Here is a 54,425-nt window from a genome sequence, read left to right as displayed (position 1 = left end):
GCGGACGACGATTCGTGACGATATCGGACGCATTGTCGCACTGGCGACGGAGCGCGGCGTCCGCGTGGTCGTCGTCGGCGATCCGGTTCGTTTGGGCGGCGAGCGCGGACTAGCTTCGGAGAAGATCGATAAGTTCGTCGCCGAGCTCGAACGCGGATGGAACGGAATGATCGAACGTGTCGATGAGCGCTTGACGACCGCACAAGCGACCAAATCGCTGATCGCCGCCGACGTCTCACGCAAGAAACGAAGGCAAGTCGTCGACAAACTGGCCGCGGCCTTGATCCTCGATACCTACCTCGCGCGACGGAAGCACGGTTGAGGCGCCTCGCCGCAATCCTCGCGCTGCTCGCCGTCGCGGCGCTCGCACTGTTTTGGTACGTCGCTTTTGCCGACCGGAGCCGGCCGAGCGTAGCTACCGACGTCGTTATCCCGCACGGCGCGACTTCGGGAGACGTAGCAGTGCTGTTGGCGCAGCATCACGTTATCGCGAATCCGCTGCCGCTGCGAATCTTGGCGCGAGCCCGGCGCGTCGATCGCGATCTCGAGGCGGGCGAATACATTTTTCCCGCACACCAGACGCTCGATGAAGTCTTGCAAGAGCTCTTAGTCGGTCGCGCGCGCGTTGCCACGTGGGTGACGATCCCCGAAGGCTTTACCGCCGTACAAATCGCGGACACGCTCGCGGGGCACAAGCTTGGGTCGCAAGCGGCATACCAAGCATATTTCGAGCACCAAACGATCGTGCTCGGCGGCGTGCGCACACAGAGTCTGGAAGGCTACCTGTTTCCGAGCACTTATCTCTTTCCGCTTTCCGTGACGCCGGAGGTTGCAGCCGGCATTCTTGTCGACCAGTTTCGCAGGGAGCTGCCCGGTAATGCACAGCGGCAGGCGCGTAGTTTGGGATACACGCTTCCGCAGGTCGTAACGGTCGCGTCGCTCGTCGAGCGCGAAGCGAAAGCCGACGACGAGCGTGCTTTGATCGCCGGCGTCATCTACAACCGCTTACGCAAAGGTATGCCTCTGCAGGTCGATGCGTCTCTGGAATATGCGTTTCCGAATCATCATATTGAGATTACGCGTGCCGACTTGCGTACCGATACGCCGTACAACACGTATCTGCACGTGGGGCTCCCGCCGACGCCGATTGCCAACCCCGGCCTCCCCTCCTTGCTGGGAGCATTGCATCCGCAGCGAACGGATTACTATTACTATGTCTATAAAGGGAACGGCCACCACGCATTTGCCCGGACGCTCGGGGAACACAACGCAAACGTCGAACGCTATCTGCACTAGATCGGAGGCCCGCCATCAGCTCGCATAACGGAAACGGTGAGGCCCTTTCGCCTGGTGAGGGCGACGCAGCGCTCGAGCTACGCGAGACCTTCGTCGTGGAGACGACAGACGGTCGCGAGATCGAGTTCGAGGTCGTCGGGCTCGTCGAGGACGAGGATAAAACGACGTATGCAATCTGCTACAGCGAAGGTGAGGACGAGTTTGTCGTCTCCGACGCGACGGGCAATCTGCTTGCAGACGAGGCGCTCGCGCAAGAAATCCTCGATGACTTCTTTGCGCTCGCGGAAGAAGCTGACGAAGACGAGCCGGAGGGAAAGCCGTAATTACGCCGGGTCCGGTTCTCTTTCTTTCGGCGAGCGTCGGGGTAGGGCACACCTCGGCGGCAAAAGCCGTCGAGACGGCGCTCGGCGAGCACGACCTCGACGTGCGCATCGTCGACGCGTACGCGCATGCCGTTCCGTTCTTTTCGAAGATCGCTGCCGACGGCTACATCCGGATGGTCAAAGTCGCGCCGTGGATGTACGGATTTCTGTACGATCGCGTCGAGCGGGCCCGCAAGGTCGGCTCGTCGCGGAGATGGCTCAGCCGCCTGGGTGCGCAGAACCTGCACGCGCTGATCGAGTCAATTCAGCCGAGTTGCGTCGTCTGCACGCACGCCTTTCCATGCGGCATCATGGCGGACTACAAAGCCGGGATCGATCCGACGCTTCCGGTCATGGGCATCGTCACCGATTACGTCGTGCACCCGTTTTGGATCTACCGGAACATCGATGCCTACGCCGTCGCGACGCCGCAGATGCGCGACGTGCTGATCGCGCGCGGTGTCAATCCGTCGCGCGTGCAAACGACGGGAATCCCGGTCGATCCGCGTTTTGGTTCGATCGCATCAAAGACGCAGGCTCGAATTGCGCTGGGTCTTGGGACGCTCGGTCAACGGCGACTCGTGCTTGTGATGGCCGGGGGGCTCGGCATTGGCCCGCTGGAAATGATGCTGCGTGGTCTCGAGGACGTCTCGCACTCGGTCGCAGCCGTCGTGCTAACGGGGAAAAATGCGCGTCGCGAAGCGCGCTTGCGTGAATGGGTTTCGCGTTTACCGTATCCGGTACTGGTACGCGGCTTCGAGGAGAACGTTTACGACTACATGCACGCTGCAGACGTGTTGCTAACGAAGCCCGGCGGACTAACGATCTCCGAAGCGCTCGTGGCACGCATTCCAATGGTGCTCGTGAAACCGCTCGGCGGCCAGGAGCAACGGAATACGCGCTACCTGCTCGAACGCGGCGCTGCACTCAATGCTTCGACGATCGATGAGATAACGCAATCGGTACAACGTGTGCTGCAGTGGCCGCACGAGCGCGACCGGCAACTTGCGCGCGCCGAGACGCTGCGGCGACCGGAAGCGGCCGCTGATGCGGCAGTGCTCATTTCTCATCTGGTGGAACGCGAACCACTAACCGCTACTGCACTCGGCTCGCGATCGGATTAAACATCGTCGCGTGAGAGCGAAAGGATCATGCGAGCAATGAAATGCGCGCCCTCATCGTTGTAATGCACGGCATCTTGACCTACGCCCTGGTCGCCGTAAGGACATTCTGACACGGCTTCGAATGAAGCCGCGGCGTCAATGTAGCGTCCGTGAGATGATTTCGCGGCTTCTCGCTGCCACAAATCTCGTAAGCGGTCGAGATACGGACGCACCGGCAACTTAAAGCGATCGTCGGCGTCGATGAAAAAGGGCCACTTAGCGCACCATTGCTCGAACGTTAGCTCATGACTCTCCTGCGTGTACCCGCGCTTTAGGAATTGCATATACGCCGGGACGAGATCCTGATAGCATAACGGCTGCAGCACGGCGAGGAATCTGTGACCCAAGTCGGCGCAAATGCGATCGAGAATCTTGACCGCAGCGACGGTGCGGCGGGCGATCCAGCGTTGCGCTTCGTCTTCGTCAGACGGAATTTGCCGAAGAAGCCGCGCGATCTCGGAGCCGTAGATGTCCTCCGCGAGTTCAGTTTCACTGCGTAAGAGCGGTGATGACCGCCGGCCGGCGAGAAAGTCTAGGTGATAGACAAGGCGCCTCTCGACGTCGACGAGACCGCCCAGATACACTACCGTCCTTCGAGAGGCCCGCGCCAAGGACGGATGTGAAGCACCCAACCGGAGACGATACGTCTGCTGATCGACGACTTGATCGAAGTCGGAGAGATTGAGAACGGCAACTTCATCGATTGCGCTGTCTTGCTCTGCGAGACGCCGCGGCCATGCACGGTCACCCGCGGTGTTCGAGTCACCCAAGGCGATGACGACCTCGCGACCGGCGCACATACGGCCGAACTCTGCGAAGAATGCATTGAAATCGTTAAACTCGCGAACCGCGCATCGCCAAATGACAGCGTTTAAATGATGATTTCTACGTTCGGAAGTGCGCAGCAACAGGTAGTCGCCCCCGACGTAGGCTTCGGCCCAGTCGATTTCCCTCGGGATGGTTCGGACGGCTTCCATTAGATTGCCGAAAGCGCGGTCTCTTCGTCGCAGACGACGTCGTCGGTCGGCGGCCCGGGGTCGCTTGGATCTTCGCCGGCCTCCGGCGGCGGAGCTGGCGTGCCCGCGTATTGCGCAAAGAACAAATCCATCGCGCGCTTCACGCCGGCCGGTGTAACCGTTCGACCGTCGCCGGCAAAGAACACGTGGGTACGTTGCGTAGCCGTGATGACTTCATAGGACGGAAAATAGTCGACGTGAGCAAAGCTGGAGCGCGCCTCTTCGGCGGACACGCGCAATACCGATTTAGAATACGTCGTTGCTTGCACGACGTGGTTGACGCTCATGGTCGCAAGCAGAGGAACCGGTGAGACCGTCAGAATGACCTTTGCACGCGGATTAAGCAGTCCGAAGGCACGGATGAATTCGAAGAGCGAATCCGTCGTCTCGCGCACGCCGAAGTTAACGAATTCGTAACGCGCCGGGTCGAAGGTTCCCACCGAACAACCCGGACATGTCGGGTATACGGTGCCGTCGCGGCGATCTCGCCAGCCTTCCGTCAGTCCGAGGGTGAAGACGAAGATATCGCAGCGTTCGAACATCTCGCGAACTGCCGCGAGATGTGCTTTCCGGTCGTGGTGCAACGCGTCGAGCGACGCAAATCCTTCGGGTTCGATGAATGGCCTGAGCGGATCGTAGTAGCGGCCATCGTCCAACCAATGATCTTCGATCGGCGTGAATCGTTCAAAGGCACGCTCGAAGAGTTGCACGAGTTGCGGAGTCGTGTAAACGTTCCCGAAACGTGCCGGAAAGATGCCGTAATTACGGTCAGCGAGATCGTCGTCGAAAAGACCCTTAGGTCCCGGCTCCGTCACCATGTACTTGAAGCCGCGCTGCACGAGCTGTTTTGCAACGTGCTGCGCGAAGCAGCTTCCCGCAGTCGCGATGGCCATCGTTTCGTCGATTGCGAAGCGGCCTGGCATCGTTGGATCGAGCGCGGGTCTGGGCACACCAGCAACGGAGCGTCGCCAATGAGCGGCGTCCGGTTGTGTGCTGTATGGGCATGTTTCTCGCATAGAGCCTAATCTGGCTGTCGGTCGGTCGAGGCGTAACCTTTAGACGAAGGATGGGTCGCTGCCGACAAGGGCAAAAGCGATGTTTATGGAGAACGCCGCGCTGCGATGGAGAGGTGGCCGAGTGGCTGAAGGCGGCGGTTTGCTAAACCGTTATACGGATAACACCGTATCGAGGGTTCGAATCCCTCTCTCTCCGATGCACTACAAAAAGAGAAAATAAAAAAAAACTACAACGCGCGGTCGTAGCTCAATTGGATAGAGCAACAGGCTACGAACTTGTAGGTTGGGGGTTCGAGTCCCTCCGACCGCGATTTGCAGAACAACATAATGTCACGTAAAAAAGAAACCTAGTGGCTCGGTAGCTCAGGGGTAGAGCGGGGGACTCATAAGCCCTAGGTCGTAGGTTCAAATCCTACCCGAGTCATTTTTCCAAGATAGGTTGCGCAAACGCGCAGCCTATTTTGTTAGTCCGAGGCTTTGCGCAGCGCAACGGAGATGCGCGGGCCGATCGGACGCCGCTCTTTCGGTATAGCATGCTCCCAATTGAGCTGGCTTGCGCCCTGCATCACGAGCAGACTTCCGGCTTCCAGATCGAGATTGAGCGAACGCTTGCGCGCGACGACCGGCTTCGTGCGCAACAGCATACGGCGCGTCGCGCCAAAGCTCACGAGCGCAATGGTCGGTGCCGATCCAAAAACCGCAATGCGGTCATTGTGCCACGCCACGCTGTCGTGCTCGTCGCGATAGAAGTTCAAGCCGATGCGCTCGATCCTGACGTGCACAAATGGCTCGATGCGCGCGCGGATCTCCTCCAGAATGCTTGGGAAGGGTGGCTCCCCATAGTGCGCAACCAGCCGCGGGACATCGACTTCGCGGTCGTACATCCAGCGGCGATCGGACTCCCACGGAATCTCGTCGCGCAACGCCGCAAACATGCGCGCGGTTTCCTCATGAGAAAAAACGTCCGGCGTATATACGATCTTGCCGGTCTCGTCATCGGCGACGACCGTCAGGGGGGAAGCGGCGAAGAGTCCTAGCTGATGCGACACGGGAGGCTACCCTCTCGCAGACGCCTCCCACGCGCGAACGGTTTCGATTTGTCCGGCCATGTAGTGTAAGAACCCGCCGCCGATGAGAAACTCTTTGCGGAGCGGATCGAGCGTGAACGGAATCGTTTCGCCGCCGGCTGCAATCGTTTGCGCCGCAACGTCGATCCGTGCGGAGCTGCAAGCGATGATGCGATCGATCGCGTCAGCCGGGACCGCTGATAACAGGAAACCGTTGTTATAGGCGTTCTCTTCAAAGATGCGCGCGAAGCTCGGCGCAATGACGCCTTTGAAGCCGCGCGATTGCAACGCCCAGACTGCATGTTCTCGCGAGCTGCCGGCGCCGAAGTTTTCGCGCGCGACGATTATCGTCGCGTCCGGGTGCGTGGCGTAGAGCGCGTCGATCCCCGGCAGTCCGCCCAAGCAATACGCACCCAGACCCTTCGCATCGACGGCGCCCAGATAGCGCGTCGGAATGATTTGATCGGTGTCGACGTTGGCGCGGTCCAGCGGGAAGAGCTTGCCCTCGACGATCATGCAAGAACCGCGCTTTCGAGCTCATCAGGACTTGCGATCCGTCCCAGCACGGCGCTCGCCGCAACCACGACCGGTGAAGCAAGGTGGACGCGTCCGCCCGTCCCCATCCGTCCGGGAAAGTTTCGATTGCTCGAGCTGATGCAGCGCATCTGCGGCGCGAGCACGCCGGTCGAGAGACCGGGACATGCTCCGCAGGACGAATGCGTCCAGAGTGCGCCCGCATCTTGAAAGATGTCGTGCAAACCTTCAGCCTCGGCTTGCCGTTTCACGAGTTGCGAGCCGGGTGTGACAATCGTTGGGATGCGGACCTTGCGGCCGGCGAGAACTGCGGCGGCGGCGCGCAGATCGCCGATCCGTGCATTCGTGCACGAGCCGATGAAGGCTTGATCCAGCTCGATCCCGCGCAGCAGAACCCCGGGTTGTAACCCCATATATTCGAGCGCCCCAGCATCGGCATCAAGTGGAACGCTCCCGGATAGCGGAGCGCTCTCACCGGGATTCGTTCCCCAGGTAACGGTCGGGCGTAGCGCGCTCGCGTCGATCGTCAGCTCGGCATCGTATGTCGCATCCGCGTCTGGAGCGAACGCGCGCCAACGTGCAGCGGCGCCTTCGAATTCATCGCCCTTTGGTGCGAACTCGCGTCCGCGCAAATATTCAAGGGTAGTTTCGTCGACCGGACACATCCCGGTCGTCGCTCCGGCTTCAATCGACATGTTGCACAGCGTCATGCGCTCGTCCATCGAGAGCGCCGCGATGCCGTCACCCGTATACTCGAGCACGTAGCCGGTCCCGCCCTTGAAACCGAGCTGCGCGACCACCGCCAGTGCGAGATCCTTCGCGGTCGCATCCTTTTGTAAGCGTCCGTGCACGCCGATACGCATAACCTTCGGACGTGTAACGACGACGGCGCTCGATAGCAGTGCACCTGCTAGCGCCGTGCTTCCAACGCCGAACGCAAACGATGCGAAGGCGCCGATCGTGCAGGTGTGACTGTCGCTGCACACGAGCGTCGAACCGGGCATGACGTGACCGCGTTCGGGGACCAGAACGTGACAGATGCCGTTGTTGCCGACGTCGTAGAGACGGACGCTGCGTTTTTTCGCCCAGGTGCGCAGCTGGAGCGCGAGTTCGGCGCTTGAAGTGTCTTTGGCCGGCGCGACGTGATCGTTGACGGCGATGACGCGCGCCGCATCGTACAAGCTGCCATCGAAGTCGCGTTCGATCAGATCGATCGCCGGCGGCCCGAGCAGCTCGTACAGCACGGCGCGATCGATGAAGATCAGCGCATTGCGTCCGGGAAGCTCACGCACCAAATGCGCGTTCCAGACTTTCTCGAATAGCGTTGCGCCCATTTAGGTCGGGCTCGCAACCCCCGCGAAGCGATCCGGCGACAGAAATCCGATCGAATGGCGCGTGCGGCCTTCGAGCGCCAAATCGGCGACGATCTCGCCGACGACGCTGCAGAACTTGAAGCCGTGACCGGAGAACCCGCCCGCGATGACGACGTTGGATTGTGCCGGGTGCAAGCCGATGACGAAATGCTCGTCGGGTGTGAGCGTGTACAGGCACACCTTCGAGCGCAGATACGTTGCCGCGGCGCCGGGGATCAAGCCGTCCAAGAATGCGCGAATCGGCAAGACCTCTTCGGGCCTGACTTCGCGGCCGACGTCGTCGGGATCGGTGGGTTGGAAGCTGCGGTAGAAAGCGATCTTTATTCCCTCACCCGCGACGTAGGGGAATCCGTAGACGCGTCCATCTTTGCGGGCGACGATGAAAATCGGCAACGACTCGAGCGCGTCCGTGTTCTGTGTACCTGCCGGCGCAAACCAATGCATGACCTGCCGCTCGACGACGAGCGGCAAGCCGAGATCCGCTGCAATCCCTCCGAGCCAAGCGCCGGCCGTGACGATCAGGCGATCGGCATCGATGACCTCGCCGTCGGAGGTCCACACCCGCACGCCGTTTGCAGTTGCTTCATAGCGCGTCGCACTCGTCCCGAAACGCGCTTGAGCGCCGGATTCGATCGCACGCCGCAAGTGCGCGCCGATACACGCCTCTGGCCGCAAGAACCCGGCGGTCGGCTCGAACAGCGCGACCTCGCCTTCGCGAAAGTGCATCGACGGATAGCGGCGCGCGACTTCATCGCGTTCGAGAAGCTCGTGCGCCAGCCCGTGCTCGCGCGCGCTCTGAAGCCCGCCGTCAACGATCGTGTTGTCGCGAGTGCTCACGAACAATCCGCCGGTGATGTTCAACAGAGCTTCGCCAGTTTCGGCCTCCAGCTCGCGCCATAGCTCGTACGCGCGCTGCACCAGCGTCACGTAGCGGCCATCCAGGAAGTAGGTTTGGCGAATGATGCGTGAGTTGCCGTGCGAGGAACCGAATCCGTGCAACGGCTGAAAACGTTCGAGTCCGATGACGCGCTTACCGCGCGACGCGACGTGCGCGAGCGCTGCGCTTCCCATGCCGCCGAGTCCGAGTACGACCGTGTCCCAGCTCATAGAATCTGACTCAAGAAAGCCTTTGTGCGTTCCTCTCGCGGCGCTGCAAAGAATTGGGCCGGCGTGCCGCGCTCGACGATCGTGCCTCCGTCCAGGAAGACGATCAAATTTCCGACCTCGCGCGCAAAGCCCATTTCGTGCGTCGCCAAAATGCACGTCAGACCGTCGGCAACGAGTCCGCGAATCGTGAGCAAGACTTCTTTGACCGTCTCCGGATCGAGCGCGGCGGTAACCTCGTCGAACAAGATGACCTGCGGGTTCATCGCAAGCGAGCGCGCGATCGCGACGCGCTGTTGCTGTCCGCCCGAGAGCTGCGCCGGAAAGCTGTCGGCTTTGTCTTGCAGTCCGACTTTCGCCAGCAGCGCGTAGGCCCGTTGCTCGACTGCAGCTTTATCTTCGTGCAGCACGTGGATCGGCGCCATCATGACGTTCTCGAGCGCCGTCTTGTGCGGGAAGAGATTGTATTGCTGAAAGACGATCGAAACGCGCTTGCGCAGCGCGATCAGCTCCTGGTCGCTGCGTAACGCGTGCACCGCTATGTCGTCGACGCGAATCGTGCCTGCATCGATTGGGACGAGTCCGTTGATGCAACGAAGCAATGTCGACTTCCCGGACCCCGAAGGTCCGATGATGCAGCACACGCCGCCGCGAGCGACTTCGATGTCGATGCCGGCCAAGACGACGTTCGCTCCGAAAGCTTTGCGGACGCCGGCAATTTCGACTAGAGGACGCTCGCTCACGAGGCCACCGAGAAACGGCGCTCGAGCCGCTTGGTATAGACGGCGATGGGATAGCAGTAGAGGAAGAACCATACGAGGACGTAGCCGTAAAACGGCATCAGCAGCTCGGTTCGGCCTTCGGCGCCAAGCACGTTCCGCGTCAGGGTCAGGACCTCGGTGACGCCTAGGATCGATGCAAGCGTCGTCGATTGCGTAAGAATTGCGTAGAGGTTCATCCATGGCGGAAGCATGCGTTTGACCGCCTGCGGCACGATGATCAGCCTAAGTGTCTGCAGATAATCAAAACCGAGCGACTGCGCAGCCTCCCACTGTGTATAGGGTAGCGAAACAACGCCGCCACGAAAGATCTCGGAAACGTTCGCCATGACGGGCAGTGCGAGACCGACCGTGGCTTTGATCCAATCCGGAAACGGTATGGTACCGAACGGCGTATGAAATTGGAACGGCGTCAGGTACATCACGAAGAACATCAAAACGAGCCAAGGTGCGTTGCGAAAGATCTGCATGAACCAGTACGCGGGACGCTCAACCTGGACGCGCCGTGAGATCAAGAAGATTCCGAGCACGACGCCGAACAGCGATCCGAGCGCCATCGAAAAGACGCTGATCGCGATATTGAAGAGAAATCCGTGAAAGAGTAGCGGCGTCCACTTTGCTAGCGTCGCGAGTACCCCGGGTTCCCCAGCCGCGGTTTGCGCCTGCGCGAACGCGACGGATCCCGCAAAAAACAGAATGGAAAAGAAGAGCACGCGTTTCGTGATCACAGGCCGTAACCCGGAATGCGTAAACGTTTCTCGATCAGCTCCATTGCCCAGACAACGATCGCGACGAGAATAATATACGCGATCAGAATAAAGACCATCATCTCGGGGACGTTGAGCTCGTCGGACCATATTTGGCTCGAAGCGTAAAGGAGCTCCGGGACCGCAATCGCGTAGGCAAGCGACGTCGTCTTTACGAGATTGACGATGTTGTTCGTGAACGCCGGCAATCCGATCCGGAACGCGAGCGGAAACATGATGCGAACGAAGCTTTGCAGGCGTGAGAATCCAAGGGACTCGGCGGCCTCGAGCGTCGTGCGCGGAATCGCTTCGATTCCTGAACGGAAGATCTCGACATTGAATGCCCCGGCAAAAAGCGAGAGCGAGAGCGACGCCCAGAAGACGTTGTTGAGAAGCGGATGCCGCAGACCATCGGCCGAGTGCGTCGAGAGCAGCGGGCTGAGCGCGAAAAAGAAGAAATAGAGCTGAACCAGCGGCGGCGTGTTGCGGAAGAACTGCACGTATGCCGTGATAATTTGCCGAACGATTCGCCAACGCGTGCCGAGCAGCCAGACGCCGATCACGCCGATGAGCGTGCTGGCTGCGATCGTAACGATCGACAGCCAGACTGTCATCTCGAATCCGTGGAGTATACGCGTACGCTCGCCCGTTTCATAAAGAAACGTGAGACGAACGTGCGCGTTAGTTGCGAGCCAGCGGCCGAAAGCCGCGAGCGCGTCTATTTCTTATTCGCGTCGGCGTTCATCTGCTTCGAGAACGTCGACACCGGGACGTTGTATTTTTTCTCGAGCGCGATGATCGTGCCTTTCTTGTGCCAATCTTTCACGACGTCCGACATGAACGCCATGAATTTGTCATCGCCCTTATCGACTGCAAGACCCCACGGCTGAACGTCGATCGACGCGAGCGGCAGATCGAATCCACCACTCCACGCCGGATCGAGCGAGAGCGGGTTGTTGAACGAGTCGTCATAGACGAAGCCGATGCAGGTTCCGGCTCGCAAAGCGTTGAGCGCTTCAGGCGTCCCCGGGAACGCGACGACCGTCGCACCGTATTTGTCCTGCATGTCTTTGTTGTAAAACGCGCCCTGAATGCCGCATAGAGACTTCCCTTTGAGATCGTCCCAGCTTTTCAGTCCGGAAGCTTTGCGCGCGATGATGTCGACGCCGGCTGCGTAGTAGCTCGGCTTGACGATGCCAACTTGCTCTTCGCGCGCCGGCGTGTCTGTCATCGTCGCGATCATCAAATCGATGCGACCTTGTTGCAAGAACTGAATGCGATTGGCCGCAACGACCGGAACGTATTCGATTCCGACGCCAAGGCGCTTCGCAACGTCTGCAGCCAAGTCGGGTTCGATGCCGACGACTTTTCCTGAGGGATCGAGGAAGCCGAACGGTTTGTAATCGGTTTTGACGCCGACGATGAGCTTGCCGCGCTGCTTGATATCGGCGAGCGTGTCACGTGCAGATGCCGGTGCGGCCACCCACAGCCCTAATACGAGGGCGGTGAGCGACGCGATCAATAGGCGACGGACGAGCTTCATGAAGTTTCTCCTTAGTTCGGTGCGGGTTGTGGCTGTGCGGCCGGCGCTTGTTCTTGCGCGCTCGACTGCGATGTGGGGGGGACCCGTCTGTTGAGCACGGCAATTGCCGTGCCGATCGCGGCGCCGACTCCGAGATAGAACCAGCGGCGCTTCGAGAAGAAATCTTCAAGACGGAATAAACGGTCGAGGGAGCATTCCCCGTAACCGCCCGCTGCGAATGCGAGCGCGGCAGTTGCATAGAGCAGCGGCACCTCGATGCCGTTATCGGAAGCGAAGAAGCCGTTGTCTTTGTGCACCGTCGACATCGCGACGAGCATGTTTACGATCATGATCGACGGGCCGACGGTACCGAATAGCCCCGCGGCAATCAAACCGCCGGAGATCAGCTCGTTATAAGCGGCCGCCGTTCCCATTTGCTCGGCATCTTCGAAACCGAGCATGCGCATGAAGCCGGCGGTCTTCGCGGGCCCCGAACCCTCGAACCACCCATACGCTTTTTGCGCGCCATGCGCCGCCATCCCACCGCCGATGATCGATCGAGCGACCAACATCCCAAAACTCGAGCGCATTGAACTCCCCTTTTGGATGGAAGCGAGGGACCGCCGACTTCCCGGCGGAACGTGCTCCACCTCCCCTTTATGCTGACGCAAAACACAACGACGACGCAAGGCCTCCGCGCATACAAGGTCGCGCAAACGATCGATGCGATCCGCAAGGTCAGCGCCGCAGGCATCTCGCGAAAAAGTCTGGAGAACATCAAGACGCTGCTTACGGAGCTGGCGTCGCAGACGGAGCTCTTTCCGTGGGAACATTTTCCGCTGGGTGAAGGTTCGGCGCCGCGCATCTACCGGCTGTCCGAAGACGCGGACGGCCGCTTTGCGATGTATGCGTCGGTCGGTGCGCCCGGGAAATCACAGCCGCCGCACAACCACACCACGTGGGCGGTGATCTCCGGCGTTTTCGGCGACGAGCGCAACGTGCTGTACCGCCGTAGCGACGATCGTTCGGTTCCAAACGAAGGCCGGCTCGAGCACGTCGGTGCGATTACCGTGAAACGTGGAAACGCAGTCGCGCTCATGCCGAATGACTTTCATACGATCTGCGTGAGCGGCAATGGAAATTCGCTCCATTTGCACGCTTACGGACGTTCGCTCGAACGATTGCCGAAACGGATCACGTTCGAGCACGAGTCGGGTGGCCGGTATCAAGTCTTCGGGCCGCCCATAGTGTACGAACCCGTAACGGAGTGAACAGGCTCGAGGGAAAGGTCGCGATCGTCACCGGTGCGGCGAGCGGCATTGGCCGCGCAACTGCGCTGCGATTCGCGGAAGAAGGCGCGCGCGTCGTGGCGGCGGATCTGGATCTCGACCGCGTGCGAACGGTCTTGGGGGACGCAGTGCTTGCGCTCGACGTCGACGTCGCCGACCAAGCGAGCGTTGCGGAGCTCTTCGGGCGTACGAAGGACGAACACGGCCGGGTCGACGTGCTCGCGCACTTCGCGGGCATCACGAAAGACGCGATGGCGTCGAAACTCGAGCTCGACGCGTGGGAAGAAGTCTTGCGCGTGAATCTGACCGGAACGTTTCTGACGGCGCGTGCGGCTGCGGTTGAAATGCGCGCCGGCGGTGGCGGCAGCATCATCCTGACGTCGTCCCGTTCGTATCTTGGCAACATCGGCCAATCGAACTATGCGGCAAGCAAGGGTGGCGTCGTGAGCTTGACGCGAACGCTTGCGCTCGAGTACGGAAAATGGAACGTGCGCGTCAACGCGCTGGCACCGGGCTATATCGAAACGCCGATGACGGCTGCGATCCCCGAACGGGTCCGGCATCTCGCGCTCGAGGGAACGCCGCTGCAACGCGCCGGGCGTCCCGAGGAAGTCGCAGCGGCTACCTTGTTCTTGGCGAGCGACGATGCATCGTACATTACTGGGATCGTTCTCGCGATCGACGGCGGCCGCACGACGGGATTCGCGCCGGCCTAAGCTGCCGGCAACCGGGGTATAAACGCGGCGCAATGTTGGCCACCACAACGTTAGCCGCCCTGATTCTTGCGCTCCCAGTCGCGACGCCGAGTGCAACGGCTGCGCCTGCCGCCGTTGGGCCGGTGCTCGTCCAGGGAAAGAGCACGTACGGGATTAGCTTTGCCGGCGCGACCTCACAGTCGGCAACCGCCACGCAAGACCATGCCCCGGCCGGGACCTATTTCATCGCGACGCCGGGGATGCTGTGCACGGGAACCGTGACCCTCACCGGCGACTCGCGGCCGCTTCCGGGCAACCCGGTCACCTCGAGTGGACCGTTCACTTTTACCCGCACGGGCAGCCCCGCAGGCTGCGCCGTCAGGATTAGGTCAAGCGCCGGAGGGGCGACCGCCACTATTCTCTTCCAATAGGGGTCTGGCGAGGTGCCCGCAGCGGGCTCTTCAACCGAATTGACCGGACGCAGAGCCACTGCTATAATCCCGTGGTTGCGGCCCCACCCCGTCGGTGTGGCCACTTTTGTGTTGTTCTAGGGAGCAAGGTTGCCGACAATCAGTCAGCTGGTCCGTAAGGGCCGTTCGAAAATTGCAAAAAAGGTGAAGACCCGCGCATTCCGCGTGATTCAAACGGGTCCAAAACCCGGTCATCCTGATTTGCCGACGCGCAGTTTTGAAGTTACCGGCAATCCGCAGCGCCGCGGCGTGTGCACTCAAGTGAAGACCGTAACGCCGAAGAAGCCCAATTCCGCCTTGCGCAAAGTCGCGCGCGTCCGCCTGACCAATGGTGAGGAAGTGACCGCGTACATTCCAGGCATCGGGCACAACCTTCAAGAGCACAGCGTGGTTCTTGTACGAGGCGGCCGCGTCAAGGATCTCCCTGGCGTGCGCTACCACATCATTCGCGGAACGCTCGACACGTCGGGTACCGCGAATCGCAAACAAGGCCGCTCCAAGTACGGCGCTAAGCGCCCGAAATAGCGAAAGCAGAAAAGATGCCCCGCAAAGGACCCTCGCCCAAGCGACCGATCCTACCGGATCCGAAGTTCAATTCCAAAGTGCTCGCGCGCTTCATTAATAAGGTGATGATGCGCGGGAAGAAATCCATCGCGGAACGGATCACGTATCAAGCTCTCAACATCGTTGGAGAGAAGACCGGACGCGACCCGATGGATATCTTCACGCAAGCCCTCGGAAATGCAATGCCGATGGTTGAGGTTCGTCCCCGCCGAGTCGGCGGCGCGACGTATCAAGTTCCAATGGAGGTGCGTCCCGATCGCCGTCAAGCGATGGCGATGCGCTGGCTCATCGGTTTTGCACGGCTGCGTCCAGGGCACTCGATGGAAGAAAAGCTTGCGAGCGAGCTGATGGATGCCGCTAATAACGTCGGAGCTTCGGTCAAGAAGCGCGACGACACTCACAAAATGGCAGAGGCCAACAAAGCCTTCGCACACTATCGCTGGTAGATTTTAAAAACAATGGCCCGGGAGTTTCCACTCGAGCGGACGCGAAACATCGGCATTGCCGCGCACATCGATGCCGGCAAGACGACGGCGACCGAACGCATCCTTTTCTACACCGGCCGTACGCATCGGCTGGGTGAAGTTCATGACGGCTCCGCAACGATGGACTGGATGGTCCAAGAGCAGGAGCGCGGCATTACGATCACCTCAGCGGCGACGGCGTGCACGTGGCGCGACACGCGCATCAATATTATTGATACGCCTGGCCACGTTGACTTTACCGTCGAAGTTGAACGCTCACTGCGCGTCCTCGACGGCCTCGTCGCATTATTCGACTCGGTTGCCGCCGTGCAGCCGCAGTCCGAGACGGTCTGGCGTCAGGCTAACAAATATAACGTCCCGCGCATCATCTTCGTAAACAAGATGGATCGCATGGGCGCAGATTTCTTTAACTGCGTCACCAAGATCCGCGAGCGTCTCGGCGCGCCGGCCGTTCCGATTCAAGTTCCGATCGGCGCCGAAGACAAGTTCCTCGGTGTTGTCGATCTCTTCACGATGAAGAAGATCATCTATACCGACGATCTCGGCAACACGATCGAGCACAAGGACGTCGAACCCGGCGAGCTGCGCGATTTGGCCGAGAAGTGGCGCTTCCAGCTGATCGAAGCCATCGCGGAGCAAGACGACGAGCTCACCGAGATGTATCTCGAAGGAAAGACGATTCCGGAAGAGCGTCTCAAGCGCGCGCTGCGTCTTGCCACGATCGCCGGTACCGTGCTTCCGATGTTGTGCGGGTCGGCATTCAAGAATAAGGGCGTTCAGCCGCTGCTCGATGCCGTCGTCGACTTCTTGCCCTCACCGCTCGAAGCCAAGTCGATCATCGGAAAAGATCCGAAAACCGGCGCCGAGATTAGGCGTAAGCCGGACGACAACGAAGCGTTTTCCGCGCTTGCGTTCAAAATCGCGACCGATCCGTACGGCAACCTAACGTATTTCCGCGTGTACTCGGGCGTGCTCGAAAAAGGCACGTACATTTACAACGCGCGTACGGGACGCAAGGAGCGCATCGGGCGCATCCTGCGCATGCACGCGAATCACCGCGAGGACATCGATTGGATAGGCGCGGGTGACATCGCAGCAGCGGTCGGTCTCTCCGACACGCGCACCGGCGATACGCTGTGCGACGAGAAGAACCCGATCATCCTCGAGACGATCACGTTCCCCGAACCGGTTATCTCGCAGGCCATCGAGCCGAAGACCAAAGCCGATCAAGACAAGCTCGGTCAGGCGCTCACACGGCTTGCGCAAGAAGATCCGACGTTCAAGATGCGGACGGACGAGGAGACGCAACAAACGATCATCGCCGGAATGGGCGAGCTGCATCTCGAGATCATCCTCGATCGTCTCAAGCGCGAATTCAAGGTTGAAGCCAACGTCGGCAAGCCGCAAGTGGCCTACAGAGAGTGGATCACGAAGACGGTCGAACGTCAGGGACGCTTCATCCGCCAGACCGGCGGTAAGGGTCAGTACGGCGACGTCACGATTCGGGTCGAACCCGGCGAGACCGGAAGCGGCTACGTCTTCGAGTGGAAGATCGTCGGCGGCTCGATTCCTAAGGAGTACTCGAAAGCCGTCCAAGAGGGCATCCGGGAATCCGCCGAAAACGGCGTTCTGGCTGGTTATCCGGTTCTCGATTTCAAAGCGACCGCGATCGATGGTTCGTACCACGACGTAGACTCATCGGAAATCGCGTACAAGATCGCCGCGTCGATGGCGTTCCGCGACGCCAACAAAGCGGCCGGGCCAATCCTACTCGAGCCGATCATGGGCGTCGAGGTTACGACACCCAAGGACTACTTAGGTGCCGTCAACGGCGACCTGATGCGTCGTCGCGGCATGATCCAATCGACGGAAGAAGCGCAAGGTAGTGCGCAAGTTATCAAGGCGAACGTTCCGCTCTCAGAGATGTTCGGCTACGCCACCGACCTGCGTTCATCGACGCAAGGCCGGGCGACGTACACGATGGAGTTCGCACACTACGAGAAGGCGCCGCGAAGCGTCGAAGAAGAGATCGTAGCAAAAGCTCAAGGTAAAAAGCTCGCGACCGCATAGGCGCGGTCTACAAGAAAGCACGCAGAGAGGAAATAAGGGCAACGTAAATCATGGCGAAAGCGAAATTCGAACGGTCGAAACCACACGTCAACATCGGCACCACGGGTCATATCGACCATGGCAAGACGACGCTCACGGCGGCGATCATCAATTGCTTGGCAACCGAGAATGCCAACATTGCGAAGCGCAGCGTCGATGACATCGACAACGCTCCCGAAGAGAAAGAGCGTGGTATCACGATCGCGATTTCGCACCAGGAGTACGAGACGAAAGCGCGTCATTACGCGCACGTCGATTGCCCGGGTCATGCCGACTACATCAAAAACATGATCACCGGCGCGGCTCAAATGGACGGCGCGATCCTGGTTGTCTCCGCAACGGACGGCCCGATGCCGCAAACGCGCGAGCACATCTTGTTAATGCAGCAAGTCGGCGTGAAATATATCGTCGTCTTCCTCAACAAAGTCGACATGGTCGACGATGCCGAGCTTCTCGATCTCGTCGAGCTCGAAGTTCGCGAACTGCTCTCGAAGTACGAGTATCCCGGCGACGACATTCCGTTCGTCCGCGGCTCGGCTCTTAAGGCGCTCCAATCGAGCGGCAAGCGTGAAGACGCGGATGCCAAACCAATCTTCGATCTCATGGAAAAGGTCGACGAATATATCCCGACGCCGGAGCGCGCACTCGACAAGCCGTTCTTGATGCCGGTCGAAGACGTGTTCACGATCACCGGCCGCGGAACGGTCGGAACGGGACGCGTCGAGCGCGGTCAAGTCAAGGTTGGCGAGGAAGTCGAGATCGTCGGTCTCACCGCCGAGACGCGCAAGTCCGTCGTCACCGGAATCGAAATGTTCCGCAAGCTGCTTGACACCGGTATTGCCGGCGACAACATCGGCGTGCTGCTGCGCGGCGTGGAACGTACCGACATCGAGCGCGGTCAGGTTCTCGCGAAGCCCGGCTCGATCAAACCGCACACCAAGTTCGCGGCCGAGGTTTACGTCCTCTCCAAAGAAGAGGGCGGACGCCACACGCCGTTCTTTGCAAACTATCGTCCGCAGTTTTACTTCCGCACGACCGACGTAACCGGAACGATCGCGCTTCCGGACGGGGTCGAGATGGTAATGCCCGGCGACAACGTTACGATGAACGTCGAGCTGATCACGCCGATCGCGTGCGAGGAAGGCCTGCGCTTCGCAATCCGCGAGGGTGGCCGCACGGTCGGCGCGGGCGTCGTCACAGCGATCCAGGTTTAACATGATATAATGGGGGGCCGTCGAAAGACGGCTCCTCGGTTCCCCGCTCCTTGAAAAGTGAATGGTTCTAAGAAAATGGCGAAGCAGAAAATTCGAATTCGTTTAAAAGCCTATGATCATCGCGTCCTGGATCAGTCCGCCGAGCGGATTGTCGAGACGGCGAAGCGTACCGGCGCATTCGTTAGCGGACCGGTGCCGCTTCCGACCGAGATCAATCGCTTTTGCGTGAACCGTTCACCGCACGTCGACAAGAAAAGCCGCGAGCACTTTGAGATGCGCACCCATAAGCGCCTCATCGACATCTTGCAAGCCTCGCCCAAGACGATGGATGCGCTGATGCACCTCGACTTGCCGGCTGGTGTCGACATCGAACTGAAGGCCTAGGGCTCATTTAGCCCAGGCCCCGAGAAAATGAGCGCCTAGGCGCTCTTTTTGTTGTTTGGCTGAGGAGGGCTCAGACAAACACAGAAGATTATCTGAATGGCAGCCGAGCCGACCACGCCGCTCAGGGTCTCGCACCAGCGCACCTTTAATGGGACGAAGCGCCGGATTTTCCAATTGCTGGTCGACATGGGCACCTCGAACGACGTGATCTGGCCCTTCGCTTCGCAGCCGTTTATGCGCTCGCCGGGGCCGCTCATTCCGGACCGAACCGAAGAGTGGCACAGCGGCGTGCACGCTACCTTGGAAGAGGTCGTCCCCGAAGAAAAGATCGTTTGGCGCTTTCTCAATGACGGCGTCAGCGGGACCCACGGCTTCTACATCTCGGTCGAGGGCAAGCAGACGACGGTAGCGCACCGGATCGAAGCCGTGCTCTCCGAACCGGAAGGCCGCCTCTTCTGGCGCCGGTTTGAAGACGTCCACGAGCGCACGATGACCGCGCTCTTCGATAAGATGGCGCGCGTCCTGCGCCGGTGAAATCTCGCTGATGCAAGCAACGCGAACCCGTCCGATCGACTTCTACAATATCGATTCGTTCTTGACGCCCGAGCAGCGTCAGATCCGCGACACGATCCGTGACTTTGTCGACGAACGCGTAGCTCCGGTCATCGATGCGGCATGGCTCGAGGGACGGTTCCCAAGCGAGCTGACCGCGGAGCTCGCGGCACTCGGCGTGTTTGGCGCGACGCTGCCGGAAGAATACGGGTGCGCGGGACTCGACAACATCGCGTACGGGCTGTGCATGCAAGAGCTCGAGCGCGGGGATTCCGGTTTGCGATCGTTCGCAAGCGTGCAAGGCGCGCTCGTCATGTATCCGATCTACGCGTTCGGAAGCGAAGAGCAACGCCGCCGCTGGCTGCCCGCGCTCGCGAAAGGCGAAAAGATCGGCTGTTTCGGCCTCACCGAGCCGGACTTCGGATCGAATCCGGCTGGGATGCTGACGCGCGCGCGGCACAAGGGCGGTTCGTGGATTCTCTCCGGCTCGAAGATGTGGATCACCAACGGCTCGCGTGCGGACGTCGCGGTCGTGTGGGCAAAAACCGACGACGGCGACGAATCATCGATTCGCGGTTTTCTCGTCGAGCGCGGGTCACGCGGATTCAGCGCACGGGATCAAAAAGGCAAGCATTCACTGCGTGCGTCCGATACCAGCGAGTTAGTCTTCGATGAAGTCGAGCTTGCAGAAGACGCGGTCTTACCAAAAAGTGGAGGCCTGAAATCGCCCCTGATGTGTCTCACACAAGCGCGGTACGGAATTGCGTGGGGCGCGATCGGCGCCGCGATGGCGTGTTTCGAGCAAGCCGTCGAATACAGCAAGACGCGCGAAGTTTTCGGCGTACCGCTCGGTGCAAAGCAGCTGCAACAAGAAAAACTGGCCGAGATGCTGACGGCGATAACGGGCGCGCAGCTGATTGCATATCACCTCGGCCGTCTCAAAGATGCGGGCACGTACACGCCGCAGCAAGTCAGTTTGGCGAAGCGCAACAACGTCGACGTGGCGTGCGACGTCGCGCGCACGGCGCGCCGCATGCTTGGCGCAAACGGGATCCTCGCCGAGTACAGCCCGATGCGTCACATGGCAAACCTGGAATCGGTCTACACGTACGAAGGCACGCATGACGTACACGGACTGATTTTGGGTCAGGCGGTAACCGGCTTCAACGCCTTCTGAGTGCGAGCATTGCGCCACCGGCGGCGAACATTCCGACGACGTAGGAGATGTCGCCGAGTTGCGGATTGGCGCGTGCGACCCAGCCCGTAAACCACGCCTGATCCAGAAACGGAATCGAGGCAACGATGCCGGCGATCCATGCCAGAAATCCATTGCGCACCAGCGGTCGCAGAGCAAATGCGCGTGCGGATTCAACCGGCTGCGAGCGCGTCCGCCACCACAGGGCGATGACGACGCCGGCCCACGGCGCCGCCCACGTCGCAAGCAACAGCAGAAAGTTCGTGTAGGTTTCTGCTGTTTTCTGGGGTTGCGAGCCGAGGATCGCGAGTGTGCCGCCGATCGTTCCGATAAGAACGGCGGCCAGCCAGCGCGGGACGCGAACGCCCGCTGCAAGCGCGCTGAGTGCGCCCGAGTAGAGGTTCAAACAGTTTGCCGTCAACGTCCCGAGCACAATGGTCAGGAGCCCAAAGAAAGCCGCAACTCCGCTGCCGAGCAAGAGCGGAATCGCCGCGGTGGGCTGGAGCGTGCTCAAGTCTATTCCGGGTAAAGCAGTAACCGTCGCGGCTCCCATAACTTCGAGAATCGTGCTCGGGATGAAACCACCGAAAAACACCCATATCCATATCGAGCGCGCACTTGCGGTCTGGGGCAGATAGCGTGAGTAATCGGATGCCGCGGGTGCCCATCCGACGACATACGAGAACGCGAGCGCGAATGCCATAATGGCGCCCCCGGTTTCGCCGCCCTGCGACATTGGCGCATGCACGTTAAACGGCGCGCTCCATTGGGAGTGTCGTATCGTCGCGGCGCCGAGCACACAGAAACCACCGAGCAGCGCAAAGGCAGTGATGCGCTCGAAATGGGCAAGCATGTTGTAGCCGTACACGACAATTGCAACCTGAATCAAAAGCATGATGCCCAGTGCAATGAGATACGGCAAGTGCGTAAGCGTACCGAGTGCGTATGCGCCGAGGACGCAATTGACGGCGAACCACCCGACGCCGGCGAGAAACGCGAGGACCGCCGGGAAGACATTCCCGAGTATTCCGAACGCCAGGCGCGACTGCATCATTTGAGGCAATCCGTAGCGAGGTCCAAGCATCGAAAGAAGTGCGAGAATCGCGTAGCCGAGCACGTTACCTGCGACGATCCCGGCGATTGCAGCCGGTAGCGTCGTGCCGTACAACGCGAGCGCGAGAACGCCGACCGACCATGTAGCGGTCTCCGCATTCGCAGCAAACCAGAGTCCGAAGAGATCGCGCGGTCTACCGTGCCGTTCTTCAGATCCGATCGGTTCGATGCCGAAGGGCTCGATTTCGACGAGCCGGTTGCCGTAAAGGCTCGAGTTGGCTATATGCTCGTGCTTTCCACGAACTCGACACCGGCCGCGCGTAGCTGGTCGATCGCCGCCGCTTCGTCACCGGGGCTAACGTTGACGGCCGCGATCGCATCGCTAATAACGAATGTCTCGAATCCGGCGTGCCTGGCATCAAGCGCCGTCGCCTTGACGCAATAATCGGTTGCAAGTCCGCACACGAAGACGCGCTCGACGCCGCGTGCGCGCAAATCCTCTTCGAGCGCCGTGGCTGCGAAGCCGGAGTAGCCATCCGTTTGCGGATCGATGCCTTTCGAGATCACGACGTCGACGTATCGACGCGCGAGTCGTTCATCGAACTCGGCGCCTCGCGTCCCCGCGATACAATGGTCGGGCCACGGTCCGCCGTAGCGTCGGAAGAAGCGATGCTCGCGTGGATGCCAATCGCGCGTTGCGTAGACGGCGGGGAACTTCGGCATCATCGCGTTGATCGGCGCGATCACGCGAGCGCCATCGCCGACCGCGAGGCTCCCGCCTGGGAGAAAGTCATTTTGTATGTCAACGACGATCAGCGCGTCGTGCGCGCCGACGCTCATGACTTCAGGCGGCTTCGTCCGGCGATAGCCGGCTGGCTGGAAGAACGGCCTCGATGCAGCATCCTTTGCCGAGGATCTCCGGATGCACGGAAAAGTCCTCGGCCAAGGCGCTCGCGATGAGCAGCCCGCGTCCGCCTTCCGAGAATTCGCCCGGTTGTTGCCACAAGGAGATATCGAAGCCCGGGCCCTTATCCTGGACGACGAGCACCGGCTTGCCGTCGCTTCGCCAGGTCACCGAGGTTTTAGCCCAGTGGCCGGCATGCTTGCAAACGTTCGCAACCAGCTCGGTAAAGATCGTCTCGACGACGCCGTCGGGCGCCGTCTTACCGGTCGCCTCACGCGCAAGGTACGCAACCAGGGCAGTCCGGGCTCGCCGCCCGGCCTTGGCATCGCAGGCATCCAATTCCAGCTCGAACATGATAGGGACGCTGTACCCGCCTTCTAAGATGGGGTTAAACCTGGTATTTGTCGCGCTTGACCCTCAGGGGACGCTCCGGTATACTGCTACGGTTGCGGTCCAGGTCGCCAGCGCTTTCTTTGCGTTGGCGATTAAAAGATAATAAGGAAACGCCAGGCACCGTGGTCTTGAGAAGCGGAATTTTGTGAAAAACATCATCGGACGAAAAGTAGGCATGACGAGCGTGTTCACCGAGGACGGCCGTTCAGTTGGTGTTACCGTCATCGAAGCCGGTCCGTGCACGATCGTGCAGCGTAAGACGAAAGAGCATGACGGTTACGATGCCGTCGCGCTCGGCTTTGGGAATATTCGCAAGCGCTCGCTCACGCGCGCTCTCGAAGGACACTTCAAGAAGAACGGCGTCGAGCCGCGCCGCGTGGTGCGCGAGTTTCGCACCAATATCGACGGCGCAGAGGTCGGTCAGACCATAACCGTCGACGGCTTTGCGGCCGGCGATCGCGTCGACATCATCGGCGTGTCAAAAGGCCACGGTTTCTCCGGCGGTATCAAGCGCTGGAACTTCAGTGGTGGCGGAGCGAGCCACGGCTCGATGATCCACCGTCAGCCGGCCTCGAACGGTGACACCAACGCCGGGCACACCGTGCGCGGCAGCCATCGTCCCGGACACTTCGGTGTCGATACCACGACGACCCAAAATATCGAGATCGTCCGCGCCGACACCGAACGCAATTTGCTGCTCGTCCGTGGAGCGGTCCCCGGACCGATCAACGGCGTCGTCGTCGTAACCCAAACGGTGAAACGCTAATGGCCGCACTCACAGCCGCAAAAACGCCGAAGGCGCTCCTCGATGAGAGCCTCGCATATAAAGGTAACTCGATTTTCCGCGCCATTTTCCGCGAGCAAGCCAACATTCGGGCGGGAACGGCGTCGACCAAGAAACGCGACGAGGTCCGCGGTGGCGGACGCAAACCGTGGCGTCAAAAAGGTACCGGACGCGCGCGCCAAGGCTCGATTCGCTCGCCGCAGTGGCGTCACGGTGGTGTCGTCTTCGGACCGCAACCGCGTTCGTTCGAAACCGACCTCAACAAGAAAGAACGCCGGCTCGCACTCGCAGCCGCGCTTGCCGATCGTTTCAAGAACGCCGCGGTCTCGATACTCGATCCCGCAGCCCTGACCACGGACAAGACGGCGGACTTAGCCATTCTGCTCTTCGGTACGGCAAAAGCGGCGAAGACCGGTCCCCGTACGCTGGTCGTTTTCGAACAGCACGAGCAAAATGTCGGTGCGCGTTTGCAGCGCGCCGGTGCGAACCTGCGCAAGCTCGGCATCACGCATTCCGGATCGCTCGACGTCACCGACGTGATCGGATGCGCGCGATTGATCTTCACCCAAGCCGCGTACGAGAAGTTGAGCGCGGCGCTCGGGGGAGTCGAGTGATGCTCGCAAGAGACGTCATCATCGCGCCGCTCATCACCGAAAAATCGATGTCGGGGACGGTGTCGCAACAATATTCCTTTGAAGTGCATCCGCACGCAACCAAGACGCAGATCCGCAAAGCCGTTGAGGAGATCTTCGGCGTGACCGTTCGCAAGGTGAACACGATCGCGGTCGGCGGCAAGCACAAGTCGTTCGCGCGCCGCGGCGTGCGGACCGAAGGCCGTACAGCCAATTGGAAAAAGGCCATCATCACTATCGCGCCCGGACAAAAAATAGAGCTGGGCGGCGTCAACTACTTCGAGCAATAGAAGATGCCAGTTAAGAAATTCAAGCCGACCAGCCCCGCGCGACGCTTCAAGACCGTACTCGATTTTTCGGATCTCAGCAAGAAAGATCCGGAGCGTTCGCTGATCGAGGTTCGCAAGAAGAACTCGGGCCGCAACTTCAACGGTCACATAACCACGCGTCATCGAGGCGGCGGAACGCGCCGTCAGTACCGCATCATCGACTTCAAGCGCGCGAAGGACGCGATCCCGGCCAAAGTTGCCGCGATCGAATACGATCCGAACCGCTCGGCGCACATCGCGCTCTTGAACTACCGTGATGGCGAGAAGCGCTACATCTTAGCGCCGGCCGGAATCAAAGTCGGCGATGTCGTCGAGTCGGGTCCGAAGGCGGACATCAAGATCGGCAATGCGCTTCCGCTTGCGAACATTCCGGAAGGCACGGTCGTGCACAACGTCGAGCTGCGGCCCGGACAGGGCGGCAAGCTGGTGCGTACCGCCGGTGGCGCTGCACAGCTGATGGCAAAGGAAGGCGAGTACGCGCAGGTGCGCATGCCGTCGGGTGAAGTCCGCAAGATTGCCATGCTTTGCCGTGCGACGATCGGTCAGCTCGGCAATGTCGAGCACGAAAACGAGATCATCGGCTCCGCCGGCCGTCAGCGGCACCGTGGAAAACGTCCGCACGTGCGCGGCATCGCAATGAATCCCGTCGACCATCCACATGGTGGCGGTGAAGCGCGCTCGACGTCGGGCCGTCCGCCGACGACGCCTTGGGGCCAGATGACGATGGGCAAAAAGACGCGCCGCAACAAGCGCACCAACAAGATGATCGTTCGGAGGCGGAGCAAGTAGCGTGAGTCGTTCTCTAAAGAAGGGTCCGTACGTTGCGGACCACTTGGTTGCGAAGGTCGAGAAGCTGAATGCGGCTCGCGAGAAGCGCGTGATTCGCACTTGGTCGCGAGCTTCGACGATCATTCCAACGATGGTCGGCCATACGATCTCCGTCCACAACGGAAAGACGCACATTCCGGTGTTCGTCACCGAGAACATGGTCGGACACAAGCTGGGCGAGTTTGCGCCGACGCGTATCTTCCGCGCGCACGGTGGTGCCGGTGAGAAAACCGCGGTGAAGCCATGAGCGCTACACCCGCAACCGACCGCACCGAAGCCGTGGCGCATTTGCGCTTCGCGCGGATGGGTCCGCGCAAGCTCCGTCGCGTCGCCGATGCAATTCGAGGGAAGAGCGTCAAAGAAGCGCTCGTGCTGCTGCGTTTCTCGGGCGTATTTGCATCCGCCCCGATCGAGAAGCTGCTTCGCAGCGCCGCAGCAAACGCCGAGAACAATCACAACATGTCAGGCGACGATTTGTACGTGCGCCGGATCATGGTTGACGGTGGCCCGGGCGGCCGCTTCACCAAACGCATCGATCCGCGCGCGCAGGGCCGCGCCGCGTTCAAACGCCGCCGCATGTCGCATGTGACGATCGTCGTGGGTGAGCGTCCCGCGCAATCCGCACGCCGCAGGGGCGGCGCGGCGGTCATCAGCACTTCGCAGAAGCCGCGACGCGCGGCAGCCGCCGCCTCAGCATCGAGCGGCAGCAAGAAGAAGTCCGCGCCCAAAAAGCGCGCCGCATCCCGTAAGAAAGCCAACGCATAATGGGTCAGAAAATTCATCCCGTCGGGCTGCGCCTGGGGATTACGCGGACGTGGGACAGCCGGTGGTTCGAGAAAAAGAACTATCGCGCGTGGCTGCATGAAGATGCCGCGATTCGAAAATACTTCGGCCGGATGACGCGGGCCGCCGCGATCAGCCGCGTCGAGATCGAGCGTCGCGCCAATCAGACGCGTGTCATCGTGCACACCGCAAAGCCCGGTATCATCATCGGCAAGCGCGGCGTCGGCATCGAAGAGATTCGTAAGAATCTCGAGCGCCTGACGAAGAAGCAAGTCCAGGTCAACGTCGGCGAGATCAAACATCCCGAACTCGACTCACGTTTGGTGGGACAAAACATCGTCGACCAGCTCGAGAAGCGCATCGCGTTTCGCAGAGCGATGAAGCAGGCGATCATGCGCACCATGAAAGCCGGCGCGCGCGGAATCAAAGTCCAGGTCTCGGGCCGCCTGGGCGGCGCGGAAATTGCGCGTACCGAGCGCAACTTTGACGGAAAGGTTCCTCTACATACGCTGCGCGCGGACATCGACTACGCGCACGTTGAGGCTTTTACGACGTTTGGACGTATCGGCGTCAAGGTTTGGATCTATAAAGGCGAGGTGCTTCCGGAACAGCCGCGCGCTGAAGCGCGTCCGGAACGAAACGACCGCGCAGAGCGCGGCGGACTGCGCCGCGACCGCGGCGGACGCGGACGGCGTGATCGCCGTCCGTCCGAACGCACGGCGGACACACCCGACGAGTTTGGTAGTGACGCGATCGATCCGGCGGCCGACGCTCCGCTCGCAGCCGAGATGGAGCGCGCTTTCGAAGTCGCGCAAGCTGATTCGTCGTCGCTCGCATCCGTTGAAGACGGTCCGCCTGCGGCCGAAGACTTCCATTCAACCGGTGCGCACGGCGGCGGTGAGACGCACACGCCCTCAGCAGAACATGGGCAGGGCGTGACGGATCAAACGTCCGTGCAACACGTCGCGAGCGAAGCCGCGACCGACGAAGCGGAACGAGGCACGAATGCTGACTCCTAAGCGCGTCAAATGGCGCAAAGTTCAGCGCGGACGCATGAGCGGAAAAGCGCAAACCGGCAACACGCTGACGTTCGGTGATTGGGGGCTCAAAGCGCTCGAGCCGTGCTGGATGACGAATCGTCAGATTGAAGCTGCACGTGTTGCGCTCACGCGTCACATCAAGCGCGGCGGAAAAGTCTGGATCAAAGTGTTTCCCGATAAACCGGTGACGAAAAAGCCGGCCGAAGTTCGCATGGGCTCGGGCAAAGGTAATCCGGAGGGCTGGGTTGCGGTCGTGCGTCCCGGCCGGATTCTGTTCGAGCTTGCCGGCGTCGATGCAGCAACGGGGCGCCGTGCACTGCAGCTGGCCGCGGCCAAGCTCCCGATTGCAACCAAAATCGTGGCGCGCACCGACGAGGCGGTGACGGTATGAAGAAGAGCGATTGGAGAGCGATGCGAGATCTGACGATCTCCGAACTTCAAACGAAGGCGCGCGAAACGAAGGAAGAGCTGTTCAATCTGCGCTTCCAGCTTCGCACCGGACATCTCTCGGATCTGAGCAAGATTCGCGAGATTCGACGTACCTACGCGCGCATTCAAACGCTGATCAACGAAAAACGAATCAATGAAGCAAAGGGAGCCCATGGAGCAGCCTAAGCGTCTAAACCGGCGACGTATCAAACAGGGACGCGTCGTTTCGGACAAGATGAGCAAGACGATCGTCGTGGTCAGCGAGACGCGGGCAGCGCACGGGATCTATGGCAAAGTCGTTCGCAAGTCGACAAAATTCAAGGCCCACGACGAGAGCAACGACGCCAAGATCGGCGACGTTGTGCGAATCCAAGAATGCCGTACGCTCTCGAAAGAAAAGCGTTGGCGCTTGATCGAGATCGTGGAGCGCGCACGGTGATTCAGCAAGAAACGCGCCTGCGTGTCGCCGACAATTCGGGCGCGCGCGAGATTCTGTGCATTCACATCTCGGGCGGAAGCCGTCACCCTTATGCATCGGTTGGGGACGTCGTCGTCGGAACCGTGAAGAGCGCCATCCCGGGTGCTGCCGTCAAGAAGGGTCAAGTAGTCAAGGCCGTGATCGTTCGTACCGCGCAGCCCTTGCGCCGCTCGGACGGATCGACGATCCGCTTCGATGAGAACGCCTGCGTCATTTTGCGCGGCGAGAAAGACAATTTGGATCCTCGCGGGACGCGCGTGTTCGGGCCCGTGTGCCGCGAGCTGCGCGACCGCGGCTTCCTCAAGATAGCCTCGCTCGCGCCGGAGGTGCTGTAATGGCAATCGGCATCGTCAAAGGCGACACTGTTGTGCTGCGTCGCGGCAAAGAAAAAGGCAAGCGCGGCGTCGTGAAGACCGTGTACCCCAAGCGTAATGCGGCACTGGTCGAGGGCATCAACGTCGTCAAGCGACACACCAAGCAAGGCGTGGGCGGATCCCGTCAGGCCGGCATCTTCGAAAAAGAGGCACCCGTTCCGATTTCGGCGCTGATGGTCATCGATCCGAAGACAAGCGCGCCGACGCGCGTTCGCCGTGCGCAGTCAGCCGAAGGGCGCGTACGCGTCAGCGCGCGCAGCGGTGAGACGCTGCTCGTACCGGGGAAGGGGCGCTAAATGGCCGCGCGACTCAGAGAACGTTACGAGAAAGAAGTTCGCAAGACGCTGGTGGAGCGCTTCGGTTACACGAATGCGATGCAGGTTCCGCGCTTGCAAAAGGTCGTCGTCAACATGTCGGTCTCGGACGCGATCGTCAATTCGAAAGCGCTCGACGCGGCTGTCGCCGATCTGCAAACGATCACGGGACAAAAAGCGATCAACACGACCGCCAAGAAGTCGATCGCGAACTTCAAGCTGCGTCAAGGCATGAAGATCGGCGCGAAGGTCACGCTCCGCGGCGAGCGGATGTATGTGTTCCTCGACAAGCTTTTCAACATCGTGCTGCCGCGTATCCGCGACTTTCGCGGTCTTTCGCGCAAGTCGTTCGACGGCCGCGGCAACTACAACATGGGTCTGCGCGAGCAGCTCGTGTTTCCGGAGATCAATTTCGACAAAGTCGACAAAGCTCGCGGCATGGATATCGTGATCGTCACGAGCGCGAGTACCGACGAAGAAGCAACGGAGTTCCTCACCGCGATGGGACTTCCGCTGCAGAAGGGACGCTGATGGCTAAGACCTCGCTTATCGAGAAATCAAAACGACCGCAGAAGTTCAAGGTTCGCGTGCACAATCGGTGCCTGGCTTGCGGCCGTTCGCGCGGCTATTATCGTAAATTCGGTCTGTGCCGGATCTGCTTCCGTGAAAATGCGCACCGCGGCTATATCCCCGGCATCACGAAAGCGAGCTGGTAGGGTTATGGCAGTCATCACCGATCCGATCGCCGATCTGCTGACACGCATCCGCAACGCGAACACCGCCAATCACGAAACGGTCGACATTCCGGCTTCGCGGATGAAGCGCGCGATTTTGGAGATCCTCAAGAGCGAAGGCTTTATCTCCGACTACGCCATGCACAGCGAAGGGCCCCAAGGCGTGCTGCGCGTGAGGCTCAAGTACGGACCGGAGCGCGAGAAAGTAATCACCGGCTTGCGTCGCATCAGCCGTCCGGGTTTGCGCGTCTATGCCGGCAAGACCGAAATTCCGCGTGTGCTCGGCGGGCTCGGTATCGTGATTATTTCGACGAGCAAAGGCATTCTCTCAGGAAAGCAGGCCAAGACCGCCGGCCTCGGCGGCGAGGTCCTGGCGTACGTGTGGTAATCAAGTCATGAGTCGAATTGGAAAACTTCCGCTTCCCGTCCCCGAGAAAGTGAACGTCGAGGTCGCCGATTCACGCGTCATCGTGCGCGGTCCGAAAGGCGAGTTGACGCAATCGCTGCTGACGGTCGTCGAGGTCAAGCTCGTAGACGGAAAAGTCATCGTCTCCCGCAAGAACGATCAGCGCATCGCGCGTGCGGCGCACGGCTTGACGCGGACTCTCGTAGCAAACATGCTCGAGGGCGTCACGAAGGGCTTTCGCAAGAGCCTCGAGATTCAAGGCGTCGGTTATCGTGTTGCCAAGGCCGGCGAGAATCTGAATTTCACGCTCGGCTATTCGCACCCGATCGCGTTCAAGGCGCCCAAGGGCATCTCGTTCGCGGTCGAGGGTACGACGAGAGTTCACGTCGACGGGATCGACAAGCAGCTCGTCGGCCAAGTTGCCGCGGAGATTCGCGAGCTTCGTCCGCCCGAGCCGTACAAAGGCAAAGGTATCCGGTACGAAGGCGAAGTCGTGCGCAAGAAGCTCGGCAAAGCCGCTAAGGGAGCGAAGAAGTAATGCCGGGTTCAAGAGCCGATTCACTGCGCAAGCGGCACGTCCGTCTGCGCCGCAAGGTGACCGGTACGGCGCAGCGTCCGCGACTACAAGTTCAGCGCACGCTGCACCATATTTACGCTGTCCTCGTCGACGATGCGAACGGTCACACGCTCGCGTCCAGCTCGACACGCGAAAAGAGCATCGCCTCCGATCTGAAATCGAAGACGAATCTCGAAGCCGCGAAGCGGATCGGGAGCGAGATCGCCGCCAAGGCGAAGGGTCAAGGAATTACGTCCGTCGTGTTCGACACCGGCGGCCGCCAGTATCACGGTCGAGTTGCTGCGTTGGCGGAAGCTGCGCGCGAAGCAGGGTTGGAGTTCTAAATGCATTCGAGAGGTAGAGAGCGCGATAGCGGCGGCTTCGAAGAAACGGTCGTTCGCGTCAATCGCGTTGCGAAAGTCGTCAAGGGCGGTAAGCGCTTCAGCTTCAGCGCGCTGGTCGTCGTCGGCGATCGCAAGGGCCGTGTCGGATTCGCAATCGGCAAAGCCGGCGAAGTTCCCGAAGCTATTCGCAAGGGTGTCGAAGGCGCAAAGAAAGCCTTGATCGCCGTTCCGATGGTCGAACGCACGATTCCGCATGCGGTCACGATGCAAGTCGGTGCCGGTCGCGTACTGCTCAAGCCGGCAGCGCCGGGAACCGGCGTTATTGCCGGTGGTGCGATGCGCGCGGTGCTCGAGCTCGCCGGGATTCACGACATCCTCACCAAGTCGCTCGGCTCTCCCAACCCGATCAACGTCGTTTACGCGACAGTCGAAGCCCTGCGTTCGCTCAAGACGGCGGAACGCGTTGCACGTTTGCGCGGTAAAGATGTCTCGGAGGTCATAGCCTAATGCCGGCCGCGAAGAAAACGTCCTCGGCGAAGAAGACTGGAGCAAAGGCTGGATCATCGAAAGCCGCAACGCCGAAACGTGCCGCCGCTGCCAAGCCTGCACGCGTCGCCGCCGACGTTAATCTCGAAGTTAGTGCCAACCTGATGACGCTTTCGAAAGTGCGTCCCAATAAAGGCTCACGGCCAGGACGCGTGCGCATCGGCCGCGGTCACGGTTCCGGAATGGTGAAAACCGGTGGTGAAGGCGGCAAAGGACAGACCGTTCGCTCAGGCGGCGGCAAGGGTCCCGCATTCGAAGGCGGACAGACGCCGTTTGCGCGCCGCTTGCCGCAGAAGCTCGGCGTCTCGCAAAAGGCGCGCGACATCGGACACTTTCGCACGCACGTCGCGGTCGTCAACTTGTGGGAGCTCGCGGATTGGGATGCTTCGCTCGAGATCAATCCGCAAACACTCGCATCGGCTGGCAAAGTGAAGCAAGTCCGCGACGGGATCAAGATTCTCGGCGGTACGCGTGAAGGCAAGACGCTGCCGAAGGGTCTCGTGTTCCGCGACGTGGAGTTTTCAGGCAGCGCGCGCGAAGCGCTGAGCGCTGCGGGCGCGCGCTTCGAGGAATAGGAGCCTCGTTGCTCGACAATCTGCGCGCGGCTTGGACGGTTCCCGATATCCGGAACAGAATCGGGTTCGTCTTCTTGGCGTTCGGGCTCTTCGTTTACGCGATCCACGTTCAGATCCCGGGGGTCAACGTCCCGCGCTGGCAACAGCTGCTCTCGCAGGGGACGTTTTACAACTTCCTAGGCTTTCTCTCGGGCGGCGCATTGCAGCGGCTCTCGATCATCGCCATGGGGATCACGCCGTACATCAACGCGTCGATCATCATGCAGCTGATGACCGTCGTGCTTCCGCAGCTCGAAGAAATGGCCAAGCGCGGTGGCGAGGAAGGCCGCAAGAAGATCAGCCGCTATACGCGCTGGTTGACGATCGTGCTTGCGATCGTTCAAGGAACGACGATGTCGATCGCGATGGGCCGTTCTGGCGTGTTCTACGATACCAGCCTGCAATTTACGCTGTTTGTGATCGTCACGCTCGTCGCGGGGACGCTGTTCCTGATGTGGCTCGGCGAGCAGATTACCGACAAAGGCATCGGTAACGGCGTCTCGCTGATCATTTTCGTCGGTATCGTTCTACGTTACCCGACGTACTTGAGTCAAACGATTCAAGTCGGCGAAAAGCAAGGCTTCAATTGGTTTGGCCTCGGCCTCTATATCGCGATCGCGGTAATTACGATCGTCTCAATCGTGTTCATGTATCAAGGCCAACGCCGAATTCCCGTTCAGCAAGCGCGCCGCGTCGTGGGTCGCAAGATGTACGCCGGCCGTTCATCCTATATTCCGCTGCGTCTGAACAACGCCGGGGTCATCTCGATCATCTTCGCGATCTCGATCTTGCTGCTGCCGCAGCAGGCGCTCTCATGGCTTGGAACGACGCAAACCGGGCCGGGTGCCGCGGTCTCGAGCTTCCTGAACACCTGGTTCAGCCCGAACTCGTTTCTTTATAATGCCGTCTATTTCGTGTTGGTCGTGATGTTCACGTTCTTCTATAGTGCGATCGTCGTCAACACGCGCGACATCGCGGACAATCTGAAGAAGAACGGGTCGTTCATTCCGGGCATCCGTCCGGGTCAGCCGACCGTCGACTACATCAACAGGATTCTCTTGCGGATCACGACCGTCTCGGCATTTTATCTGGGTCTGTTGGCAATCTTGCCCTCGACAATGCAGCGCGGTCTCGGTGTGACGACGTTTTATCTCGGCTCCACGTCGCTCTTGATCGTCGTCGGCGTTGCGCTCGACACGATGACGCAGATCGAAGCGCGTCTCGCAATGCGCGACTACCGCGGATTCATAAAGCGATGATCTGCTCAGGCGGTGATACGACGGCGTTCCCCTCGCGGGACGTTCGCGTTTTCCCCTCCGTAGCAAAACGCTCACTTGCTTCTCTCGCGCTCCCGCCTTCCGGGCTTCGCGCTTCGTTCAGACACCCGCTCGGGAAACGTCATCGCATCGCCGCCTTCTCGGACGACTTCGCGTGGACGTGATTTTCTTGGGACCTCCTGGTGCCGGCAAGGGAACGCAAGCTAAGATCCTCGAGGAACGCCAAGATTTTCGATCGATATCGACGGGTGATCTTCTTCGAAAGCATCTTACAGAGGGAACGGAGCTCGGCGCGGCTGCTCAGGCGTACATTAGTCGCGGCGACCTTGTCCCCGATAATGTCGTCATCGGGATTGTCGAGCAAGAGCTCCGTAAGGGCGGCAACCTCTTGTTCGATGGTTTCCCACGTACACAAGCGCAGGCTGATGCCTTAACGAATCTTTTAACGGGGCACGGCCGGGGTTATCCACTGCTGGTGATATTTACAAACGTCGACAACGCTGTTGTAACCGAGCGCATGCTCCAGCGCGGTCGTAATGACGACTTGCCCGAAACTATTGCGAATCGTTTGGCCGTCTATCACAAGCAGACAGCACCCCTTCTCGATTATTACGAGAAGCACTATCCGCCCGGGTTGATCAGGTATATCCCGGCAGGCTTATCCATCGAGGATGTAGCCAAACTGATCAGCGACGCAATTGCCGCACCGCCTCCGGTTAAGCAATGATTACGATTAAATCGGAACGTGAGATCGAGTTGATGCGCAAGAGCGGTAAGATAACCGCGAAAACGCTTGCGCGTCTCATTGAAGCTGCCGGACCGGGCATCTCGACGGATGAGCTTGACCGCATTGCGGAAGAATCGATTTGCTCGATGGGCGGGATACCGACGTTCAAAGGCTACAACGGGTATCCGGCCTCGATCTGCACGTCCGTGAACGACCAGGTTGTGCACGGCATCCCGGGGACCTACGTACTAAAAGACGGCGATCTGCTTTCGATCGATATCGGAACGACGCTCGAGGGTTACGTCAGCGACAGCGCCGTTACCGTGGCTATAGGAACGGTCTCGGAAGAAGCGGCGCGTCTCTTGGACGTGACGCGCGAATGCTTGATGCTCGCGATCGAACAGATGCAGATTGGTAACCGGCTCGGCGATATCGGTTCTGCCGTGCAACGGCATGCCGAGCAGAATGGCTACGGCGTCGTGCGCGAGCTCGTCGGGCACGGCATCGGCACGAAGATGCACGAGGAACCGCAAGTCCCGAACTACGGGAAATCCGGAACGGGAATCGAGCTACGGCGCGGTCTCGTTCTTGCAATTGAGCCGATGATCACCCAAGGAACCTGGCAGGTGCGTACGCTGGACGACAAATGGACCGTCGTGACCGAAGACGGAAAGCTTGCCGCGCATTTTGAGCACACGATTGCGCTAACGGAGAGTGGACCGCGCATCCTGACACTTCGCGACGTCTACGAACACAAAGACGTCGAGAAGTATCGCCCGGAGCAGGAGGTTGCCGCGTAATGGCACGCGGTCACCGGCGTGGTGGCGGCAGACCGGACCGGCGCCGGAGGAACGAAGCGCGCGAGGCGGCGACCGCGACCCCGAAGGAAGACGCGATCGAAGTCGAGGGGACGATCGTGGAGCCCATGTTTCCGGTAAGATCCGTATGAATTTCATCCGCATACTCCCCGGCGACCGCGTCCTCGTCGAACTCTCCCCGTATGACCTGACCCATGACCGCATCACCTATAGGTACAAATGAAACTCTTTAGACCCAAGCGGGATTGTCGTTTCTTGGCAATCAGCACTATAGATCTTCAGGCCCCCCTCGGGGCATCTAGCCTTTTCGTAACGATGAAGAGGCCTGGCTTTCGGGGGTGCGGAGCTTGGAGCGGAGCACCTTTATAATGAAAGTAAGACCAAGCGTTAAACGTATTTGTGAGAAGTGCAAGGTCATTCGCCGCGAAGGCAAAGTGCGCGTGATTTGCACGGCAAACCCCAAGCATAAGCAGGTGCAAGGCTAATGGCTCGTATTGAAGGCGTCGATCTGCCCCGCGACAAGCGCGTCGAAATCGGCTTGACCTATATCTATGGGATCGGATTGCCGACAGCAAAACGAATCCTCAAGGCCGCCGGGGTCAATCCCGACACGCGCGTGAAGGACCTGACCGAGGCCGACGAGCGTAAGCTGCGCGATGAAATCGAAGCGCTCGGCATCAAAGTCGAAGGCGACCTGCGTCGCGACTTGTCCGCCAATATCAAACGGCTGGCGGATATCGGAAGCTATCGCGGGCTGCGGCATCGCCGCGGACTCCCGGTTCGCGGACAACGCACGAAGACCAATGCACGCACGCGCAAAGGTCCGAAGAAGACCGTCGGCGGCCGCAAGAAGGCAGCTGCCGGAGCAGCGACCGGACCCAAGAAGTAGGGCGGCGAACCCGAGCGGATGCCTTCGAAAGGCTTCGCCGGGTACGATCACATCGATGCACGGGTTCGCGATCTCGCGAGCGCCCGCGGCTTCTACGACGTCCTCATGCCCGAGCTCGGCTTGATCGAGATCAAGTCGTTTGAGGGTGGCGCCGAATATTACGAGCCGCACCGTCAGGGCGGCTCACGCCGTTTTTTCGGCTTGCACGAAGATCCGCTGCATCTGCCCAACGAAAGCCGGATCTGCTTCAGCGCGGAAACCGCGGCCGACGTCGACCGTCTTGCCAAGATCGTCGAGCGCGCAGGCGGTGAGGGGATCGAAGGCCCCGAGATCCCGTATTCGGATGAACGCTATTACGCGGTCTTTTTCAAAGACCCGAGCGGGAATCCGCTCGAGATCGCGTATCGCCGCACTCCCGACGATGCCGTCGCAGTGCGCGAAGACATCGGCGACGTGATCGAAGCGAAGGGCGCATTCGGAGCTTGATTTCTGATGTCGTCGCATTGGTAGCGGTGCACGCTGCCGAGACGGATCGAACCGAGCGCTATCCGTGGTATGCGGTTCATGCGCTTCGCGATGCAGGCCTCATGGGGATGACGATACCGGTTGCGTACGGTGGAAGAGGCGCGTCATACCTCGAGCTCGTTACCGCGATCGAAGAGCTCGCAAAAGCGTGCGGTGCGACCGGACGCATCATGGTTGAGTCGAATGTTGGTGCAATTGGCGCGATCATGCGCTACGGGACCGAAGCCCAAAAGAAGTTGGCAGCGGAGCTCGTCCTTTCCGGGGATAAGCCGGCGATTTGCATCACGGAACCGGAAGCCGGCAGTGCAGCTTCCGAAATGACGACGCGCGCAGACCGTCGCGGTTCGGCGTACGTTATCAATGGACGCAAACATTGGATAACAGGCGGGGGAGTCTCACGCCTGCACGTGATTTTCGCGCGCGTGTTCGAAAACGGCGTCGATCAAGGCATCGGTGGATTCATAACGGTTCGTGCCGATGCAGCGGAAGGCGAAGGCGCGCCGAAGGGGATGCGTTTTGGAAAACGCGAGCCGGCGCTGGGCGTCCGCGGGATTCCGGAACGCGAGCTAATCTTCGAAGACCTCGAAGTCCATGAAGACATGCTGCTGCTCCCGCCCGAAGGAATTCGCCGCGGATTTGCACGCTTGATGCAAGCGTACAACGCACAGCGATTGGGCGCAGCCGCGGTCGCCCTCGGTATCGCGCAGGGCGCATACGAGCTTGCAATAGCATACGCGAAGGAACGCAAACAATTCGGCCGGCCGATCGCTGAATTTCAAGGCTTGCAGTGGATGTTGGCTGATGCTTCGATCGGGCTCGCTGCATCGCGTGCTCTCATCCACGAGGCCGCGCGCGATGGCGACAAAAGTGAATTTCCGGATGTAGCTCAGACGGCGCGCGCAAAAGTACTGGCGGCCGATACCGCATTTCGCGTAACGAGTGATGCACTTCAGATCTTTGGGGCTGCCGGGTACTCAAGGGACCGGCCGCTCGAACGCATGCTTCGCGATGCACGCATGTTCACGATTTCGGGCGGCACGGCGCAGGTACTTCGGACGCAGATCGCCTCACGGATATTGGGTCGGCGGCTGCCGCAGACGCGGGATGGTTACGGCGATCACAGCCTGGGATAGGAATAGGGAGTAAGGGAGTGCGGGTACACTCGCAGGGATATGGCTACTGCAACTGGACCCGCCAACCCCGGACCGCTCACGCGTTTCAAGAACTGGCTCGCGCAGATGGATGCCAAAAAAGGGCAGCTCGAAAATCCCGTCACGCGATGGACAGGACGTGAGTTCTATGCGCTTGTTGCGGGCGTCGCGATCGTCATCGTTTTATTGATGATGGTTGCGTGGCGCAGTGGTGAGAATGCGGGTTCCGCCGCGCTTCCGTATGCGGCGAACGGCAACGCAACGAATACCGGCGGAAGCACAACGACGACAACCGGTAGCGATAATTCCGGCGGCGGCGGAAGCGGCGCTACGACGAGCAATACCAGCGCGACGACAAACGCCGGCGGAAGCGACACCTCGGGCGCACAAGGCCCGACCGGTAGCGGCGCGAGCAATTCGACAAATACCGCGGCGGGCGGCTCCGGCGGAGCAGCTTCGACGACAACGACAACGACAACGACAAACGGCACGAACACGAGCGGCGCCAACACAAGCGGCGCCAACACAAGCGGCGCCAACACAACGAACAATGCGCCGACGACCAATACAACGAATGGCGCCACGACGAACAATGCGGCCGGCACAACTAGCAATGCCGGCACGGGCGCAAACGGCGCATCGACCAACGGTAGTGCTACGAACGGCAGCGCCACAAACGGTAGCGCCACAAACGGTAGCGCGACGACGGGTGGTTCGACGACGAGCGGTGCAGCGAGCGGTACGGGATCGACCGGGTCTGCTGGAACCGGTGCCAGCGCGGGTAGCGGCGGTTCGGGGCACTAAAGCTTCCAAGCGTGCGCCGACCTGTGCCCCAGGGGCCAAGAGCCCCCGTTGGACAATTCTAGCACTCGATGTCTAACCGTGGGCTGGGGCTTATCTCGATCATCAGCGGGGTGATCGCAGTCGCCGTCTTTATAATGGTGATCTCGGCGTACGCGAACTCCGGCGGAGGCGTCGTGGCCGGCGCGCCTGTCGCGCAGGCGACGCCGGGTCAGCCGGTCGATTCCGAGGGTATATACGGCGCCGGGGGAGGGAGCCAGACCTCCGCGGCACCCGCGGTGACGCCGCAGCCCGTGTCCACGGACCAATCCCAAGCACAGTCCGGTTCGCAGCCGCAGCCGGTGATCGCGCCGAGCGCTAATGCCCCCGCGAACCCGTTCACCTCGGGGATGCACTAGCGGGTGTGAATCACTTGACTAAAGTAGCCTGGTTAGGTATGCTTGGGTCATGGACAAGCGACCGGAGCAGCCAGTCCCCGAGACCATGATCGAAGCGGTCCGCCAGTTTGCGGACACCCAGGTCGCCCACGACTTCTTCGTTCAGCTCCGGTGGCCAAACGGCGTGGCCTGCCCGCGTACTGGGTGCGGATCGGCGGACGTGGCCTACATGGCGGCTTATCGCCGGTGGTACTGCAACGAGTGCAAACGGTCGTTCACGGCCAAGGTCGGGACCGTTTTTGAGGACTCGCCGATTGGCTTCGACAAGTGGCTCCCGGCCTTCTGGCTCCTTGCGAGCAACCGTAACGGAATCTCGTCCCACGAACTCGGACGGGCGCTTAAGGTCACGCAGCGGACCGCATGGTTCATGCTGCAACGCATTCGCCTTGCGATGACGCACGAATCGTTCGATACCCCGCTTTCGGGGACGGTCGAGGTTGACGAAGCCTACATCGGCCAACGCTGGGAAACCAAGTCCAACAAACAGCGCCGCGAGATGACTGCGAAGCAGCATCGGGACGCAAAGACGATGGTCCTCGGAATGGTCGAGCGCAAGGGTCGCGTTCGCGCTTGGGTCATCCCCAACGCGCAGCAAAAGACGCTGCTTCCGAAACTGCGCGACAGCATTGATAAAGACGCGACGGTCTATACCGATTCCGCGAACGCGTACGTCCATATTAACGAGTATTTCGTGCAACACTCGTCGGTCAATCACACACTGCGCGAGTACGTTCGCGGTAACGTCCATACGAACAATATCGAATGCTTCTGGGCGGTGCTCAAGCGCACGATTGGCGGAACGTATACGCACGTTAACCCGCGTCATCTTGATCGGTATCTCGCTGAGCAAGTGTTTCGGTTTGACGAGCGCGAGAATACTGACGGCCCGCGTTTTGCGAAAGCGGTCAAGGGTTCGGATCAAAAGCGGCTGACGTACAAGGCGCTGACGAGCAAGAAATAACATGGCGCGCTCCTGCGCGTTCTGTGGCAAAGACAAAGTTACGAACGAGCACGTCTTTGCAAAGTGGGTTCGCAACGAGTTTCGCTCCAAGCGTGGCGTGGCCATATTGGACTTTGAAAAGGATGAAAAACTCGCCTGGTCCCACGGCGGAAAACCGCTTGTACACAAGGTCAAATTCTTTTGCGCTAGTTGCAATAATGGCTGGATGAGTCGGCTTGAAGTGAGCGCAGGCAAGATTTTACGTCCGATGCTAAATGCCGAACATGTCGGAATTAAAATGGGATATGCTGATCAGCTTACGGTTGCGTCATGGGCGGTGAAGACCGCAATGGTATGCCAACACCTTCACCCATCCGAGAATTTCATACCAGAATCGTACTATCGTGACTTCTACAAACGAAAACAACCGTCGAGCAATGTTTACGTTCTGATCGGCGCGAGGCATAAAGCTGAGCACATTTTCGAATATAAGGAGCGGTTCATCGGTTACAGCCAAACCGTCGGCATCCAACACGTTCATTTCGCGATTGGCGCGCTCTATCTCGGAATGGAAATGTTCATCGGCCGAAGGCGGCAGTACCCGTCCGTGATGAATGACGCCGCTGCCGAGAGAGCCTTGCAGGTCTGGCCCGTCCAACCCCGCGACGTTATTTGGCCTTCCGAGTCGATCAACGAGGTCGGCGGAATCGAAGGGATGTTCGCCGCTTTCTCCAGCGCGATCTGGAGCTAGCTCGAATCGCGCTTCTTTCGCCCGCTCTTGCGCTCGGGCTTCGTCTTGGAACTGTCCCGCTCTATCACTGAGCGCGGGACATGCGCGATCTTCTCGACTAACTTCTTGAACTGTTCGAGGGGAATCAGCGGCTCCAGTGCCCTCTTCATGCTCGGCATTGTAACATGGTTCCGGGAGGGACTCGCATGGCACAGGTTCCGGAACTTGAAAAGTGGATGCACGAGCATCTACTTCGAATTGAGAAGCTTCTGTTTGTAATTGCCCAGACCCAGGTTCTTCAGCTACCGCCGATTCCGGGCGTAACACACCCAGAGCTTCACCGCACTCTTGAAGAATTGGCTGAAGCACTGACGATACATAAGTAGCCTTCTCAGCCTCGTAGTCGGTCCGTAGCTTCTCTCGCCACTCGGGCGCGAGCGCCTCGAACTGCGCCTGAGTCGGGTAGATCGGCGGCCAGCCGAAGGGATGGCCCCGCTCGGTCATGGCCGCGCCGCCCTGTCACGAGGACAGGATTCGACGCCACTTGCGTCAAGTGATTCACACCCGCACTAGCTTCCCGATTGACAGGCCTCGGGGCCGTTTGTTAGACTTCGACGTTGGCTGCCTTCGGGCGGCCGGCAGTGTCTTTGCGACCGCCCGCGGCACGTCCGGGCGCAGAGAACCGGTCCGCTTTCGCCGAGTGGATCGCGTATCAGATCGAGCGGCCTCCGTCAGGCGTGTTCGGTCGAGGCGACGACACCTCGGCTCGTTTTCGTCCGGGGCAGGATAAATACGGAGTCTCGACTTGGCAGTCAAGAAACAACAGAAGACGCGCAAGAAGCGCGAATTTAAAAACGTCGTAAACGGCGTTGCGCACATTCACGCATCCTTCAACAATACGCTGGTTACCATCACCGATAACTTAGGCAACACAATCTCGTGGGCGTCAGCCGGAAACCTTGGTTTCAAAGGCTCGAAGAAATCGACGCCGTTCGCCGCGCAGATGGCTGCAGAAGCAGTCGCGCGTAAGGCGATGGAGCACGGGATGAAGTCGTGCGAAGTGTACGTCAAAGGTCCGGGCGCAGGCCGCGAAGCCGCGATTCGTTCGCTGCAGGCCGCTGGTCTGGAGATCACGTTGATCAAAGACGTCACGCCGATTCCACACAACGGTTGCCGTCCACCGAAACGGCGACGGGTGTAGGAGCGGAAGATGGCACGATATACAGGTCCCGTCTGCCGCATTTGCCGCCGCGAAACGTCGGCGAGCAAAACCGGTGAAAAAATCAAGCTGTTCCTCAAGGGCGATCGGTGTTTGTCTAAAAAGTGCGCGGTCGAACGCCGCGGAACCGCACCGGGGCAGAAGACGCAGGGCAAAACGCGTCAGAAGATCTCCGAGTATGGCCGTCAGCTGCGTGAGAAACAGAAGATGCGCAAGTACTATGGCGTGCACGAGCGGCAGTTCGAGAACTACTTCCGCGAGGCAGCACGCGTACCCGGACAAACCGGGCGCACGTTTCTTCAGCTGCTCGAGCGGCGGCTCGACAACGTCGTCTACCGTTTGAACCTCGCATCGTCGCGCGCGCAGGCGCGTCAGCTCGTGACGCACCGCCACTTCCTCGTCAACGGCCGCCGCGTCAACGTCGCATCGTACGTGCTCCGTGCGGGTGACGTGATCACGATTGCCGAGCGTTCGAAGAACTCGACCGTTTTCCAAGCCAATGCCGAGGCCGCGCGCAACCGCCGGCATCCGGAATGGCTCGAACTGAACGAGGCGGATCTGACCGCAAAGGTCCTCTCGCTCCCCTCACGAGAGCAAATCGACACTCCCGTCGACGAGCAACTCATCGTAGAATACTACTCTCGCTAGGCGAGACTCCGCCGCTAGACGTCCGATCGTCGAACCCTGGGGGATCGGCGGATAACGCAAGCGGCAACAAAGGACACCGCACCACCCCATGACCATGACCGTTTTAGAGACCCCGCAAAGCGCGCAGATCGAGATTCGCGAGCGGCGGGACAACTACGCAAAGTTCGTTATCGAACCGCTCGAGCGTGGCTTTGGCATTACGCTCGGCAACGCGCTTCGCCGGATTCTGCTATCGTCGATCCCGGGTACGGCCGTCACGTACGTCAAGATCGACGGCGTATTGCATGAGTTCTCGACGATTCCGGGCGTCGTTGAAGACACGACCAATCTGCTTCTCAATCTCAAGGGTCTGCCGATCAAGCTGAACGCCGATACGCCGAAAGTACTCACGCTTTCCGTTTCGGGCAGCCGCGAAGTCACTGCGGGCGACATCACGCCTGACGCCGATGTCGAGATCTTGCAGCCCGAATATCACATCGCGACGCTGACCAAACGCGACGCCAAGCTCTCGATGGAAATCGGTATTGAGAAACATCGCGGCTACGTCACGGCCGATCGCCAGCGTAACGTCGAGCACATGATCGGGCTCATTCCGATGGATTCGATCTTCTCGCCGATCCGCAAAGTGAATTTCACGGTCGACGACACGCGCGTTGGTCAGTCAGTTGATTTTGATCGTCTCACGCTCGAGGTCGAGACCAACGGATCGATCACACCGGACGACGCCCTAACCGCCGCGGCTCAGACGCTCACCGATCAGATGCAGCTCTTCGTGGATTTCTCCACCGAAGAGAAACCCGTTGCGACGGCTCCGGCTTCGGAATGGGATATCCCGGTTGAGACGCTCAACCTCTCTGTTCGCTCGTTCAACTGTCTCAAGCGGGCCGGCATCTCGAAGGTGTCGGAGCTGCTCGATATGACCGAGGACGAGATCATCAAGATGCGCAACTTCGGCAAGAAGTCTCTCGACGAGATCAAAGCCGTGCTCGATGAAAGGGGTCTGTCGCTGCGTCAATCGTAGCGACGAGCAAAACCCGTAATGCCGCACCAAATTGCAAACAAACGTCTCTCGCGGACCGACGGACATCGTAAGGCTCTGCTCCGCAACCTAGCGACGTCGTTCTTTCTCCATGAAAAGATCGAGACGACAACGATCAAAGCCAAGGAAACCTCGAAGATCGTCGATCGCCTGATCACACAGGCGCGTCGAGGCGATCTGCATTCGCGTCGATTGGTTGCGGCGTACTTGCTCGATCCTCGCGTCACCAAGAAACTCTGCGATCAGATCGCACCATCGCTCAAAGATCGGCCGGGCGGCTACACGCGTATCACCAAAACGCGAGTCCGCCCCGGTGACGCCGCCGAACTCGCGATACTCGAACTCGTCAGGGAGTAATCGCATCCGGCTTCAGGCCGAAACACTCAGTCTCTACCCCGTCACGCGCGAGCTGGTCGCCGATACGATCACGCCGATCTCCGCGTACATCGCCCTGGCCCAACCGGGGCGTTCGTGTCTATTGGAGAGCGTCGAAGGAAGCGAACGCATCTCGCGCTTTTCGTTGATAGGCCTGGACTATCTCGAGGCGCGCTCGTTCGACGGCGCAGCCAATCTTCTGACTGAGATCCGAGACATGATCGGCCGCTATAAGATGAACGCCCCGGACGTACCGTTCCCGGGCGCGGCGGTGTGCGTGTTCTCGTACGATGCAGCACGTTCGCTCGAACGTATCGGTCCGAGACCTCCCGCCGATTTGCCGTTCCAGGATGCACTCGTTCTCATTCCGGGGACGTGGGTGATTTTCGACCACTTTACGCACAAGACGACGTTCGTTGGTTTGGCTACGGAAGAACGCGAACGCGCCGCAGTCGGCGCACGCCTTGACGCTTACGTTGCTCGTCTGCTTGAAGCAAAACCGTCGACGCCGGCCGGCGTGGGTGCAAAGGGCACCGTAAAGCAATCGCTCTCCAAGACGGAATTTGTGGAGCGGGTCGCGCGCGCCAAAGAATACATCTACGAAGGGGACGCGTACCAGCTGCAAGTCGGAATCCGCTTTAGTGCGGAGATTTCCGGAGGCAGCGCGTTCGATTTCTACCGGCAGATTCGGGCGCGAAATCCGTCACCGTACATGTTCTTCATCGAGACGAACGACTGGACGATCTTCGGCGCTTCGCCGGAGTTTTTGGTGCGCCTCGATGGTGATAAGGCACGGCTTCGCCCCCTGGCCGGAACGCGTTCGCGGGGTGAGGACGCGGCCGGCGATAACGCAATCGCTGTCGAGCTGCTCGCGAATGAAAAAGAACGCGCGGAACACGTCATGCTCGTCGATCTCGGCCGCAACGATTTGGGCGCGGTTTCCGCAACGGGCACGGTGCACGTCGACGAATTGATGATCATCGAGCGCTACTCGCACGTGATGCATATCGTCTCGAACGTGGTCGGCCGGCTACGACCCGATAAAGATGCGCTCGATCTCTTTGCGGCGGCCTTCCCGGCTGGGACCGTTACCGGTGCTCCCAAGATTCGCGCGATGCAGCTGATCGACGAGCTCGAACCTGTGGCGCGCGGCTTCTATGCCGGGAGCGTCGCACATATCGATTTTGATGGCGACATGGATTCCTGTATCGTTCTGCGCTGCGTCGCCGTCTCGAATGGGCGCGCATATTGGCAAGCGTCGGCCGGAATCGTTGCCGACAGCGAGCCCGAAGCCGAATACGCCGAGATTCTCCACAAAACGGCGATCGTGCGCAACGTTTTAGGATTGTAATGCGCATTCTACTGGTCGATAACTATGACTCGTTCACATATAATCTTTCGCATCTCTTCGGGAAGGCGGGCGCGAACGTCGATGTGCTGCGCAACGACGACCCCACGCTCGACGAATCGAAGATGCGCGCCTACGATGCGACCGTGTTTGGGCCGGGCCCGGGGCGGCCGGAAGATGCCGGTGTAACGTGCACGTTGATTCGCAGCGCTGCACACGATGCGCACCCTATTCTCGGGGTGTGTCTCGGCGCGCAAGCGATCGGAGTCGTTTTCGGTGGGGTCGTCGACCATGCGCCGCGGCTCATGCACGGTAAGGTTTCGGCGATTGCTCACGATGGAACGGCGATCTTCGACGGACTTCCTTCGCCATTCGGCGCCACGCGGTATCACTCGCTATGCGTCACGCCACAATCGTTCCCGCCCTCCTTGCGGACGCTCGCAACCAGCGAGGATGGCGTGATTCAAGGTGTCGCGCATCGCGAGCTGCCGATTTATGGCGTGCAGTTTCATCCCGAGTCGGTGCTGACGGAGCACGGCGAGCAACTGGCGCGGAACTTCATGCGGCTCGCATCCAAGTGAGGAATTTCAGCGAGCTGCTGCGGCAAGTCATCCGGCACGAGGATCTGAGTGCCGAGCAAATGACCGAGATCTTCGGCGCAATCATGGACGAGAAGATCACGGCGGTACAGGCGTCCGCATTCGTTGCGGCGCTCGCGACCAAAGGTGAATCCGTATCCGAGATCGTCGGCGCAGCACGCGCAATGCGCGCACGCAGCTTACAGGTGCCGCACGATCTGGACGTGGTCGACGTCTGCGGAACCGGCGGCGATGCGGCGGGCACCATCAACATCTCGACTGCAGTGGCCTTCATCTTGGCCGGCGCCGGACTTCGCGTGGCAAAACATGGGAACCGGGCAACGTCGAGCAGTTGCGGGAGCGCGGACGTCTTGGAAGCCGTCGGCGTCCACATCGGCGCTTCACCCGAAGAAGCCGCCCGGCAGCTCAAGGAGCACAACGTCGCATTTCTTTTTGCGCAACACTACCATCCGGCCATGCGGGCAATCGGCCCCATCCGCAGCGAGCTCCGAGTAAGAACGATTTTCAACATGCTTGGGCCGCTCACGAACCCCGCGCGCGCGAAGCGTCAGGTGATCGGTGTCCCGGTCGAGCACTGGGTAGCGCTCTTTGGCGAAGCGCTGCGTGAATTGGGCTCAGCAGCCGGGGCAATCGTCCACGGGACTAACGGTTTGGACGAGATTGCGGGCGATGTGCCGACGCGGGTGTATCAATTCGATAGCGCCGGAGCGCGCGAGTGGATGCTGATCCCAGGCGACTACGGCGTTTCCGCCTCGCTCGAGCAGTTACGCGGCGGCGATGCGCGCGCAAACGCCCAAGCGCTGCTGGCGATTCTCGGGGGCGAGCTCTCCCCGAGGTCTGACGTCGTCTGCCTGAACGCGGCGCTCGGATTCGTCGTTGCGGGGCGTGCCGGTTCGATTGACGAGGGTCTGGTTCTTGCCCGTAACACTATCTCTGAGGGGAATGCTCTTCGAGCGTTGGACGCGCTTCGTAGCCGTCCACAAATGGAGTTTGCATAGATGACCAACACCGATATTCTTGCCAAGCTTTACGCGTCGAAGGCTGCCGTTCTCGAACGAGAACGCAAAGCCGAACCGCTGGAGCGCGTCGAGGCGCGCGCGGAATCGCGCATGCATGCACGGCGTTCGTTTCGCGGTGCGCTCGAGCGTTCACGAGGACCTGCGATCGTCGCAGAGATCAAGCGTGCCTCGCCCTCCCGCGGTCTGATCGTTCGCGATCTCGATCCTGCTGCCGTCTCAGAGCGTTACGCAAAAGCGGGCGCCGATGCCATCAGCGTGCTCACCGAAACGGATCACTTTCTCGGCGACCTCGCATACCTCGATCAGGCTCGCGATGCGGCTGCGCTTCCGATCCTGCGCAAAGATTTCTTGAATGATCCTTATCAAGTGGCGCAATCCGCGGCATATGGTGCCGATGCAATTCTCGCAATCGTCTCCGGAATCGACGATGCGACGCTTGCGATGCTCATGCGTGAAGCGCACCGCTGGCAGATGGACGTGCTCGTCGAGATTCACGACGAGCGCGAGCTGGAGCGGTCGCTCTCGGCCGGCGCGACGCTGCTTGGCATCAACACGCGTGACCTACGGACGTTCGAAACGAATCTTGCTGTAGCGGAGGAGTTACTGCCGCACGTGCCTGCGGGCGTTCTCGCGATCAGCGAAAGCGGCATTAATTCAGCCGAAGATACGCGCCAGCTGATCGCCGCCGGAGCGCGAGGATTCTTGATCGGTGAAACGCTGATGCGTGCGGCCGATCCGGCCGAGCTCATCGGTGGAATCAAGGCGGTCCCGGCACTCCACTGACACGCATCAAGATCTGCGGCTGTGCATCCTATGACGATGCCGCGCTGGCGCTCGACGCCGGTGCCGACGCGATCGGATTCATTTTCGCCCCGAGCGATCGGCAAGTCTCAATCGACGTCGCCGCCCGCGTCGCTTCGCGTCTCCCGCCGTTCGCTGCGATCTTCGGCGTGTTCGTCGATCCGAGCGAGGCGGTTGTACGAGAAGCTCAGACGGCGATTCCGGGAATTCGGCTTCAGTTTAGTGGCGAGGAGCCGCCCGCGCTTTGTGAACGCCTCGCAAATTCGGTGTACCTAAAAGCACTGCACCTCGGGGGGCCTGAGGGAGACGCCCGGCAGTTTGCACGCGCCGGCGAATACATCCGTGGGATTCCGCTTTTTGACGCGTGGCATCCGAACAAACGCGGTGGGACCGGGGTCACACTTGCTTGGTCAGACCTCGTCCAGGCGTCAAAGCCCGCTTTCTTTGCAGTTTCAGGCGGCCTTACGGCCGAAAACGTCGGCGAATGCGTTCGGCTGTTGAGGCCGAATGCGGTTGACGTTAGGTCCGGGGTCGAAACCGGCGGCCGGAAAGATGAAACAAAGGTTCGCGCGTTCGTACGCGCGGTGAGGGAGGCAGATGCACAAGCCTGACGAGCGCGGATACTTCGGCGAATTCGGTGGACGATGGGTGCCCGAAGTTCTCGTCAAACCGCTCGCGGACGTCGAAGCCGCAATGTCGGAAGCATTTGCCGATCCGTCGTTTTGGGATGAGTTTCACGGACTACTCAGCGAGTACGTCGGGAGACCGTCACCAATAACGACTGCAAAGCGTTTCGCGCAACCGCGCTCCGCTACGATCGTCTTCAAGCGCGAAGATCTCAATCACACCGGCGCGCACAAAGTCAATAACACGATCGGGCAAGCGCTTCTGGCGAAGCGCATGGGCAAGACGCACTTGATCGCAGAAACGGGAGCCGGACAACACGGCGTTGCGGTTGCGACGATCGGCGCGAAGCTGGGCCTTCCCGTCGACGTCTACATGGGAGCCGTCGACGTCGAGCGACAAGCGCTCAATGTTTACGTGATGCGTCTCTTAGGCGCAACGGTTCATGAAGTAACGGGTGGGACTCAGACGCTCAAAGATGCAACGAACGAAGCGTTTCGCGTCTGGGCATCACAATGCGATGACACCTTCTACGTGATCGGAAGCGTCGTCGGTGCGCACCCGTATCCGTTCATGGTTCGCGAATTTCAACGCATCATCGGCGATGAAGTGCGCGTCCAATGTCAAGGCAAGTTCGGCCGCCTGCCGAGCGACATCATAGCCTGCGTCGGTGGCGGCAGTAATGCGATGGGAATCTTCACGGCATTCATTGACGACCGCAACGTGAACTTGTGGGGCGTCGAGGCCGCCGGTAAGGGACTAAATACGCCCGAGAACGCGGCTGCACTCGCGGCCGGCTCGATCGGCGTGCTGCATGGGTCGCGCTCGTATTTGCTTCAAACGAACGAGGGCCAGGTGCGGCCGACGCATTCGGTCAGCGCGGGTTTAGACTATCCGGGCGTCGGTCCCGAGCATGCGTTTTTGAAAGACAGCGGTCGCGCAAAGTACGTCGCCGTCACGGACGCAGAGGCAATTGCTGCGTTCAAAGCGTGCGCGAGCATGGAGGGAATCATTCCGGCGCTCGAATCGGCGCACGCGCTTGCGTACGCAGAGAAGCTTGCAAAGGAACGGGGCGAGGAGGCGCTGATCGTGGTCAACTTGAGCGGACGTGGTGACAAAGACGTCACGCAAATCGAAAAAGCCGAAGCTGAAGCGATGTTCACGGAAGCGGTGCCCGCGTAATGGCAACTGCACTCGACGAGGCTTTCGCAAAGGCAAAGAAGGACGACCGCTGCGCGCTGATCGGTTATGTCGTCGCAGGCGATCCCGACATGGAAACGAGCCGCGCCGTCATCGACGCGGTCGTCGAAGCCGGCGTTGACATCGTCGAGCTCGGGATTCCGTACGGAGATCCGCTTGCGGACGGTCCGACGATCGCCGCCGGCAGTCAGCGCGCGATCGCGTCCGGAGCGACTATCGACGGTGTAATGCGCCTCGTCGGACAGACAAAAGCTCCGGTCCTGCTCTTCACGTATATAAATCCGATCCTGCAATATGGCCTCGAGAAGTTCGCAATGGGCGCGAAACGTTACGGCGCGGTGGGCGTGATCATTCCCGACGTTCCGCTCGAAGAACTCGATCCGATTCGCGAAGTTATCCGCAAGAACGGCCTTATCATGCCGATGCTCGTTTCACCAACCACTCCGGACGAACGGATGCGCAAGATCGCGAGCGATAGCGAAGGGTTTACGTATCTGGTCTCGCGGCTCGGCGTCACGGGTGCGAAGGACGCGCCCGATACGAGCGCGGTGCGCGCACAGTTGGAGAAGCTGCGCAAGATGACGGGACGCCCGATCGCAGCAGGCTTCGGAATCAGTAAAGCCCCGCACATCGTCGCAGTTCGCGATTACGCGGACGGCGTGATCGTGGGCAGTGCAATCGTTGACGCGTACGCCTCCGCAAAAGGTGCACCCAATGCTGCGGCTGCTGCGACACGGCTGGTGCGTTTGTTACGTCTCGCCTGCAAGCGCGCGCCGGCGGCTGCCGCGAGCGCGACTTAGAAGCTAGCTCTTCTTCGGAACGGTCGGAAGCTTGTCGTGGCTCCACTCCATCCAGGAGCCATCGTAGACTGCCACATCCGTAAAACCGGCTTCGAGTAGCGCCAGATACGAACCGGATGCGGCGACGCCGCTTCCGCACGATACGATCGTGCGCTTGTTGGGATCGAGGCCGCGCGTTAGCTCTTGCAAGCGCTGCGCTGACGCAATCCTTCCGCCGCGTGCGTCTTCGAGCAGCGCCGAACCCGAAAGCCGGCGTGCGCCTTTGATGTCGACGTCGCGCATTGCGTACGTTCCGTCGCGCTGCGTCTCGATCAGCTGAGCCTCGCTCGGGCCGTGTGCGACGGAGAGCACCTCGTCTTTGCTGGCGCGCAATTCGGGCCGCACTTTGGGTGTAAAGGCTTGCGGTGCAAGCGTGGGTACGTCGCGCACGAGCGCTTGACCGGCCGCAAGCCAATCGCGAATCCCGCCGGCCAAGATCGATGCATCGTCATGTCCGTAGTAGCGAAGCATCCAGACCATGCGTGCCGCATAGGAAACGTTGCCTTCGTCGTACGCGATGACGCGCGTGCGGTCCCCGATGCCGGCTTTCCCGACGACTTCCGCAAAACGCTCCGGTGGTGCGACGCGTGCCGCATACGGCGTAGCGAGATCGTGCAGATCTTCGGCATAGTCGAGGAAAATCGCGCCCGGGATGTGGCCCTTGGCGTATTGGTCGCGTCCGCTTTCGAGAACTTGGCCCGGCGCACCGTGCGGCGTGCTGCGCGTATCGACGATGACGATGTCCGGATCACTAAGGTGCGCGGCAAGCCAGTCGGCTTCTACGAAAAGATTCATGTTGGTATCTTTGTCGGCGAGGAGAGATTGAAACGCCGCTCGGCTTCGTCGGCGACGTACCGTGCGATTGCGAGTGACGAGGTAGCGCCGGGTGAGGGGGCATTGCGCACGTGTACGATTCCTTCGGCGCCGTCGAACACGAAATCGTCGATGAGCGAACCGTCGGCGCTCATGGCCTGCGCGCGAACACCGGAGGGACCCGGCAAGCAATCTTGGGGCACGAGCTCAGGGATGTAGCGTTGCAGTGCTTTCACGTATGCCGTCCGATTCAAATCGCGGTACATCTCGCCGGCGCCGGTTTGCCAGAACTTCATCGCGAGCTTTAGGAAACCCGGATATGCGACGGCATCGATCAGCTCTCTGGGGTTGATATCCGAGAAGCGATAGCCTTCGCGCGCAAATGCGAGAACGGCGTTCGGACCGAGCCAGACCTCACCGTCCATGCGTGGTGTGAAGTGTACGCCGAGAAACGGAAAGGCAGGATCGGGAACCGGATAGATGTTGCCTTTGACGAGATAGCGTTTCTCGGGGCGCAGGATAAGATAGTCGCCGCGGAACGGGACGATCTTGGGATCGCGCGCGCCGCCTGTCATTCGTGCGAGTTTGTCGGAATAGAGTCCGGCGCACGTGATTGCCGCGCCGGCCTCGATCTCACCGGCCGGTGACTCGAGGACCGTCGTTCCATTGCGGCGCGACACACCGGTGACTTCGCGCGAGAGAAATAATTCGCCACCCATCGCACGGACGTCGTCGGCATACGCGTGCGCGACGACACGATAATCGACGATGCCGGTGACCGGCGAGAAGATCGCGCGCACCCCCCGTGCGTGCGGCTCGCGTTCATTGATCTGTGCCGCATCGAGCAGTTCGAGATTTTCGACGTCGTTTTGCTTGCCGCGCTCGAAGAGATCCATCAAGCGCGGGATCTCGTTTTCTTCCGTCGCGAGGATCAGTTTACCGATGCCCTTGTACGGAATTCCACGCTCGTCGCAATAACGCCACAGTAGGCGCCGCCCCTCGACGCACAGCTTTGCTTTGAGCGAGCCGGGCTTGTAGTAGATCCCGGAATGGATCACGCCGCTGTTGTGACCGCTCTGGTGACGGTGCCAGTCGGCTTCCTTCTCGACATTGGCGAGGCGCAGGCCGGGGAAGCGCCGGAGCAGTTCGCGGGACGTTGCCAGCCCGACGATCCCGCCGCCGACGACGGCTACATCGTACTTCACGAAGGCGGCGTTTCTCCGCACTGGACGCAGAGCACTTTGCCCGTGTGGGTAGAAGGAGGGCGCATATGACGACGACTGCAGTCCGGGCCGTTGGCCCCTTCGAAAACGAAGCGATCCGTGATTTCAAAGATCCGAAGGATCGAGCATCACTCGAGGCCGCGCTCGCGCGTGCAAAACAGCATCTCGGGACCCGCTATCCGCTCGTCATCGACGGCAAGAAAATCTCGACGCCGGCGACGATTCGATCGATCAATCCGGCGCATCCGGCTCAAGTAGTCGGTGAGGTGGCCTCAGCATCGCTCGACGAAGCGAGCGCAGCCGTCGAAGCAGCGTTCCGCCGCTTTGCGACGTGGAAAGATACGAGCGCACGAGAGCGCGCCGAAATCTTGTTTCGCGCTGCCGATCTCGTGCGTCAGCGTCGCGATGACTTCAATGCGTTGCTCGTACTCGAAGTCGGAAAGAGCTGGCCTGAAGCCGATGCGGACACGGCCGAAGCAATTGATTTCATGGAATTCTACGGACGCGAAGCATTGCGGTATGACAAGCCGCCGGCGCTCGTTCCGATCAGCGGTGAACAGAACGTGCTGCGCTATATTCCACTTGGCGTCGGAATCGCCATACCGCCGTGGAATTTCGCATTCGCAATTATGGCGGGAATGACGACGGCGGCAATTGTCACCGGCAACACAGTTGTGCTCAAACCGTCGAGCGACGCGGCGGTTATCGCCGCGGTGTTCGTCGATCTCTTGCACGAAGTTGGTTTGCCGCCGGGCGTCGTCAATTTCGTTCCTGGCTCGGGACGTACGATCGGCGACGCGCTGGTCGCGCATCCGAAGACGCGTTTCATCGCGTTCACCGGAAGCAAAGAAGTCGGCTTGCACATCAACGAGCTCGCCGCGAAAACGCAGCCCGGCCAAAAATGGATCAAACGCGTCATCGCGGAGATGGGCGGTAAGGACTCGATCGTCGTCGCGGCAGACGCTGATTTGGAGGAGGCCGTCGAGGGCGTCGCGGTCTCGGCTTACGGGTTCCAGGGTCAGAAGTGTTCGGCGTGCTCGCGCGCAATCGTCGAGGCCCCGGTCTACGACGAGTTCGTCGAGCGGTTACGCAAGCGGATCGGGACGATTGCCACGGGCGATCCGGCCCGGCCGGAGACGTACATGGGTCCGGTAATCAACGAGGGCGCACAGAAGTCCATCCTTGGCTACGTCGAGATCGGCAGACGAGAGGGCCGGCTGCTCGCCGGCGGCGACCCGATCGAAAACGACGGGGGCTACTATGTCCCCCCGACCATGATCGCCGACGTAGCTCCTACGGCCAAGATCGCCCAGGAAGAGATCTTCGGTCCGGTCCTCGCTGTGATCAAGGCCCGGGATTTTGACGACGCCCTCGAGATCGCGAACAACACCGAATTCGGCCTGACCGGGAGCGTTTATTCAAAAGATGAGAAGAAGCTGGAACGAGCCACAGGCGAGTTCTTCGTCGGGAACCTCTACCTTAATAGGAAGTCCACCGGCGCAATGGTCGGGGGGCACCCCTTCGGCGGGTTCAACATGAGCGGGACCGACTCGAAGGCAGGGGGCTACGACTATCTCTTGCTCTTCTTACAGGCCAAGGCAATCTCAAGGAAGGTCGGCTAGCGAGACGCCTAGCTTCCCTCCGGCGTTCTATATAAGGAAGAAGCAGAATCGGGGGCCGGGAAACGCGATTTCCCCACAGGGCATCCACAGATCGCTTCCACAGAATTCCATCGCCGACGAATTGACTTCATTGCGGCCGAGGTGTATTCTGTTCGTCGTGACTCTGACGCCACGCCTGATCGGTGCGGTCAGTGATCCGGCCCGAGGTGGGTCTGGTGTTAGGGTTTGTTCCTTGAAAACTGAACAGTGCAGTAGCGCATAAGTCTGTGGGTCTCCGACCCGCCG

General features: G+C 60.3%; 70 protein-coding genes, 3 tRNA genes and 2 pseudogenes (1 of these 75 running past the window's edge). 59 read left to right on the top strand and 16 right to left on the bottom strand.

From position 1 onward, the window contains the following. From ruvX to VGG22_05410, 4 genes are all read left to right on the top strand, one after another. A protein-coding gene (ruvX, locus tag VGG22_05425) for a Holliday junction resolvase RuvX (GenBank protein ID HEY1727787.1) crosses the window boundary here: on the top strand, positions 1 to 322 show its 3' portion. The gene continues 95 nt to the left of window position 1, outside the view; 322 of the gene's 417 nt are visible here — the last part of the coding sequence; the start codon falls outside the window, past its left edge; it ends in the stop codon at positions 320 to 322. Further along, a complete protein-coding gene (mltG, locus tag VGG22_05420) occupies positions 319 to 1,296 on the top strand; it encodes an endolytic transglycosylase MltG (protein ID HEY1727786.1) in 978 nt (325 codons plus the stop codon). Before ruvX ends, mltG begins: the two co-directional genes overlap by 4 nt. A 95-nt stretch (positions 1,297 to 1,391) precedes the next feature. Further along, positions 1,392 to 1,619 (top strand): hypothetical protein, encoded by a 228-nt coding sequence (locus tag VGG22_05415; protein ID HEY1727785.1) that lies wholly within the window; start codon positions 1,392 to 1,394, stop codon positions 1,617 to 1,619. Continuing rightward, positions 1,619 to 2,782, top strand: coding sequence for a glycosyltransferase (locus VGG22_05410; protein ID HEY1727784.1), 1,164 nt, complete (start codon positions 1,619 to 1,621; stop codon positions 2,780 to 2,782). Before VGG22_05415 ends, VGG22_05410 begins: the two co-directional genes overlap by 1 nt. Here VGG22_05410 and VGG22_05405 read toward each other — a convergent pair. Next, positions 2,779 to 3,798 (bottom strand): hypothetical protein, encoded by a 1,020-nt coding sequence (locus tag VGG22_05405; GenBank protein ID HEY1727783.1) that lies wholly within the window; start codon positions 3,796 to 3,798, stop codon positions 2,779 to 2,781. The two genes, VGG22_05410 and VGG22_05405, sit on opposite strands and share 4 nt — an antisense overlap. Beyond that, positions 3,798 to 4,760, bottom strand: a complete 963-nt coding sequence (locus tag VGG22_05400; GenBank protein HEY1727782.1) for a GSCFA domain-containing protein — start codon at positions 4,758 to 4,760, stop codon at positions 3,798 to 3,800. Before VGG22_05400 ends, VGG22_05405 begins: the two co-directional genes overlap by 1 nt. Before the next feature lie 200 nt (positions 4,761 to 4,960). Here VGG22_05400 and VGG22_05395 point away from each other — a divergent pair. From VGG22_05395 to VGG22_05385, 3 genes are all read left to right on the top strand, one after another. After that, positions 4,961 to 5,049: transfer RNA gene (locus VGG22_05395), tRNA-Ser, on the top strand. Between the two features lie 40 nt (positions 5,050 to 5,089). Then, positions 5,090 to 5,163, top strand: a tRNA-Arg gene (locus tag VGG22_05390). Positions 5,164 to 5,205: 42 nt separating this feature from the next. Further along, positions 5,206 to 5,277 (top strand) — tRNA-Met (locus VGG22_05385). 40 nt (positions 5,278 to 5,317) lie between these two features. On the opposite strand, the gene VGG22_05380 is transcribed toward VGG22_05385, so the two are convergent. The 9 genes from VGG22_05380 to VGG22_05340 form a co-directional block, all read right to left on the bottom strand. Then, on the bottom strand, positions 5,318 to 5,902 hold the full coding sequence (locus VGG22_05380; protein ID HEY1727781.1) for an alpha-ketoglutarate-dependent dioxygenase AlkB: 585 nt from the start codon (positions 5,900 to 5,902) through the stop codon (positions 5,318 to 5,320). A 6-nt stretch (positions 5,903 to 5,908) separates the two neighbouring features. Further along, entirely contained in the window at positions 5,909 to 6,436 is a 528-nt protein-coding gene (locus tag VGG22_05375) for a hypothetical protein (GenBank protein HEY1727780.1), read from the bottom strand. Continuing rightward, positions 6,433 to 7,788, bottom strand: coding sequence for an aconitase family protein (locus VGG22_05370; protein ID HEY1727779.1), 1,356 nt, complete (start codon positions 7,786 to 7,788; stop codon positions 6,433 to 6,435). Before VGG22_05370 ends, VGG22_05375 begins: the two co-directional genes overlap by 4 nt. After that, positions 7,789 to 8,934: an N-methyl-L-tryptophan oxidase gene (gene solA, locus VGG22_05365; GenBank protein ID HEY1727778.1), complete on the bottom strand. Its 1,146-nt coding sequence runs from the start codon at positions 8,932 to 8,934 to the stop codon at positions 7,789 to 7,791. Beyond that, the gene (locus VGG22_05360) at positions 8,931 to 9,674 is read right to left on the bottom strand and encodes an amino acid ABC transporter ATP-binding protein (GenBank protein ID HEY1727777.1); all 744 of its coding nucleotides are present in this window, start codon (positions 9,672 to 9,674) and stop codon (positions 8,931 to 8,933) included. The genes solA and VGG22_05360 overlap by 4 nt, the downstream gene beginning before the upstream one ends. Next, the gene (locus tag VGG22_05355) at positions 9,671 to 10,423 is read right to left on the bottom strand and encodes an amino acid ABC transporter permease (protein ID HEY1727776.1); all 753 of its coding nucleotides are present in this window, start codon (positions 10,421 to 10,423) and stop codon (positions 9,671 to 9,673) included. Before VGG22_05355 ends, VGG22_05360 begins: the two co-directional genes overlap by 4 nt. Positions 10,424 to 10,434: 11 nt before the next feature. Next, positions 10,435 to 11,088: an amino acid ABC transporter permease gene (locus VGG22_05350; protein ID HEY1727775.1), complete on the bottom strand. Its 654-nt coding sequence runs from the start codon at positions 11,086 to 11,088 to the stop codon at positions 10,435 to 10,437. 86 nt (positions 11,089 to 11,174) lie between these two features. Continuing rightward, positions 11,175 to 11,999 (bottom strand): transporter substrate-binding domain-containing protein, encoded by an 825-nt coding sequence (locus VGG22_05345; protein HEY1727774.1) that lies wholly within the window; start codon positions 11,997 to 11,999, stop codon positions 11,175 to 11,177. A gap of 11 nt (positions 12,000 to 12,010) precedes the next feature. Then, positions 12,011 to 12,568 (bottom strand): DoxX family protein, encoded by a 558-nt coding sequence (locus VGG22_05340; GenBank protein HEY1727773.1) that lies wholly within the window; start codon positions 12,566 to 12,568, stop codon positions 12,011 to 12,013. A 51-nt stretch (positions 12,569 to 12,619) separates the two neighbouring features. On the opposite strand from VGG22_05340, the gene VGG22_05335 reads away from it, so the two are divergent. The 10 genes from VGG22_05335 (at position 12,620) to VGG22_05290 (ending at position 20,917) form a co-directional block, all read left to right on the top strand. Then, on the top strand, positions 12,620 to 13,249 hold the full coding sequence (locus tag VGG22_05335) for a hypothetical protein (GenBank protein HEY1727772.1): 630 nt from the start codon (positions 12,620 to 12,622) through the stop codon (positions 13,247 to 13,249). Continuing rightward, complete coding sequence (locus tag VGG22_05330; GenBank protein ID HEY1727771.1) at positions 13,246 to 13,983, top strand: SDR family oxidoreductase; 738 nt, start codon at positions 13,246 to 13,248, stop codon at positions 13,981 to 13,983. The genes VGG22_05335 and VGG22_05330 overlap by 4 nt, the downstream gene beginning before the upstream one ends. Before the next feature lie 32 nt (positions 13,984 to 14,015). Further along, a complete protein-coding gene (locus tag VGG22_05325) occupies positions 14,016 to 14,393 on the top strand; it encodes a hypothetical protein (protein HEY1727770.1) in 378 nt (125 codons plus the stop codon). Positions 14,394 to 14,522: 129 nt separating this feature from the next. Further along, positions 14,523 to 14,957 carry a 30S ribosomal protein S12 gene (gene rpsL, locus VGG22_05320; protein HEY1727769.1) on the top strand — a complete coding sequence of 145 codons (435 nt, stop codon included), beginning with the start codon at positions 14,523 to 14,525 and terminating at the stop codon, positions 14,955 to 14,957. Between the two features lie 14 nt (positions 14,958 to 14,971). Beyond that, a complete protein-coding gene (gene rpsG / locus VGG22_05315) occupies positions 14,972 to 15,442 on the top strand; it encodes a 30S ribosomal protein S7 (GenBank protein HEY1727768.1) in 471 nt (156 codons plus the stop codon). A 12-nt stretch (positions 15,443 to 15,454) separates the two neighbouring features. Further along, the gene (gene fusA, locus VGG22_05310) at positions 15,455 to 17,551 is read left to right on the top strand and encodes an elongation factor G (GenBank protein HEY1727767.1); all 2,097 of its coding nucleotides are present in this window, start codon (positions 15,455 to 15,457) and stop codon (positions 17,549 to 17,551) included. 50 nt (positions 17,552 to 17,601) lie between these two features. Beyond that, a complete protein-coding gene (gene tuf / locus VGG22_05305; GenBank protein ID HEY1727766.1) occupies positions 17,602 to 18,804 on the top strand; it encodes an elongation factor Tu in 1,203 nt (400 codons plus the stop codon). Positions 18,805 to 18,879: 75 nt separating this feature from the next. Continuing rightward, positions 18,880 to 19,188, top strand: a complete 309-nt coding sequence (gene rpsJ / locus VGG22_05300; GenBank protein ID HEY1727765.1) for a 30S ribosomal protein S10 — start codon at positions 18,880 to 18,882, stop codon at positions 19,186 to 19,188. 96 nt (positions 19,189 to 19,284) lie between these two features. After that, positions 19,285 to 19,722 (top strand): hypothetical protein, encoded by a 438-nt coding sequence (locus tag VGG22_05295; protein HEY1727764.1) that lies wholly within the window; start codon positions 19,285 to 19,287, stop codon positions 19,720 to 19,722. Between the two features lie 10 nt (positions 19,723 to 19,732). Next, positions 19,733 to 20,917: an acyl-CoA dehydrogenase family protein gene (locus VGG22_05290; GenBank protein ID HEY1727763.1), complete on the top strand. Its 1,185-nt coding sequence runs from the start codon at positions 19,733 to 19,735 to the stop codon at positions 20,915 to 20,917. Here VGG22_05290 and VGG22_05285 read toward each other — a convergent pair. From VGG22_05285 to VGG22_05275, 3 genes are read right to left on the bottom strand one after another with little or no spacing between them, the layout of a single operon-like run. Continuing rightward, complete coding sequence (locus VGG22_05285; GenBank protein ID HEY1727762.1) at positions 20,904 to 22,208, bottom strand: cytosine permease; 1,305 nt, start codon at positions 22,206 to 22,208, stop codon at positions 20,904 to 20,906. The two genes, VGG22_05290 and VGG22_05285, sit on opposite strands and share 14 nt — an antisense overlap. Positions 22,209 to 22,267: 59 nt before the next feature. Further along, entirely contained in the window at positions 22,268 to 22,828 is a 561-nt protein-coding gene (locus VGG22_05280) for a nicotinamidase (GenBank protein HEY1727761.1), read from the bottom strand. Positions 22,829 to 22,832: 4 nt separating this feature from the next. Next, positions 22,833 to 23,246 (bottom strand): ATP-binding protein, encoded by a 414-nt coding sequence (locus tag VGG22_05275; protein HEY1727760.1) that lies wholly within the window; start codon positions 23,244 to 23,246, stop codon positions 22,833 to 22,835. Between the two features lie 184 nt (positions 23,247 to 23,430). On the opposite strand from VGG22_05275, the gene rplC reads away from it, so the two are divergent. The 41 genes and pseudogenes from rplC to trpA all read left to right on the top strand — a co-directional run bounded on the left by rplC (position 23,431) and on the right by trpA (position 50,443). Next, positions 23,431 to 24,051, top strand: coding sequence for a 50S ribosomal protein L3 (gene rplC, locus VGG22_05270; protein HEY1727759.1), 621 nt, complete (start codon positions 23,431 to 23,433; stop codon positions 24,049 to 24,051). Next, a complete protein-coding gene (rplD, locus tag VGG22_05265; GenBank protein HEY1727758.1) occupies positions 24,051 to 24,683 on the top strand; it encodes a 50S ribosomal protein L4 in 633 nt (210 codons plus the stop codon). The genes rplC and rplD overlap by 1 nt, the downstream gene beginning before the upstream one ends. Then, entirely contained in the window at positions 24,683 to 24,991 is a 309-nt protein-coding gene (gene rplW / locus VGG22_05260; protein ID HEY1727757.1) for a 50S ribosomal protein L23, read from the top strand. Before rplD ends, rplW begins: the two co-directional genes overlap by 1 nt. Before the next feature lie 3 nt (positions 24,992 to 24,994). Next, positions 24,995 to 25,819, top strand: a complete 825-nt coding sequence (rplB, locus tag VGG22_05255; protein HEY1727756.1) for a 50S ribosomal protein L2 — start codon at positions 24,995 to 24,997, stop codon at positions 25,817 to 25,819. A gap of 1 nt (position 25,820) precedes the next feature. Beyond that, positions 25,821 to 26,105: a 30S ribosomal protein S19 gene (gene rpsS / locus VGG22_05250; protein HEY1727755.1), complete on the top strand. Its 285-nt coding sequence runs from the start codon at positions 25,821 to 25,823 to the stop codon at positions 26,103 to 26,105. Further along, a complete protein-coding gene (rplV, locus tag VGG22_05245; GenBank protein ID HEY1727754.1) occupies positions 26,102 to 26,623 on the top strand; it encodes a 50S ribosomal protein L22 in 522 nt (173 codons plus the stop codon). Before rpsS ends, rplV begins: the two co-directional genes overlap by 4 nt. Then, a pseudogene (rpsC, locus tag VGG22_05240) lies at positions 26,623 to 27,252 on the top strand (30S ribosomal protein S3). The gene rplV and the pseudogene rpsC overlap by 1 nt, the downstream one beginning before the upstream one ends. 394 nt (positions 27,253 to 27,646) lie before the next feature. Beyond that, positions 27,647 to 28,072, top strand: coding sequence for a 50S ribosomal protein L16 (gene rplP, locus VGG22_05235; GenBank protein ID HEY1727753.1), 426 nt, complete (start codon positions 27,647 to 27,649; stop codon positions 28,070 to 28,072). A 20-nt stretch (positions 28,073 to 28,092) separates the two neighbouring features. Next, positions 28,093 to 28,296, top strand: a complete 204-nt coding sequence (rpmC, locus tag VGG22_05230; protein HEY1727752.1) for a 50S ribosomal protein L29 — start codon at positions 28,093 to 28,095, stop codon at positions 28,294 to 28,296. Then, positions 28,283 to 28,549: a 30S ribosomal protein S17 gene (gene rpsQ, locus VGG22_05225; GenBank protein HEY1727751.1), complete on the top strand. Its 267-nt coding sequence runs from the start codon at positions 28,283 to 28,285 to the stop codon at positions 28,547 to 28,549. Before rpmC ends, rpsQ begins: the two co-directional genes overlap by 14 nt. Beyond that, positions 28,546 to 28,923: a 50S ribosomal protein L14 gene (gene rplN, locus VGG22_05220; protein HEY1727750.1), complete on the top strand. Its 378-nt coding sequence runs from the start codon at positions 28,546 to 28,548 to the stop codon at positions 28,921 to 28,923. The genes rpsQ and rplN overlap by 4 nt, the downstream gene beginning before the upstream one ends. Beyond that, the gene (rplX, locus tag VGG22_05215; protein ID HEY1727749.1) at positions 28,923 to 29,258 is read left to right on the top strand and encodes a 50S ribosomal protein L24; all 336 of its coding nucleotides are present in this window, start codon (positions 28,923 to 28,925) and stop codon (positions 29,256 to 29,258) included. The genes rplN and rplX overlap by 1 nt, the downstream gene beginning before the upstream one ends. Continuing rightward, positions 29,259 to 29,807: a 50S ribosomal protein L5 gene (gene rplE, locus VGG22_05210; protein ID HEY1727748.1), complete on the top strand. Its 549-nt coding sequence runs from the start codon at positions 29,259 to 29,261 to the stop codon at positions 29,805 to 29,807. It begins immediately after the preceding gene. Further along, positions 29,807 to 29,992 (top strand): type Z 30S ribosomal protein S14, encoded by a 186-nt coding sequence (locus VGG22_05205; GenBank protein HEY1727747.1) that lies wholly within the window; start codon positions 29,807 to 29,809, stop codon positions 29,990 to 29,992. Before rplE ends, VGG22_05205 begins: the two co-directional genes overlap by 1 nt. A gap of 4 nt (positions 29,993 to 29,996) precedes the next feature. Next, positions 29,997 to 30,398: a 30S ribosomal protein S8 gene (gene rpsH / locus VGG22_05200; protein ID HEY1727746.1), complete on the top strand. Its 402-nt coding sequence runs from the start codon at positions 29,997 to 29,999 to the stop codon at positions 30,396 to 30,398. A 7-nt stretch (positions 30,399 to 30,405) separates the two neighbouring features. Then, entirely contained in the window at positions 30,406 to 30,954 is a 549-nt protein-coding gene (gene rplF / locus VGG22_05195) for a 50S ribosomal protein L6 (protein HEY1727745.1), read from the top strand. Next, positions 30,954 to 31,316 carry a 50S ribosomal protein L18 gene (gene rplR / locus VGG22_05190; protein ID HEY1727744.1) on the top strand — a complete coding sequence of 121 codons (363 nt, stop codon included), beginning with the start codon at positions 30,954 to 30,956 and terminating at the stop codon, positions 31,314 to 31,316. Before rplF ends, rplR begins: the two co-directional genes overlap by 1 nt. Beyond that, positions 31,317 to 31,823: a 30S ribosomal protein S5 gene (rpsE, locus tag VGG22_05185; GenBank protein ID HEY1727743.1), complete on the top strand. Its 507-nt coding sequence runs from the start codon at positions 31,317 to 31,319 to the stop codon at positions 31,821 to 31,823. Then, the gene (gene rplO, locus VGG22_05180) at positions 31,823 to 32,437 is read left to right on the top strand and encodes a 50S ribosomal protein L15 (protein ID HEY1727742.1); all 615 of its coding nucleotides are present in this window, start codon (positions 31,823 to 31,825) and stop codon (positions 32,435 to 32,437) included. Before rpsE ends, rplO begins: the two co-directional genes overlap by 1 nt. An 8-nt stretch (positions 32,438 to 32,445) precedes the next feature. Beyond that, entirely contained in the window at positions 32,446 to 33,735 is a 1,290-nt protein-coding gene (gene secY / locus VGG22_05175) for a preprotein translocase subunit SecY (GenBank protein HEY1727741.1), read from the top strand. Between the two features lie 172 nt (positions 33,736 to 33,907). Next, the gene (locus VGG22_05170; protein ID HEY1727740.1) at positions 33,908 to 34,480 is read left to right on the top strand and encodes an adenylate kinase; all 573 of its coding nucleotides are present in this window, start codon (positions 33,908 to 33,910) and stop codon (positions 34,478 to 34,480) included. Next, positions 34,477 to 35,280, top strand: coding sequence for a type I methionyl aminopeptidase (map, locus tag VGG22_05165; GenBank protein HEY1727739.1), 804 nt, complete (start codon positions 34,477 to 34,479; stop codon positions 35,278 to 35,280). Before VGG22_05170 ends, map begins: the two co-directional genes overlap by 4 nt. Positions 35,281 to 35,401: 121 nt before the next feature. Next, a pseudogene (infA, locus tag VGG22_05160) lies at positions 35,402 to 35,521 on the top strand (translation initiation factor IF-1). 145 nt (positions 35,522 to 35,666) lie between these two features. Beyond that, the gene (rpmJ, locus tag VGG22_05155; GenBank protein HEY1727738.1) at positions 35,667 to 35,783 is read left to right on the top strand and encodes a 50S ribosomal protein L36; all 117 of its coding nucleotides are present in this window, start codon (positions 35,667 to 35,669) and stop codon (positions 35,781 to 35,783) included. Further along, entirely contained in the window at positions 35,783 to 36,187 is a 405-nt protein-coding gene (gene rpsM / locus VGG22_05150; GenBank protein HEY1727737.1) for a 30S ribosomal protein S13, read from the top strand. Before rpmJ ends, rpsM begins: the two co-directional genes overlap by 1 nt. Positions 36,188 to 36,205: 18 nt before the next feature. Then, entirely contained in the window at positions 36,206 to 36,673 is a 468-nt protein-coding gene (locus VGG22_05145; protein ID HEY1727736.1) for a VOC family protein, read from the top strand. After that, complete coding sequence (gene acdA / locus VGG22_05140) at positions 36,670 to 37,845, top strand: 3-sulfinopropanoyl-CoA desulfinase (GenBank protein ID HEY1727735.1); 1,176 nt, start codon at positions 36,670 to 36,672, stop codon at positions 37,843 to 37,845. Before VGG22_05145 ends, acdA begins: the two co-directional genes overlap by 4 nt. 39 nt (positions 37,846 to 37,884) lie before the next feature. After that, positions 37,885 to 38,667, top strand: coding sequence for a hypothetical protein (locus VGG22_05135; protein HEY1727734.1), 783 nt, complete (start codon positions 37,885 to 37,887; stop codon positions 38,665 to 38,667). A gap of 68 nt (positions 38,668 to 38,735) precedes the next feature. Continuing rightward, positions 38,736 to 39,062: a hypothetical protein gene (locus tag VGG22_05130; protein HEY1727733.1), complete on the top strand. Its 327-nt coding sequence runs from the start codon at positions 38,736 to 38,738 to the stop codon at positions 39,060 to 39,062. Positions 39,063 to 39,111: 49 nt separating this feature from the next. Continuing rightward, entirely contained in the window at positions 39,112 to 40,062 is a 951-nt protein-coding gene (locus VGG22_05125) for an IS1595 family transposase (GenBank protein ID HEY1727732.1), read from the top strand. 1 nt (position 40,063) lies between these two features. Beyond that, positions 40,064 to 40,792, top strand: coding sequence for a hypothetical protein (locus VGG22_05120; GenBank protein HEY1727731.1), 729 nt, complete (start codon positions 40,064 to 40,066; stop codon positions 40,790 to 40,792). A 784-nt stretch (positions 40,793 to 41,576) separates the two neighbouring features. Next, entirely contained in the window at positions 41,577 to 41,972 is a 396-nt protein-coding gene (rpsK, locus tag VGG22_05115) for a 30S ribosomal protein S11 (protein ID HEY1727730.1), read from the top strand. Between the two features lie 9 nt (positions 41,973 to 41,981). Continuing rightward, entirely contained in the window at positions 41,982 to 42,638 is a 657-nt protein-coding gene (rpsD, locus tag VGG22_05110; protein ID HEY1727729.1) for a 30S ribosomal protein S4, read from the top strand. A 94-nt stretch (positions 42,639 to 42,732) separates the two neighbouring features. Then, complete coding sequence (locus VGG22_05105; protein HEY1727728.1) at positions 42,733 to 43,659, top strand: DNA-directed RNA polymerase subunit alpha; 927 nt, start codon at positions 42,733 to 42,735, stop codon at positions 43,657 to 43,659. Between the two features lie 18 nt (positions 43,660 to 43,677). Continuing rightward, on the top strand, positions 43,678 to 44,034 hold the full coding sequence (gene rplQ, locus VGG22_05100; protein HEY1727727.1) for a 50S ribosomal protein L17: 357 nt from the start codon (positions 43,678 to 43,680) through the stop codon (positions 44,032 to 44,034). Further along, positions 43,991 to 45,403 (top strand): chorismate-binding protein, encoded by a 1,413-nt coding sequence (locus tag VGG22_05095; protein HEY1727726.1) that lies wholly within the window; start codon positions 43,991 to 43,993, stop codon positions 45,401 to 45,403. Before rplQ ends, VGG22_05095 begins: the two co-directional genes overlap by 44 nt. Continuing rightward, positions 45,403 to 45,981, top strand: coding sequence for an aminodeoxychorismate/anthranilate synthase component II (locus VGG22_05090; protein HEY1727725.1), 579 nt, complete (start codon positions 45,403 to 45,405; stop codon positions 45,979 to 45,981). The genes VGG22_05095 and VGG22_05090 overlap by 1 nt, the downstream gene beginning before the upstream one ends. Further along, positions 45,978 to 46,997, top strand: coding sequence for an anthranilate phosphoribosyltransferase (trpD, locus tag VGG22_05085; GenBank protein HEY1727724.1), 1,020 nt, complete (start codon positions 45,978 to 45,980; stop codon positions 46,995 to 46,997). The genes VGG22_05090 and trpD overlap by 4 nt, the downstream gene beginning before the upstream one ends. Then, positions 46,998 to 47,801 carry an indole-3-glycerol phosphate synthase TrpC gene (gene trpC / locus VGG22_05080; GenBank protein ID HEY1727723.1) on the top strand — a complete coding sequence of 268 codons (804 nt, stop codon included), beginning with the start codon at positions 46,998 to 47,000 and terminating at the stop codon, positions 47,799 to 47,801. Between the two features lie 615 nt (positions 47,802 to 48,416). Then, positions 48,417 to 49,625: a tryptophan synthase subunit beta gene (gene trpB / locus VGG22_05075; GenBank protein ID HEY1727722.1), complete on the top strand. Its 1,209-nt coding sequence runs from the start codon at positions 48,417 to 48,419 to the stop codon at positions 49,623 to 49,625. Beyond that, positions 49,625 to 50,443 carry a tryptophan synthase subunit alpha gene (gene trpA, locus VGG22_05070; GenBank protein ID HEY1727721.1) on the top strand — a complete coding sequence of 273 codons (819 nt, stop codon included), beginning with the start codon at positions 49,625 to 49,627 and terminating at the stop codon, positions 50,441 to 50,443. Before trpB ends, trpA begins: the two co-directional genes overlap by 1 nt. Positions 50,444 to 50,446: 3 nt before the next feature. On the opposite strand, the gene VGG22_05065 is transcribed toward trpA, so the two are convergent. Both VGG22_05065 and lhgO read right to left on the bottom strand, forming a co-directional pair. Continuing rightward, complete coding sequence (locus tag VGG22_05065; protein ID HEY1727720.1) at positions 50,447 to 51,277, bottom strand: sulfurtransferase; 831 nt, start codon at positions 51,275 to 51,277, stop codon at positions 50,447 to 50,449. Beyond that, the gene (gene lhgO / locus VGG22_05060) at positions 51,274 to 52,500 is read right to left on the bottom strand and encodes an L-2-hydroxyglutarate oxidase (GenBank protein HEY1727719.1); all 1,227 of its coding nucleotides are present in this window, start codon (positions 52,498 to 52,500) and stop codon (positions 51,274 to 51,276) included. Before lhgO ends, VGG22_05065 begins: the two co-directional genes overlap by 4 nt. Before the next feature lie 65 nt (positions 52,501 to 52,565). Here lhgO and pruA point away from each other — a divergent pair, with 65 nt between their 5' ends. Further along, entirely contained in the window at positions 52,566 to 54,140 is a 1,575-nt protein-coding gene (gene pruA, locus VGG22_05055) for an L-glutamate gamma-semialdehyde dehydrogenase (GenBank protein ID HEY1727718.1), read from the top strand. The last annotated feature ends 285 nt before the right edge of the window (positions 54,141 to 54,425 follow it).

Source organism: Candidatus Baltobacteraceae bacterium (assembly GCA_036489885.1).
Taxonomy (GTDB): Bacteria; Vulcanimicrobiota; Vulcanimicrobiia; order Vulcanimicrobiales; family Vulcanimicrobiaceae; genus JAFAMS01.
This window is presented reverse-complemented; position numbering and strand designations above follow the sequence as displayed.

Coding starts and splice junctions, on each gene's coding strand:
- VGG22_05405 (HEY1727783.1), bottom strand. CDS start 3,798: ATGGAAGCCGTCCGAACCATCCCGAGGGAAATCGACTGGGCCGAAGCC.
- VGG22_05400 (HEY1727782.1), bottom strand. CDS start 4,760: ATGCCAGGCCGCTTCGCAATCGACGAAACGATGGCCATCGCGACTGCG.
- VGG22_05375 (HEY1727780.1), bottom strand. CDS start 6,436: ATGATCGTCGAGGGCAAGCTCTTCCCGCTGGACCGCGCCAACGTCGAC.
- VGG22_05370 (HEY1727779.1), bottom strand. CDS start 7,788: ATGGGCGCAACGCTATTCGAGAAAGTCTGGAACGCGCATTTGGTGCGT.
- solA (HEY1727778.1), bottom strand. CDS start 8,934: ATGAGCTGGGACACGGTCGTACTCGGACTCGGCGGCATGGGAAGCGCA.
- VGG22_05345 (HEY1727774.1), bottom strand. CDS start 11,999: ATGAAGCTCGTCCGTCGCCTATTGATCGCGTCGCTCACCGCCCTCGTA.
- VGG22_05340 (HEY1727773.1), bottom strand. CDS start 12,568: ATGCGCTCGAGTTTTGGGATGTTGGTCGCTCGATCGATCATCGGCGGT.
- VGG22_05325 (HEY1727770.1), top strand. CDS start 14,016: ATGTTGGCCACCACAACGTTAGCCGCCCTGATTCTTGCGCTCCCAGTC.
- rpsG (HEY1727768.1), top strand. CDS start 14,972: ATGCCCCGCAAAGGACCCTCGCCCAAGCGACCGATCCTACCGGATCCG.
- fusA (HEY1727767.1), top strand. CDS start 15,455: ATGGCCCGGGAGTTTCCACTCGAGCGGACGCGAAACATCGGCATTGCC.
- tuf (HEY1727766.1), top strand. CDS start 17,602: ATGGCGAAAGCGAAATTCGAACGGTCGAAACCACACGTCAACATCGGC.
- rpsJ (HEY1727765.1), top strand. CDS start 18,880: ATGGCGAAGCAGAAAATTCGAATTCGTTTAAAAGCCTATGATCATCGC.
- VGG22_05295 (HEY1727764.1), top strand. CDS start 19,285: ATGGCAGCCGAGCCGACCACGCCGCTCAGGGTCTCGCACCAGCGCACC.
- VGG22_05290 (HEY1727763.1), top strand. CDS start 19,733: ATGCAAGCAACGCGAACCCGTCCGATCGACTTCTACAATATCGATTCG.
- VGG22_05280 (HEY1727761.1), bottom strand. CDS start 22,828: ATGAGCGTCGGCGCGCACGACGCGCTGATCGTCGTTGACATACAAAAT.
- VGG22_05275 (HEY1727760.1), bottom strand. CDS start 23,246: ATGTTCGAGCTGGAATTGGATGCCTGCGATGCCAAGGCCGGGCGGCGA.
- rplD (HEY1727758.1), top strand. CDS start 24,051: ATGGCCGCACTCACAGCCGCAAAAACGCCGAAGGCGCTCCTCGATGAG.
- rplW (HEY1727757.1), top strand. CDS start 24,683: ATGCTCGCAAGAGACGTCATCATCGCGCCGCTCATCACCGAAAAATCG.
- rplB (HEY1727756.1), top strand. CDS start 24,995: ATGCCAGTTAAGAAATTCAAGCCGACCAGCCCCGCGCGACGCTTCAAG.
- rplV (HEY1727754.1), top strand. CDS start 26,102: ATGAGCGCTACACCCGCAACCGACCGCACCGAAGCCGTGGCGCATTTG.
- rplP (HEY1727753.1), top strand. CDS start 27,647: ATGCTGACTCCTAAGCGCGTCAAATGGCGCAAAGTTCAGCGCGGACGC.
- rpmC (HEY1727752.1), top strand. CDS start 28,093: ATGCGAGATCTGACGATCTCCGAACTTCAAACGAAGGCGCGCGAAACG.
- rpsQ (HEY1727751.1), top strand. CDS start 28,283: ATGGAGCAGCCTAAGCGTCTAAACCGGCGACGTATCAAACAGGGACGC.
- rplX (HEY1727749.1), top strand. CDS start 28,923: ATGGCAATCGGCATCGTCAAAGGCGACACTGTTGTGCTGCGTCGCGGC.
- rplE (HEY1727748.1), top strand. CDS start 29,259: ATGGCCGCGCGACTCAGAGAACGTTACGAGAAAGAAGTTCGCAAGACG.
- VGG22_05205 (HEY1727747.1), top strand. CDS start 29,807: ATGGCTAAGACCTCGCTTATCGAGAAATCAAAACGACCGCAGAAGTTC.
- rpsH (HEY1727746.1), top strand. CDS start 29,997: ATGGCAGTCATCACCGATCCGATCGCCGATCTGCTGACACGCATCCGC.
- rplF (HEY1727745.1), top strand. CDS start 30,406: ATGAGTCGAATTGGAAAACTTCCGCTTCCCGTCCCCGAGAAAGTGAAC.
- rplR (HEY1727744.1), top strand. CDS start 30,954: ATGCCGGGTTCAAGAGCCGATTCACTGCGCAAGCGGCACGTCCGTCTG.
- rpsE (HEY1727743.1), top strand. CDS start 31,317: ATGCATTCGAGAGGTAGAGAGCGCGATAGCGGCGGCTTCGAAGAAACG.
- rplO (HEY1727742.1), top strand. CDS start 31,823: ATGCCGGCCGCGAAGAAAACGTCCTCGGCGAAGAAGACTGGAGCAAAG.
- map (HEY1727739.1), top strand. CDS start 34,477: ATGATTACGATTAAATCGGAACGTGAGATCGAGTTGATGCGCAAGAGC.
- rpmJ (HEY1727738.1), top strand. CDS start 35,667: ATGAAAGTAAGACCAAGCGTTAAACGTATTTGTGAGAAGTGCAAGGTC.
- rpsM (HEY1727737.1), top strand. CDS start 35,783: ATGGCTCGTATTGAAGGCGTCGATCTGCCCCGCGACAAGCGCGTCGAA.
- VGG22_05145 (HEY1727736.1), top strand. CDS start 36,206: ATGCCTTCGAAAGGCTTCGCCGGGTACGATCACATCGATGCACGGGTT.
- VGG22_05135 (HEY1727734.1), top strand. CDS start 37,885: ATGGCTACTGCAACTGGACCCGCCAACCCCGGACCGCTCACGCGTTTC.
- VGG22_05130 (HEY1727733.1), top strand. CDS start 38,736: ATGTCTAACCGTGGGCTGGGGCTTATCTCGATCATCAGCGGGGTGATC.
- VGG22_05125 (HEY1727732.1), top strand. CDS start 39,112: ATGGACAAGCGACCGGAGCAGCCAGTCCCCGAGACCATGATCGAAGCG.
- VGG22_05120 (HEY1727731.1), top strand. CDS start 40,064: ATGGCGCGCTCCTGCGCGTTCTGTGGCAAAGACAAAGTTACGAACGAG.
- rpsD (HEY1727729.1), top strand. CDS start 41,982: ATGGCACGATATACAGGTCCCGTCTGCCGCATTTGCCGCCGCGAAACG.
- VGG22_05105 (HEY1727728.1), top strand. CDS start 42,733: ATGACCGTTTTAGAGACCCCGCAAAGCGCGCAGATCGAGATTCGCGAG.
- rplQ (HEY1727727.1), top strand. CDS start 43,678: ATGCCGCACCAAATTGCAAACAAACGTCTCTCGCGGACCGACGGACAT.
- VGG22_05090 (HEY1727725.1), top strand. CDS start 45,403: ATGCGCATTCTACTGGTCGATAACTATGACTCGTTCACATATAATCTT.
- trpC (HEY1727723.1), top strand. CDS start 46,998: ATGACCAACACCGATATTCTTGCCAAGCTTTACGCGTCGAAGGCTGCC.
- trpB (HEY1727722.1), top strand. CDS start 48,417: ATGCACAAGCCTGACGAGCGCGGATACTTCGGCGAATTCGGTGGACGA.
- trpA (HEY1727721.1), top strand. CDS start 49,625: ATGGCAACTGCACTCGACGAGGCTTTCGCAAAGGCAAAGAAGGACGAC.
- VGG22_05065 (HEY1727720.1), bottom strand. CDS start 51,277: ATGAATCTTTTCGTAGAAGCCGACTGGCTTGCCGCGCACCTTAGTGAT.
- pruA (HEY1727718.1), top strand. CDS start 52,566: ATGACGACGACTGCAGTCCGGGCCGTTGGCCCCTTCGAAAACGAAGCG.